Origin of the sequence: Ruegeria arenilitoris, assembly GCF_013030985.1 — a bacterium.
GTDB classification, from domain to species: domain Bacteria; phylum Pseudomonadota; class Alphaproteobacteria; order Rhodobacterales; family Rhodobacteraceae; genus Ruegeria; species Ruegeria arenilitoris_B.
Genome location: NZ_WPYP01000008.1, coordinates 55848 through 113518, shown reverse-complemented (window position 1 = coordinate 113518; position 57671 = coordinate 55848). Strand labels below are relative to the sequence as shown.

53 protein-coding genes, 1 tRNA gene, 2 pseudogenes and 1 riboswitch (3 of these 57 running past the window's edge) are annotated in these 57671 nt (G+C 60.3%); of the genes and pseudogenes, 20 read left to right on the top strand and 36 right to left on the bottom strand.

Annotated features, from left to right (window positions below; all coding sequences use genetic code 11):
- Positions 1-3, bottom strand: the start of a protein-coding gene (locus GOX88_RS16300) for a GNAT family N-acetyltransferase (protein ID WP_170404044.1). 453 nt of this gene lie to the left of the window's left edge; 3 of the gene's 456 nt are visible here — the first part of the coding sequence; it begins with the start codon at positions 1-3; its stop codon lies off the left edge, out of view.
- Positions 1-1412: the 5' portion of a YcjX family protein gene (locus GOX88_RS16295; protein ID WP_170404041.1), read on the bottom strand. The gene continues 1 nt to the left of window position 1, outside the view; 1412 of the gene's 1413 nt are visible here — the first part of the coding sequence; the start codon lies at positions 1410-1412; the stop codon is cut by the window's left edge — 2 of its three bases fall inside, at positions 1-2. The genes GOX88_RS16300 and GOX88_RS16295 overlap by 4 nt, the downstream gene beginning before the upstream one ends.
- A gap of 107 nt (positions 1413-1519) precedes the next feature.
- Between GOX88_RS16295 and truA the strand changes: the two genes are divergently transcribed.
- Complete coding sequence (gene truA, locus GOX88_RS16290) at positions 1520-2287, top strand: tRNA pseudouridine(38-40) synthase TruA (RefSeq protein ID WP_170404038.1); 768 nt, start codon at positions 1520-1522, stop codon at positions 2285-2287.
- Here truA and GOX88_RS16285 read toward each other — a convergent pair.
- The 3 genes from GOX88_RS16285 to GOX88_RS16275 are packed head-to-tail and all read right to left on the bottom strand — an operon-like array spanning position 2284 to position 4731.
- Complete coding sequence (locus GOX88_RS16285; protein ID WP_170404035.1) at positions 2284-3219, bottom strand: nickel/cobalt transporter; 936 nt, start codon at positions 3217-3219, stop codon at positions 2284-2286. The genes truA and GOX88_RS16285 overlap by 4 nt on opposite strands.
- On the bottom strand, positions 3204-3896 hold the full coding sequence (locus tag GOX88_RS16280) for a DUF1007 family protein (RefSeq protein ID WP_367648083.1): 693 nt from the start codon (positions 3894-3896) through the stop codon (positions 3204-3206). The genes GOX88_RS16285 and GOX88_RS16280 overlap by 16 nt, the downstream gene beginning before the upstream one ends.
- Before the next feature lie 28 nt (positions 3897-3924).
- On the bottom strand, positions 3925-4731 hold the full coding sequence (locus GOX88_RS16275; protein WP_170404032.1) for a thioesterase family protein: 807 nt from the start codon (positions 4729-4731) through the stop codon (positions 3925-3927).
- A 137-nt stretch (positions 4732-4868) separates the two neighbouring features.
- Here GOX88_RS16275 and GOX88_RS16270 point away from each other — a divergent pair, with 137 nt between their 5' ends.
- A complete protein-coding gene (locus GOX88_RS16270; protein WP_170404029.1) occupies positions 4869-5804 on the top strand; it encodes a 2-hydroxyacid dehydrogenase in 936 nt (311 codons plus the stop codon).
- A gap of 7 nt (positions 5805-5811) precedes the next feature.
- Here the strand turns inward: GOX88_RS16270 and GOX88_RS16265 are convergent, their stop codons facing one another.
- Positions 5812-6168, bottom strand: coding sequence for a hypothetical protein (locus tag GOX88_RS16265; RefSeq protein ID WP_170404027.1), 357 nt, complete (start codon positions 6166-6168; stop codon positions 5812-5814).
- A 175-nt stretch (positions 6169-6343) separates the two neighbouring features.
- On the opposite strand from GOX88_RS16265, the gene GOX88_RS16260 reads away from it, so the two are divergent.
- From GOX88_RS16260 to GOX88_RS16250, 3 genes are all read left to right on the top strand, one after another.
- The gene (locus GOX88_RS16260) at positions 6344-7177 is read left to right on the top strand and encodes a bifunctional allantoicase/(S)-ureidoglycine aminohydrolase (protein WP_170404024.1); all 834 of its coding nucleotides are present in this window, start codon (positions 6344-6346) and stop codon (positions 7175-7177) included.
- A gap of 89 nt (positions 7178-7266) precedes the next feature.
- Complete coding sequence (locus GOX88_RS16255; protein WP_170404021.1) at positions 7267-7590, top strand: hypothetical protein; 324 nt, start codon at positions 7267-7269, stop codon at positions 7588-7590.
- A gap of 54 nt (positions 7591-7644) precedes the next feature.
- Complete coding sequence (locus GOX88_RS16250) at positions 7645-8631, top strand: type I glyceraldehyde-3-phosphate dehydrogenase (protein ID WP_170404018.1); 987 nt, start codon at positions 7645-7647, stop codon at positions 8629-8631.
- Between the two features lie 100 nt (positions 8632-8731).
- On the opposite strand, the gene GOX88_RS16245 is transcribed toward GOX88_RS16250, so the two are convergent.
- Together GOX88_RS16245 and puuE are read right to left on the bottom strand one after the other, a co-directional pair.
- Positions 8732-9220: an ureidoglycolate lyase gene (locus GOX88_RS16245; RefSeq protein ID WP_170404016.1), complete on the bottom strand. Its 489-nt coding sequence runs from the start codon at positions 9218-9220 to the stop codon at positions 8732-8734.
- The gene (gene puuE, locus GOX88_RS16240) at positions 9217-10635 is read right to left on the bottom strand and encodes an allantoinase PuuE (protein ID WP_170404013.1); all 1419 of its coding nucleotides are present in this window, start codon (positions 10633-10635) and stop codon (positions 9217-9219) included. Before puuE ends, GOX88_RS16245 begins: the two co-directional genes overlap by 4 nt.
- 161 nt (positions 10636-10796) lie before the next feature.
- On the opposite strand from puuE, the gene uraH reads away from it, so the two are divergent.
- Complete coding sequence (gene uraH / locus GOX88_RS16235) at positions 10797-11153, top strand: hydroxyisourate hydrolase (RefSeq protein ID WP_170404010.1); 357 nt, start codon at positions 10797-10799, stop codon at positions 11151-11153.
- A gap of 222 nt (positions 11154-11375) precedes the next feature.
- Here uraH and GOX88_RS16230 read toward each other — a convergent pair.
- Positions 11376-11979, bottom strand: a pseudogene (locus GOX88_RS16230) (LysR family transcriptional regulator); the annotation flags it as partial.
- 95 nt (positions 11980-12074) lie between these two features.
- On the opposite strand from GOX88_RS16230, the pseudogene GOX88_RS16225 reads away from it, so the two are divergent.
- The 3 genes and pseudogenes from GOX88_RS16225 (at position 12075) to GOX88_RS16215 (ending at position 19318) form a co-directional block, all read left to right on the top strand.
- A pseudogene (locus GOX88_RS16225) lies at positions 12075-13288 on the top strand (urate hydroxylase PuuD).
- A 145-nt stretch (positions 13289-13433) separates the two neighbouring features.
- Positions 13434-15239 carry an autotransporter assembly complex protein TamA gene (locus tag GOX88_RS16220; protein WP_170404007.1) on the top strand — a complete coding sequence of 602 codons (1806 nt, stop codon included), beginning with the start codon at positions 13434-13436 and terminating at the stop codon, positions 15237-15239.
- 41 nt (positions 15240-15280) lie between these two features.
- The gene (locus GOX88_RS16215) at positions 15281-19318 is read left to right on the top strand and encodes a translocation/assembly module TamB domain-containing protein (protein WP_367648082.1); all 4038 of its coding nucleotides are present in this window, start codon (positions 15281-15283) and stop codon (positions 19316-19318) included.
- Between the two features lie 5 nt (positions 19319-19323).
- Here GOX88_RS16215 and GOX88_RS16210 read toward each other — a convergent pair whose 3' ends face one another.
- The 5 genes from GOX88_RS16210 to GOX88_RS16190 form a co-directional block, all read right to left on the bottom strand.
- Positions 19324-19836: a thioesterase family protein gene (locus GOX88_RS16210; protein WP_254436200.1), complete on the bottom strand. Its 513-nt coding sequence runs from the start codon at positions 19834-19836 to the stop codon at positions 19324-19326.
- Complete coding sequence (locus GOX88_RS16205; RefSeq protein WP_170404001.1) at positions 19829-20617, bottom strand: cyclase family protein; 789 nt, start codon at positions 20615-20617, stop codon at positions 19829-19831. Before GOX88_RS16205 ends, GOX88_RS16210 begins: the two co-directional genes overlap by 8 nt.
- A 112-nt stretch (positions 20618-20729) precedes the next feature.
- Positions 20730-23513 (bottom strand): formate dehydrogenase subunit alpha, encoded by a 2784-nt coding sequence (fdhF, locus tag GOX88_RS16200; RefSeq protein WP_170403998.1) that lies wholly within the window; start codon positions 23511-23513, stop codon positions 20730-20732.
- Positions 23514-23526: 13 nt separating this feature from the next.
- On the bottom strand, positions 23527-25230 hold the full coding sequence (locus GOX88_RS16195; protein ID WP_170403995.1) for an NAD(P)H-dependent oxidoreductase subunit E: 1704 nt from the start codon (positions 25228-25230) through the stop codon (positions 23527-23529).
- Between the two features lie 85 nt (positions 25231-25315).
- Positions 25316-26197: a LysR family transcriptional regulator gene (locus GOX88_RS16190; protein ID WP_170403993.1), complete on the bottom strand. Its 882-nt coding sequence runs from the start codon at positions 26195-26197 to the stop codon at positions 25316-25318.
- 237 nt (positions 26198-26434) lie between these two features.
- Here GOX88_RS16190 and GOX88_RS16185 point away from each other — a divergent pair, with 237 nt between their 5' ends.
- Entirely contained in the window at positions 26435-26866 is a 432-nt protein-coding gene (locus GOX88_RS16185) for an ester cyclase (RefSeq protein ID WP_170403990.1), read from the top strand.
- Positions 26867-26920: 54 nt separating this feature from the next.
- Here GOX88_RS16185 and ychF read toward each other — a convergent pair whose 3' ends face one another.
- A complete protein-coding gene (gene ychF, locus GOX88_RS16180) occupies positions 26921-28018 on the bottom strand; it encodes a redox-regulated ATPase YchF (protein ID WP_170403987.1) in 1098 nt (365 codons plus the stop codon).
- 199 nt (positions 28019-28217) lie between these two features.
- On the opposite strand from ychF, the gene GOX88_RS16175 reads away from it, so the two are divergent.
- From GOX88_RS16175 to GOX88_RS16145, 7 genes are all read left to right on the top strand, one after another.
- Entirely contained in the window at positions 28218-28703 is a 486-nt protein-coding gene (locus tag GOX88_RS16175; protein WP_170403984.1) for an acyloxyacyl hydrolase, read from the top strand.
- A gap of 78 nt (positions 28704-28781) precedes the next feature.
- Positions 28782-29573, top strand: coding sequence for a tryptophan synthase subunit alpha (trpA, locus tag GOX88_RS16170; protein ID WP_170403981.1), 792 nt, complete (start codon positions 28782-28784; stop codon positions 29571-29573).
- Between the two features lie 135 nt (positions 29574-29708).
- Positions 29709-30875, top strand: coding sequence for an alpha-hydroxy acid oxidase (locus GOX88_RS16165; RefSeq protein WP_170403978.1), 1167 nt, complete (start codon positions 29709-29711; stop codon positions 30873-30875).
- A gap of 251 nt (positions 30876-31126) precedes the next feature.
- A complete protein-coding gene (locus GOX88_RS16160) occupies positions 31127-31780 on the top strand; it encodes a 50S ribosomal protein L25/general stress protein Ctc (protein WP_170403975.1) in 654 nt (217 codons plus the stop codon).
- Between the two features lie 127 nt (positions 31781-31907).
- The gene (pth, locus tag GOX88_RS16155) at positions 31908-32588 is read left to right on the top strand and encodes an aminoacyl-tRNA hydrolase (RefSeq protein ID WP_170403972.1); all 681 of its coding nucleotides are present in this window, start codon (positions 31908-31910) and stop codon (positions 32586-32588) included.
- 82 nt (positions 32589-32670) lie between these two features.
- Positions 32671-33834, top strand: a complete 1164-nt coding sequence (locus tag GOX88_RS16150; RefSeq protein WP_170403969.1) for a serine hydrolase domain-containing protein — start codon at positions 32671-32673, stop codon at positions 33832-33834.
- Positions 33835-33843: 9 nt separating this feature from the next.
- Positions 33844-34218: a DUF2237 family protein gene (locus GOX88_RS16145; RefSeq protein WP_170403966.1), complete on the top strand. Its 375-nt coding sequence runs from the start codon at positions 33844-33846 to the stop codon at positions 34216-34218.
- Positions 34219-34260: 42 nt separating this feature from the next.
- Here GOX88_RS16145 and GOX88_RS16140 read toward each other — a convergent pair whose 3' ends face one another.
- The 10 genes from GOX88_RS16140 to GOX88_RS16095 all read right to left on the bottom strand — a co-directional run bounded on the left by GOX88_RS16140 (position 34261) and on the right by GOX88_RS16095 (position 43955).
- Entirely contained in the window at positions 34261-35406 is a 1146-nt protein-coding gene (locus tag GOX88_RS16140; RefSeq protein WP_170403963.1) for a slipin family protein, read from the bottom strand.
- Between the two features lie 399 nt (positions 35407-35805).
- Positions 35806-35880: transfer RNA gene (locus tag GOX88_RS16135), tRNA-Cys, on the bottom strand.
- A 364-nt stretch (positions 35881-36244) separates the two neighbouring features.
- Entirely contained in the window at positions 36245-37492 is a 1248-nt protein-coding gene (gene trpB, locus GOX88_RS16130) for a tryptophan synthase subunit beta (protein ID WP_170403960.1), read from the bottom strand.
- Between the two features lie 67 nt (positions 37493-37559).
- Entirely contained in the window at positions 37560-37895 is a 336-nt protein-coding gene (locus tag GOX88_RS16125; RefSeq protein ID WP_170403957.1) for a hypothetical protein, read from the bottom strand.
- A gap of 47 nt (positions 37896-37942) precedes the next feature.
- A complete protein-coding gene (locus tag GOX88_RS16120; protein WP_170403954.1) occupies positions 37943-38587 on the bottom strand; it encodes a phosphoribosylanthranilate isomerase in 645 nt (214 codons plus the stop codon).
- Positions 38588-38596: 9 nt separating this feature from the next.
- Positions 38597-38947, bottom strand: coding sequence for a lipopolysaccharide assembly protein LapA domain-containing protein (locus GOX88_RS16115; protein ID WP_170404496.1), 351 nt, complete (start codon positions 38945-38947; stop codon positions 38597-38599).
- 6 nt (positions 38948-38953) lie between these two features.
- Positions 38954-39238: an integration host factor subunit beta gene (ihfB, locus tag GOX88_RS16110; RefSeq protein ID WP_037310872.1), complete on the bottom strand. Its 285-nt coding sequence runs from the start codon at positions 39236-39238 to the stop codon at positions 38954-38956.
- A 271-nt stretch (positions 39239-39509) separates the two neighbouring features.
- Complete coding sequence (gene rpsA / locus GOX88_RS16105) at positions 39510-41186, bottom strand: 30S ribosomal protein S1 (protein ID WP_170403952.1); 1677 nt, start codon at positions 41184-41186, stop codon at positions 39510-39512.
- A 320-nt stretch (positions 41187-41506) separates the two neighbouring features.
- The gene (locus tag GOX88_RS16100; RefSeq protein WP_170403949.1) at positions 41507-43192 is read right to left on the bottom strand and encodes a tryptophan halogenase family protein; all 1686 of its coding nucleotides are present in this window, start codon (positions 43190-43192) and stop codon (positions 41507-41509) included.
- Positions 43193-43439: 247 nt separating this feature from the next.
- On the bottom strand, positions 43440-43955 hold the full coding sequence (locus GOX88_RS16095; RefSeq protein ID WP_170403946.1) for a hypothetical protein: 516 nt from the start codon (positions 43953-43955) through the stop codon (positions 43440-43442).
- A 218-nt stretch (positions 43956-44173) separates the two neighbouring features.
- On the opposite strand from GOX88_RS16095, the gene GOX88_RS16090 reads away from it, so the two are divergent.
- On the top strand, positions 44174-44653 hold the full coding sequence (locus GOX88_RS16090) for a YHS domain-containing (seleno)protein (protein ID WP_170403943.1): 480 nt from the start codon (positions 44174-44176) through the stop codon (positions 44651-44653).
- 18 nt (positions 44654-44671) lie between these two features.
- Here the strand turns inward: GOX88_RS16090 and GOX88_RS16085 are convergent, their stop codons facing one another.
- Together GOX88_RS16085 and aroA are read right to left on the bottom strand one after the other, a co-directional pair.
- Complete coding sequence (locus tag GOX88_RS16085) at positions 44672-45289, bottom strand: (d)CMP kinase (protein ID WP_170403940.1); 618 nt, start codon at positions 45287-45289, stop codon at positions 44672-44674.
- On the bottom strand, positions 45286-46632 hold the full coding sequence (aroA, locus tag GOX88_RS16080) for a 3-phosphoshikimate 1-carboxyvinyltransferase (RefSeq protein WP_170403936.1): 1347 nt from the start codon (positions 46630-46632) through the stop codon (positions 45286-45288). Before aroA ends, GOX88_RS16085 begins: the two co-directional genes overlap by 4 nt.
- Positions 46633-46814: 182 nt before the next feature.
- On the opposite strand from aroA, the gene GOX88_RS16075 reads away from it, so the two are divergent.
- The gene (locus GOX88_RS16075) at positions 46815-47624 is read left to right on the top strand and encodes a hypothetical protein (RefSeq protein ID WP_170403934.1); all 810 of its coding nucleotides are present in this window, start codon (positions 46815-46817) and stop codon (positions 47622-47624) included.
- Positions 47625-47627: 3 nt separating this feature from the next.
- Here the strand turns inward: GOX88_RS16075 and trmB are convergent, their stop codons facing one another.
- The 8 genes from trmB to miaB form a co-directional block, all read right to left on the bottom strand.
- Complete coding sequence (gene trmB, locus GOX88_RS16070; protein ID WP_170403931.1) at positions 47628-48335, bottom strand: tRNA (guanine(46)-N(7))-methyltransferase TrmB; 708 nt, start codon at positions 48333-48335, stop codon at positions 47628-47630.
- Positions 48336-48427: 92 nt separating this feature from the next.
- Positions 48428-49609, bottom strand: coding sequence for a methionine adenosyltransferase (metK, locus tag GOX88_RS16065; protein ID WP_170403929.1), 1182 nt, complete (start codon positions 49607-49609; stop codon positions 48428-48430).
- Positions 49610-49614: 5 nt separating this feature from the next.
- Positions 49615-49663, bottom strand: a riboswitch (SAM-SAH riboswitch).
- 42 nt (positions 49664-49705) lie between these two features.
- Entirely contained in the window at positions 49706-51202 is a 1497-nt protein-coding gene (gene lnt / locus GOX88_RS16060; RefSeq protein WP_170403926.1) for an apolipoprotein N-acyltransferase, read from the bottom strand.
- Positions 51199-52086, bottom strand: a complete 888-nt coding sequence (locus GOX88_RS16055; RefSeq protein WP_170403923.1) for a hemolysin family protein — start codon at positions 52084-52086, stop codon at positions 51199-51201. Before GOX88_RS16055 ends, lnt begins: the two co-directional genes overlap by 4 nt.
- Before the next feature lie 35 nt (positions 52087-52121).
- Positions 52122-52616 carry an rRNA maturation RNase YbeY gene (ybeY, locus tag GOX88_RS16050; protein WP_170403920.1) on the bottom strand — a complete coding sequence of 165 codons (495 nt, stop codon included), beginning with the start codon at positions 52614-52616 and terminating at the stop codon, positions 52122-52124.
- 33 nt (positions 52617-52649) lie between these two features.
- Positions 52650-53672, bottom strand: coding sequence for a PhoH family protein (locus GOX88_RS16045; RefSeq protein ID WP_170404493.1), 1023 nt, complete (start codon positions 53670-53672; stop codon positions 52650-52652).
- Positions 53673-53815: 143 nt separating this feature from the next.
- Positions 53816-54520 carry an outer membrane protein gene (locus tag GOX88_RS16040; protein WP_367647778.1) on the bottom strand — a complete coding sequence of 235 codons (705 nt, stop codon included), beginning with the start codon at positions 54518-54520 and terminating at the stop codon, positions 53816-53818.
- A gap of 243 nt (positions 54521-54763) precedes the next feature.
- Positions 54764-56083: a tRNA (N6-isopentenyl adenosine(37)-C2)-methylthiotransferase MiaB gene (gene miaB / locus GOX88_RS16035; RefSeq protein ID WP_170403917.1), complete on the bottom strand. Its 1320-nt coding sequence runs from the start codon at positions 56081-56083 to the stop codon at positions 54764-54766.
- Between the two features lie 120 nt (positions 56084-56203).
- Here miaB and GOX88_RS16030 point away from each other — a divergent pair, with 120 nt between their 5' ends.
- Positions 56204-57067: a hypothetical protein gene (locus GOX88_RS16030; protein WP_170403914.1), complete on the top strand. Its 864-nt coding sequence runs from the start codon at positions 56204-56206 to the stop codon at positions 57065-57067.
- Between the two features lie 2 nt (positions 57068-57069).
- On the opposite strand, the gene GOX88_RS16025 is transcribed toward GOX88_RS16030, so the two are convergent.
- Positions 57070-57671: the 3' portion of a phytanoyl-CoA dioxygenase family protein gene (locus GOX88_RS16025; RefSeq protein WP_170403911.1), read on the bottom strand. It continues 196 nt past the right edge of the window; only the last 602 of its 798 coding nucleotides appear in the window; its start codon lies beyond the right edge, outside the window; its stop codon occupies positions 57070-57072.

Below are 57671 nucleotides of genomic sequence, written 5' to 3'. Positions count from 1 at the left end.
CACAGGCGGTCTCCGATCAGGAACTGCGCGGCGCGGTCCAGCCGGATATGCGGCGGGCCATCGCCGGGGCGCAGAGTCAGATGCGCGGGTGCGAAGGCCATGAAGCCATATTCTTCACCCAGCCAGCTTTCTGCCCCGTTGCGGGCCGGTCCCAGCAGGTGCGCCGGGTCGTCAGGTAGTTCGCCGGGGTAAAATGCCGCCTGCTTGCCGTCCAGTAAGGTGCCGCGCACGCAGGGCAAGTCAGTCCCGTTATGAGTGCGAATTTCCTCGGTCGTCGCCCGCAACGCCGCCAGCGACAACGCCGCCGTTTCCGCCCCGGCAAAGCTGGCGCGGTCGCGGGCGTCGCGGGTCAGAGCCTCCATGATGTGTGTGAGGCGAGGATGTTGCGTGTGGTGCAGGTGATCGGCCTTGGTAGCCGCGAACAGGATACGCTCGACCCGTTTGCCCAACAGCAACTGAGTAAGCCACGCGTTGCGCCCCGGACGGAAGGCCGCAAGGATGTCGGCCATCGCCCGGCGCATATCCTCGACCGCCTGAGGGCCTTTGTGGATCGCGCCCAGCGCATCGACCAGAACCACTTGTCGGTCGATGCGGGAGAAGTGATCGCGAAAGAACGGTTTCACCACCTGCGCCTTGTACGCCTCGTACCGACGCGCCATTTCCCGGTGCAGGCTGCGCCGCGGCGCATGACCGTCCACCGGCAGAGGCGCAAATGTAAGCACGGGTGATCCTGCCAGATCACCCGGCAGCAGAAACCGCCCCGGCGTGCAGTCATAGAACCCGGCCCCCCGTGCGGCGCTCAGATAGGCTGCGAAGGTTTTCGCCAGGGCCTGCGCCGTGGGTTCATCATGTTTTTCCGCAGGTTCAGCTGCCTTGGCCTGCGCGAGATACGGCGCGGCCTCGGCCCGGCCAGCGATGCGTTCCAGCGTCTCCGCCGACCAGACCTCATAGGATTTGTCCAATAGCGCCAGATCCAGCAGCCATTCGCCGGGATAGTCGACGATATCCAGATGGATGGTCCGCGGCCCCTGCAGGCCGGAAAGCAGACCCGAAGGGCGGGCCTTGAACGACAGGCGCAGTTCCGACACGGCGCGGGTACTGTCGGGCCAGTGCGGTTGCGGGCCGGTCAGCGCGGCCAGATGGTTTTCATAGTCGAACCGGGGCACGGTATCGTCAGGCTGCGGTTGCAGATAGGCGGTGTTGATCCGCCCCTCCTGCTGCGCAACCAGCCCGGGCATCCGCCCCCGGTCCAGCAGGTTCGCGACCAGAGAGGTGATGAACACCGTCTTGCCCGACCGCGCCAGACCGGTGACGCCCAGACGTATGACCGGCTCGAACAATGTCTCGGACACGCGATCACCCACGCTTTCGACGCCGCGCACAAGACTGTCTGCCAAGGATGAGATGACCAAACTGTCGCCCCGCTTTTATCGTTTCGCTCAAGATAGGTAGAGGTCTCGGCACTTGCCAGAGCTTTCCCGCCCTTGCCCCTTTTTGCGCAGCACGTTACCAGCGGCCCATGCCCAGATACGCGCTGAAAGTCGAATACCAAGGGGAACCGTTTGCCGGATGGCAGCGGCAAAAAGAATTGCCATCGGTTCAGGGGGCGATCGAACAGGCGCTGTCGCGCATTCAGCCCGGCGATCACACCATCGCAGCCGCCGGTCGCACCGACGCAGGCGTTCATGCGCTGGGTCAGGTCGCCCATTGCGATCTGGTCAAGGAGTGGGACCCGTTCCGCCTGTCTGAGGCGTTGAACTATCACCTCAAACCGCAACCGGTGGCCATCGTGAAGGCCGCGCGCGTGGATGACGACTGGCACGCCCGGTTTTCAGCGCTGGAGCGGCAATACCTGTTCCGCATTCTGATGCGCCGCGCCCCTGCGACCCATGACGCCGGGCAGGTCTGGCGGATCAACCACCGGCTGGACGTCGATGCGATGCAGGCCGGGGCGGATATGCTGATCGGACGCCATGATTTCACCACCTTCCGGTCCTCGATATGTCAGGCCGCCAGCCCGGTCAAAACGCTGGACGAGCTGCGGGTGGAGCAGGTTGAAGGCTTTTCCGGCCCCGAGGTGCATTTCCACGTTCGGGCGCGGTCGTTCCTGCACAATCAGGTGCGCAGTTTCGTGGGAACGCTAGAGCGTGTCGGCGCCGGCGCATGGACGCCCGAGGATGTGCGGGATGCGTTGGAAGCTGTGGATCGGGCCGCCTGCGGGCCTGTATGCCCACCGCAAGGCCTGTATCTGGCGCGGGTTGGGTATCCGGAACCGGTGTTCGACTAGATCGCGCGCATCAACAACCCGCTGGCGATCACGACGATGATGAGCCCCGCCACCAGTTCGATGGTCGGCGCCAGCACCGAGGCAAATCGCGTGGCCGAAGCAGACGCCAACAACCCTCCGCGCAGACCAAACGAGGTCCAGCCAACCAGAGTCGTTACCGTCGCCGTGCCCAAAGCCATCGCAAAGGCGCCCGCGATGCCGACCATTGCAATGCCCATCTGCCATGTCAGGATCAGCACGAACAGAGCTCCGGTACAGGGCCGCGCGGCAATGCCCGCGATCAGCAGCATGGCCTCGCGCAGGCTGCCGACCTGAGCCACTTCCTCGGCTGTTGGGCCGTGGCGATGGCCGCAATCGGAACAAACACCATCATCGTGATCATGATGATGGTGGTCGTGGTCATGATGGTCATGGTGGCGATGCGCGGTTTTGGTCCGATGCCGCCGTGCAAAGCTGCGAACAGACCGGATCACCAGCCAAAGGCCAATCGCAGCAATGGCAGCATAGCTGATCGGCGCCATGACCTGCTCAGTCGTGCCCACAAGGCTTTCGCGCGACATCTGAAAGATCAGGACCCCGGCGTAAACCAGCACAACGGCCGTCACCGCCTGCCCCAGACTGGACAGCACGCTGATTGCGGACAGGCGCCAGAAGGCGACGCGGCGACCCAGCCCGTAGCCTCCGATCAGCACCTTGCCGTGGCCCGGGCCAATCGCATGGAAGAAGCCATAGGCGAAACAGACCGTCAGCAGGGTTGCAACCGCCTCGGGCTGTTCGGCGCGGGCGGCACGCAGGGCGCGGGCGATCTGGTTCTGAAACTCGCGCTGCTCACCTGCGGCCCAGGCGGCAAGACTGTCAAAGCCGCCGCTGCCCCAGAACCACAGCAGCAGCGCAATGGCGATGGCAACCGGAACAATCAGGTATTTGGACATGAAACGAAAATCTCGGTAGCAAAGCTTTCCCCGACCAGCGGGATATCGTTTTCCTCAAGATCGTAATCGGCATCCAGCGTCAACAGAAAGGCCTGCATCTGGGCCAGTTGGCCGTCGATGTCGGGGTCAACCCGGCTGATCTGGCAAGACGCCGGGCCGGTCACTGTCACCGGGCGGGTAACCTCGTAGGCGGTGTAGTAGGTTTCGTCATACGCTTTCACCGTGAGCGCGGCGGCGGGCACCGCACCGCCTTCGACGGCGCGCAGATGGGACGAAACAATGCGCCCGTCCTCGGTGGTGGCCTGCGGCTCCAGCGGGCCGGACAAGGTGACCTGAGAACCGTCCGCCAACACGACCAGATCACCGTTGTACCCTTCCACCCATTGCGCATCGAAACCGGCCAGAAAACCCTGTTCGCTGTCCGTCAGAGCACCGTCCGCATCCTGATCCAGCTTCATGTCTTCAAGGACCAGCAACGAATAGAACTCATCATAGACCCAGGTCACGCGCACATGCGTCAGCTGGCCAGAGTCGTCCACGATGAACTCCAACCCGGTGTCGATGAAGACATGCGGGTGCGCCATCGCCGGGATCGGCAGGCAGCAGGTCAAAAGGGGGACGATCCAACGCATGGGCGAAAGATAGGGGTTCGGCCCCTGCCCGGCAATGCGTTTCACAGGTGGCGTGCAGAAACCGGCCAACAAATCAGGCGGGTGGGAACAGAATAATTGTCTGCAGGGCCGTGCCCACCGGGCCCTCGGTGTCATACAGTACCGATTGCGACATCCCGATCCCCGAGGACTGCCAATGGCTGACCGACTCTGAGGCCAGCCAGTCCGAAACCGGCTCCCGATGGATCTGGACGGTCAGGTCGGTGTTCATGAACCCCATCTCGCGCGTCGGTGCGTTCCACGAGATGCCGTTGCCACAATCGGCCAGCGGGCACAGCGCCTGGATCGGCGACGGCTCCTCACCCTCGAGCAACGCAGGAACGCGCATCCACACCGTCTTGGGGCCCGCCCCTTGGTTGCCGCCTTTCGGATACAACACGTCAGAGTGATTGGCGAAGCCGGGCAGATCATGGCGCACCTCGCCGATCGGGAACGGGCCAATCACCGCGTCTTCCAACCGGGGCGGAGCCACCGCCACATTCGGAACCGGCCCCAGATCGCGCCGCGCCAGATGCATCGTCGTAGCCGTGGCGCAGAGCCTGTCGTCCAGATCGTGCACCGTGACCCGCGTGGTCGCCAACGTCTTGGTGTGGCGCGTGGTTTCCGCGGCCACCCGCAGCCCCGCCAACGGCTGCGGCCGCAGCAGGTCGACCGTCAGGCGGGTCAACATCTTCTCGGGGCCGACCTCGGTTTCCGCCGCGCGCACGATCAGGCCGCTGACCGGCCCCGCGTGGCAGTGATCGGCAGACCACGGGCCGCGCGCCGGATCATTGCCGACAAAGGCGCCGTCGTCGCGCAATTGGAAATAAGCCTGCCGGCTTTGTTCTGATGTCCCGCTCATGGACTGCCTCAAACAATTTCTACTGACCCGATCCCAAAACCGGGCTTTACCTTCGGCCCGAGAATGACTTAGCTGCGGGGAAAATGTCCAGTTCGGTAACGGGGCATAGCGCAATATGAAGCAGTGGGAGGTGCGACATGGCGTTGTTGATCGAAACCGGGTTGTCTGACTGGATCAGCGACAGCGATATTGCCCGCGATATCTTGCGGCATTACCCCAACACGGATGTGCGGACGCCGGACAGCCTTGGTGATCCTGCCGACATCACCATGGTTGCCGTGGTCGGGTTGAAAAACGACCACCACAAACGCCTGCCCAACCTGCAGCTGGTGCAAAAGCTGGGCGCCGGGGTCGAAACCATCGTCAGCAACCCCAACCTGCCTGAACATGTACGCGTGGCGCGGCTGAAACCCGATGCGCCCGCACAGGAAATCGCCGAATGGTTCGTTGCCTATGTCCTGCGCCATCAGCGCCACATGGGTTTTCACGAGGCTGCGCAGCGCCGCGCGGAATGGCTGCCCAAGGCACCCCTTTATGCCCCCGAAACCGTGGTTGGAGTTCTCGGCCTGGGCCATATCGGCGCACGCAGTGCCAAAATGCTGCGGGCAATCGGGTTTCAGGTGATGGGCTGGAGCAGGTCGCCCAAGCAGATCGACGGCGTGACCTGCCTGCACGGAGAAGCCGCCCTGCCCGAATTGCTGGGCCAGTGCGACCACGTTTGCGCGATCCTGCCCTCGACCCCTCAGACCGTCAGTCTGTTCGATGCCGGGATGCTGGCCGCGATGAAGCCCGGCAGCCAATTGTTGAATGCCGGTCGGGGTGATCTGATTGACGAAACCGCACTGATCGCCGCGCTGGACAACGGTACACCCGGCCATGCGGTGCTGGACGTGACTTCGACAGAGCCGCTGCCGTCCGAAAACCCGCTCTGGGCGCATCCCGGCGTCACCATCACGCCGCATGTCTCTGGCTGGCACCTGGGCGACGCATTGTCGGATGTCGGAGAGAACTTTCAGCGACTGAGCGCTGGCGACCCCCTGCTGCACGAAGTCGACAGAGGCCGCGGCTACTGACCCCGGATCAGGGTGTCAGGATCCAATTGCCGCCCGCATCGCGGCAGCGACGGGTCCTGACCTCTCGGGTCTGGTCAGACCCTTCGGGTTGAATAAAGTGCTGCAGGTGAACACAATTGTCCCGCACATCACGCACGCGGATCGTGCCTTTCGATCCGGTGGCGTCATTCACCCAAGTGCTTTCTTCGCCTACCCGAGGTGTTCCTCCTGCAAGCATTGCGTTCGCAGTTACGTTCACAACTTCAAAATCCGCTGGCGTCAGTCCCATTTCTGCGATGATTCGGGAAATCGGTTTGGCTTGAACAACCGTCGCAGCTCCAAGAATAACAACCGCTGTCAGAGTAGAAGAAATCCAGGCTTTCATGATCGCCTCGCCTTGCTGAAAAAGATTTACATTCAAGAATATACCGGCAGCGAACCGGGGCCAAGCCCTGTTGCGCGACCTTCAAATCATCCCGAACAAACCTATCGCAACTCTGCCGCTTGGACCGGTAAGGTAATCTTCGCATAGCGCCCCAATCCCCAAGCAGAGGCACCCGATGGCACAACCCACCTACTACGCGCCCACAGGCGGCCACCCCGGTCAGGATCAGCTTTTGACCGACCGCGCCATGTTCACCGAGGCCTATGCGGTGATCCCCAAAGGCACGATGCGCGACATCGTCACCAGTGCGCTGCCGTTCTGGGAAAAAACCCGGCTCTGGGTGCTGTCCCGCCCGCTCAGCGGATTTGCCGAGACTTTTTCGCAATATATCATGGAGGTGCAGCCCGGCGGCGGCAGCGACCACCCCGAAACCGACCCGCAGGCGCAGGGCGTGCTGTTCGTGGTCGAAGCAGGGGTGACGCTGACATTGGGCGGTGAGGTTTACCAATTGGACACAGGCGGATACGCGTATATTCCAGCGGGTTCCGAATGGACCCTGCACAACGACACCGAAGAAACCGCCCGTTTCCACTGGGTCCGCAAGGCCTATGAGGCCGTCCCCGGCCTGCCCGCCCCAGATCCGATCATAACCAATGAACGCGACGTGACGCCTGTGGAAATGCCCGGGACTCAGGGCCGCTGGTCCACCACCCGCTTCGCCGACCCGCAGGACCTTCGGCACGACATGCACGTAAATATCGTCAATTTCGAACCCGGCGGTGTGATCCCCTTTGCTGAAACCCACGTGATGGAGCATGGCCTCTATGTGCTTGAAGGCAAGGCGGTCTACCGGCTCAATCAGGATTGGGTTGAGGTCGAGGCCGGCGATTACATGTGGCTGCGCGCTTTCTGCCCACAGGCCTGTTACGCGGGCGGTCCGGGGCGATTCCGCTATCTGCTTTACAAGGATGTGAACCGACACATGCCGCTGTCCTTGCACAAACGCTGACGCCAAATCGGCTTTTTCCGGCGCGGGGGTTCACAGAAGCGCTTTAATCTGGTGAAATAACACCGGTTTTTAGCACTGGAGATTGTTCAATGGTACTGCGCGGATCGATGCTGGCACTGGCAGCTGTAGTTGGCCTGACGGCCTTGGAGGCAACCCCCGTTGCCGCCAAAGAGGAAACCAAATCGGTATTCGTCATGAGCCGCACCTGGGCTGTTACACAAGTCTCGGATGCTCCGGTCGTGTATCGCGCAACCCGGGACAACAACAACCTGAACCCGTTTGGCCCGCCGCCGCGCCTGCGCACCATTCAGGCCATGGCAGCCATCCAGGCGGCGACCGGATGCAAGCCACTCCGGGCCAGCATGTATCAGAACATCTCTGGCCAGTTCTTCTCGCAAGTCAGCTGCAACTGACCTGAGATCGAAACGGGCATTGAGGTCGGCGCAACCCACTGCCATAGCTTGCGCATGAAACTTGCAATCAACGGATTCGGCCGCATCGGTCGCACGATCCTGCGGCAGCTGCTGGCTTTGCCGCAGGACAGTGATGTTGAACTGGTGCTGATCAACGACATCGCGCCGCTGGAAACCTGTGCCTATCTGTTCAAATACGACAGTACCTTCGGCCCCTACCCCGGTGCTGTCAAGGCCGGTGACGAGGCTCTGGTGGTCGACGGCCACACCATCCCGGTCACCCACAGCCCGGACCTGTCCCGCGTCGATCTGACCGGAGTCGATGTCCTGATGGACTGCACCGGCGTTGCGCGCACCTCGGACGTGGCCGGACAGGGGCTGACCGCCGGGGCAGGCAAAGTGCTGATCTCAGGCCCCTCGCCCGCCACCGAGGTGACCATCGTCCTGGGTGCGAATGAGGATCAGTTGGGCAACGCGCGGATCGTGTCGAACGCCTCCTGCACAACCAACGGGCTGGCCCCGCTGGTGAAGGTGTTGGACGGGATCGCAGGCATCGCCTCGGCTCACATGACAACGATCCATTGCTATACCAACAGTCAGCCCATGGTGGACGCACCACGCGGCGATCTGGCCCGGTCCCGCGCAGGGGCTTTGTCCATGGTCCCCACGACGACCAGTGCGACGCATCTGATCGACGAAGTCATGCCACACCTTGCAGGCCGCATTTCAGGCGCAGCGGTACGCGTTCCAACCGCCAGTGTGTCAGCCGTCGATCTGGTTGCGACGCTTGAACGCGGCATGTCCGCGTCTGCTTTTGAGGCGAAGCTGCGCAAAGCCGTCGCCCACTCCCCCGTACTCGGCTGGACCGATCACCCGCTGGTGTCTTCGGACCTGCGAACACGACCGGAATCACTGGTCATCGCGGGCCTCGAAACGCGCATGGTCAGGGAAAACCAAGTCCGTATATTCGGCTGGTATGACAACGAATGGGGCTTTTCGGCGCGAATGCTCGACGTCGCCCGACTTATGGCACAACCCTGACACGGGCGATACCGCAGCGGGCGGGCTTACCCGCGCGCTGCCCGGCCCAACGGGCCCCAAGCATCTTTGATGCGCCAGGGGCCGGGCGGGAGAGACGGCTTTAACCTGCCACCACCTCATAAGGTTCTTCGAACCACACCTTTTCCAGATTAGCCCCCTCTCCGATCCGGTCAACAACGGCAAACAGGCCCGGAGCGTGCAGCGGGGTCAGAACGCCATGCCACGTCCCCCGATGGTAATTCACTGCCTGACCGGCCGCGGTAACAAAGGCCAAAGGCTTACCCGGCCGCGCGTCCACATCCGGAGCGACGATGACCAGAAACGAATGCTGCGTCATTGGGATGAAGGCCTGACTGCCATCGGGGTGGCGTTCGACCATATCCAACCGATAGGGCAAGCTTCGCGGGTTGGCATTGAACAGGCTGATCCCTGCGCGCCCGTCGGAAAAATCCAAACCCGCGCGATCGTGATACCGACCGCACTGCCCCTGATTGATGATCCTGTCTGCTTTCCCCGCAACTTCCAACACATCGCCAAAGGGCGCAAAGGCATCTGCGGTCAGCGGCGCGGCAACGATCCGATGATTCATGAGGGCAACACGTCCCGCAAACGGAACTCCGCGATACGCTCGACCTGACGGCAGGCCTCGGCAAATTCCGTATCGCGGTCCTGTTCGATCCGCCGCTGAAACGCCTGCAGGATTGACGCCTTGTCGTGGTCACGCACGGCAATGATGAACGGGAACCCGAACGTATCAGTATAGCGCTGGTTCAGTTCGGTGAACGCGGCACGCTCCTCATCGGTCAATGCATCCAGCCCGGCCGAGGCCTGCTCGGACGTGCTTTCCTGCGTCAATCGCTTGGCCTGTGCCAGCTTGCCCGCCAGATCAGGGTGCGCGGTCAACACGCCCAGGCGTTCCTGCTCCGAAGCCGAGCGGAACATCCGTGCCAACGCGTTATGCAAGCCGCCCGCCGTGTCATGGGCCGGTCCAAGTTCCAGATCAAAGGCCCGCTCCGCAATCCATGCGGAATGCTCGAAAATGCCTCCATAAGCCGCGACAAACTCATCCCGTTGCATGTGCGACGGTTTCGGGTGCTGACCGGCGGGGTGCTGCGCCGCCCAATGTTCCGCAATCTGCAACCGCGTTGCGAACCAGACATCCGAGAACCCGCGCGCATAGTCCAGAAACCGCTTCAACGCCACTACCCGCCCGGGCCGCCCGATCAGGCGGCAATGCAACCCGATCGACAGCATTTTCGGCGCGCCGGCCTCACCCTCGGCATAGAGCGCATCGAAACTGTCCTTGAGGTAGGTGTAGAACTGATCACCCGAGTTGAACCCCTGCGGCGTGGCAAAGCGCATATCGTTGCAATCCAGCGTATAGGGGACGATCAACTGATCCCGCCCGCCGGTCTGCGTCCAAAAGGGCAGATCGTCGGCATAGGTATCGGCGACATAGGCAAAACCGCCCTCTTCGGCCACTAGCCGGACGGTGTTTTCGGAACAGCGCCCGGTATACCAACCGCGCGGGCGTTCTCCCACGACCTCGGTATGCAGGCGGATGGCCTCGACGATCTGCGCGCGCTCTTCATCCTCGGGCATGTCCTTGTGCTCGATCCATTTCAGGCCGTGGCTGGCAATCTCCCAGCCTGCCGATTTCATTGCCGCAACCTGATCCGGCGACCGGGCCAAGGCTGTCGCCACGCCATAAACCGTGATCGGCAGGTCCTGCATCAACCGATGTAGACGCCAGAATCCTGCGCGCGACCCGTATTCGTATATCGATTCCATATTCCAGTGGCGCTGCCCGGGCCATGCCGCAACACCCACGATCTCGGACAGGAACGCCTCGGACGCGGGATCGCCGTGCAGGATGTTGTTCTCGCCGCCCTCTTCGTAGTTCAGCACGATCTGCACAGCCAGCTTGGCACCGCCGGGCCATTTGGCGTCGGGCGGGTTGGCTCCGTATCCGATCATGTCACGAGGGTATCGAGGCGGCTGCATGGCGTCTTCCGTACTTGTGCGTTTCGTCAGCCTTAGCCCAGAAACACGCGATTGATTATCAAACTAATCCGAACGCTGTTTCCGGTTCTTTCGCCATTTCCACTGTTTCGAACTTTGCGCCAGACTGCGACAAAGCTTAAGACAAATCAAAGGAGGCCCTCGTGGCAGGTTATCTGACAACCCACGTTCTGGACACGGCACGCGGTTGCCCGGCCCAAGGGCTGCGGATGGCCCTGCACGAAATCACCGGGGACACCCGCCGCAAACTGGCCGAAACCGAGACGAATGCGGACGGCCGCACCAACAGCCCGATCCTACCGCAGGAGGAATTCAGAACGGGCAGCTACGAGTTGGTGTTCTATGCCGGAGACTACCTGCGTGCCACAGGTCAGGCGGCCGAGGACCCACTGTTTCTGGATCTGGTGCCGATCCGTTTCGGCATGTCCGATCCGAACGCGCATTACCACGTACCCTTGTTACTGTCACCTTACGGCTACTCGACCTATCGGGGCAGTTGAACGCGACCTGCAAGGCTCCCGCCCGTCGGCCGCCCCTGACGGGGCACCTCCCGTTGGGCCGGGCGCCACGCCTTTCAGGCGTGTCGCGGTCCCGTGCTCATTCCCCCGACCGTACAATTTGGCGCGACCGCGCCGCGGCTCTGCTGCGGCGCTTGGCCCAACGCTGTGTGGCGTCCGCAGGACGCAAACAGGGGCAGGGGCATTTACTTGTCCGAAGCCTCAGAATTCCGTTGCTCCGGGAAAGCGCAGGTTCAGGCATTCGTGCTTGCCCGAGATCAGGTCTGCACCTGTCTGCGTCATCCCCTTGCGCTGCACATAGTCTGGAGCGGCGCAAAGCACCCTTTGGCAATCGGCGATCTTGCGGATGCGCAAGGTGCTGTCTTCGGGCTGACCAAAAAAAAACGCCAGATCTAGCCCTTCAGTTGTCAGGTCCACAAACCGGTCCGTCAGGCGGAGACGGACATCGATCTCGGGGTATTCCTCCAGAAAAACAGGCACATGTGGTGCAAGCAGCCTGTGCCCTACCCCCAGTGGCGCTGCGACGAACAACGATCCGCGGTGCTTCGGTCAGGTTCACCACCTGCGCCTTGGCGTCGTCCACCGCATCCAACACCGCGACCGCACCGGGATAAAACGCCCGCCCCTGCTCGGTCGGGCTGAGGTTGCGCGTGGGGCGCTGGAACAGGCGCACGCCCAGGTGATCCTCAAACTGAGAAATCCGCGCCGAGGACACGGCCGGCGAAATCCGCAAATCGCGGCCAGCAGCGGACATGCTGCCCGGATCATAGACACGAACAATCGTGCGGATATTGTCGAGATAGGACATCTTATCGTTTTTTTTGATACAATTTGACAATATACGGGAATACCGGAGAAAAGCCCGTTGGCCTGTGTGACGGTAACTTACCTGAGAAACCTCTCATGTTCGAATTCGCCGTGTTCTGGGATTGGATGGGTTTTGCCGTGCGCTGGCTGCACGTCATCACCGCGATTGCCTGGATCGGATGGTCCTTCTACTTCATCACGCTGGACCTTGGCCTTAACCGAAACATCCCCGGCCCGGCGGATGGCGAGGAATGGCAGGTGCATGGCGGCGGCTTTTATCACCTCCAGAAATACCTGGTCGCGCCCGGGCGGATGCCGGACCACCTGACCTGATTCAAATGGGAAAGCTACGCAACCTGGCTCAGCGGTGCAGCGCTGTTGATGCTCGTCTATTGGGTCGGCAGTGAGTTGTATCTGATCGACGCCGAAATGGCCGATTTGGCACTGTGGCTGGGGATCCTTATCTCTGCGGCCTCGTTGACCGTGGGCTGGCTGATCTATGATTTCCTGTGCAAATCCGGGCTGGGGGAACGTCCCACCCTGCTGCTGTTCGTTCTGCTGGTGGCGGTGGGCTGGGGGTATAACCAGATCTTCACCGGCCGGGCAATGATGCTGCATCTGGGGGCTTTTATCGCCACGATCATGACTGCAAACGTGTTCTTCATCATCATGCCAAACCAGCGGTTCGTGGTGGATGATCTGAAGAATGGTCGCACGCCGGACCCGAAATACGGCAAGATCGACAAGCTGCGCTCCACCCACAACAACTACCTGACGCTGCCGGTCGTGTTCCTGATGCTGTCCAACCACTACCCGCTGGCCTTTGCGACCGAATACAACTGGATCATCGCCGCACTGGTGTTCTTGATGGGTGTCACCATCCGGCACTATTTCAACACCCGCCACGCCCGCTCCGGGAACCCGACCTGGACCTGGGCGGTTGCCGCGATGAGGTTCATTGCCATCATGTGGCTGTCCACCGCGCCCATGTACAAACCGCTGGAAGAGGCCGAGATGCAGCCGCTGACGCCCTTTGAACAGAAATTCGCCGCCGCAGACGGCTTTGAAGATGCTAAAGACGTTGTATTGGCCGTTGTTCCATGTGCCATGCCCGCGAACCGGTGTGGGAGGGTATTCAGTGGGCCCCAAAAGGCGTGCCGCTGGAAACCGAAGGCGATATCGCCCGCAATGCCAGACAAATCTATCTGCAGACGGGCGTCAGTCACGCCATGCCGCCAGCCAACGTGACCTACATGGAGCCCGAAGACCGCGCCGCGATCGTCCGCTGGTTCAGAAATGCCGGGTCCTGATCACAACAGGGCCCATTAATTCGGCATTGTTTTCGATAACCTCTTTCCCTGCGCAGAAACTGATGCTCTAACATGAATGAAACCAGCCGTCGCTTTGCATAAGACGGCGAAATTGATTTCGACTTGGGGCAGTTGGAGCCATTCGATGCCGGGACGCAGGCCGCGGGCCTTTGTGAAAAATTGCCTTCTTGGCATGGCCGCCGCCGCTCTACCTTCATCACTGGCTGCGCTTGAAACGACGCTCTCGGCACCGGGTGCTCCGAAGGCGCTGATCGAACGCATCGAAGAGACATCCTCGGTCGCGACCGCCGAAAACAGGGGACTGGATACGCCGCTGGAAATCCTGTCCGCGGCGTTGTCGGATTACCGCACCATCGTTCAGATTCTGTATGACGAGGGCTATTTCAGCCCGGTCGTCAGCATCAAGCTGGACGGGCAGGAAGCTGCGGACATGAGCTCGCTCACCGTGCCCAACGCGATCAACCGCGCCGTCATCACGGTGAATACCGGCCCCACCTTCACGTTCGGCACCGCCGTCGTTGAACCGGTTGCGCCGGGCACGGTCCTGCCCGAAGAGTTTGCCCCCGGCAAGCTGGCCACGACCGGCGCCATCCAACAGGCGGCGTCAGCTGGGGTTCAAGGCTGGCGCGAGACCGGCCACGCAAAGGCGGCAGTCGAAGGTCAAAAGGTCATCGCCCGTCACGCGCAAGATCGGCTGGACGCCGAGATCGACCTTGCACCGGGTCCGCAGCTGACCTTTGGCAAGATGATCATCAAGGGCGACACGGATGTCCGCTACCGGTCGATTGAAAAGATCGCCGGTTTCCCCTCGGGCGAGGTGTATTCACCAGAGAAAATCCAGAAGGTAGGCACGCGGTTGCGCCGCACCGGCACGTTCAGCGTCGTGTCGATCAAGGAACATGAAACTCCCAACCCCGACGGCACACTGGATTTCGACGCCACGTTCGAAGACATGCCCAAACGCCGCCTGACCTTCGGGGTCGAGCTTGCCTCGAACGCAGGGTTGGATGTGACCGCAACCTGGACCCACCGAAACGTGTTCCGCCGCGCGGAACGGTTGCGGTTCGAAGCAGCGCTGCGCAACATCGGCGGGTCCGAGGACCTGGATGGCCGTATCGGCCTGCGTCTGGATCAGCCCGACCGGCTGGGCCCGGATGACAACACCTTCTGGAGCGCGCTGCTGGAGCGGCGCAATACCGAGAACTACAACGTATCGGTCGCGTCGCTGGCCTATGGTGCGCGGCGCACCTTCTCTGACCGGCTCTATGCCGAAGCCTCGGCCGGTTTCCAATGGTCGGATGCAGATGATGCCTATGGCAGTGGCCGCAAGTTTCGATATTTCATCATCCCGCTCCGGTCGGAATGGGATGAACGTGACAGCAAGGTCAGCGCCACACGCGGGTTCTATCTGGACTCGCAAGCGATGCCTTTCGTCGGCCTGTCCGGCACTCACAACGGCATTCGGCTGTTCTTTGACGGGCGCGGTTACACCAGCCTCAACACCGGAGGACGGCTGGTACTGGCGGGCCGTGTTCAGCTGGGATCGGTGATTGGCCCCTCTCCCAGCGGTGTGACGCCGGATTTCCTGTTCTTCTCGGGCGGTGCGGGAACCGTGCGCGGGCAACCCTTTGAAAGCCTCGGCATTCCGGTCAACGGTGGCGTAGCTGGGGGCAAGTCCTTCCTTGGGCTGTCCGGCGAGGTTCGCGGAAAGATCACAGACACAATATCCCTTGTCGGATTTTACGATTTCGGTACCGTGGACACGTCGTCCTTTATCGGCAGCGATGCTGAATACCACTCGGGCGCCGGCCTTGGGGTGCGGTATGATCTGGGCGGGTTCGGCCCGCTGCGTCTGGACCTGGCCTTGCCCGTGCAGGGCGAGACCGGCAGCGGGCTGCAGTTCTATATCGGGATCGGACAGGCATTTTGATACGGCGTTATTCATATCCCGTTCTGACCACGATACTGATCGTGACCGCCCCTCCCGTGATCGCGCAGGAGGATGATGGCGGCGGAAGTATGTTGGAGCGTTTCCTGCAGGACACGCTGTCGGGCGATGATCAGAACGTCACCGTCAAAGGCCTGCAAGGCGCGTTGAGCGCGCGCGCCACGATCCAGGAGATCACCGTCTCGGACGATGAAGGTGTCTGGCTGACCATCAAGGATGCCGAGCTGGATTGGAACCGACTGGCCCTGATCCGGGGGCGGTTTTCCGTCAATGCCCTGACGGCGCAAGAGATCGACATCGCCCGCACCCCCGGCACAACCACCAAAGAGGCCCCGCCGCCTTCGGTCGAAACACAGCCTTTTCAACTGCCCGAACTGCCTGTTTCTATTGAGATTGGCGAGATCCGGGTGGATGAGCTGTTGCTGGGTGAGCCTCTGATCGGGGTCTCTGCGGCTTTGTCTGTGACCGGCAACCTGTCGCTGGCCGATGGCACGTTGGACACCAACCTGGATATTACCCGACTGGACCGCGCCGGTGACAGGATCAAGCTGACCGCCGGGTTCCAGAACGCGTCGCGCGAAATCAATCTGGATCTGGACGTGAACGAGGCCGAGGGCGGCCTGATTTCAACCGCACTGAAGATCCCAGACAGTCCTCCGATCGGCTTTACCGCCAAAGGCGCAGGCCCCCTGACCGATTTCACTGCCGATATCGCGCTGAGCAGTGACAAACAGCCTCGGGTGACAGGACAGGTTGAGCTGCGAGCAGCAGAAACCGGAGCGGCGGACGGGATCGCCTTTACCGCCGATCTGGGGGGTGACCTGACCCCCTTCATGGCCGAGGATTTGGACCCGTTCTTTGGCACCAAGACACGGCTTTTCGTGGACGGTCAAACCAAACCGCAAGGAGCTTTGGACATCCCCGATCTGGAACTGACCACGCAGGCTTTGGACCTGAAAGGTGAGTTACAGCTGGCCGAAGGCGGCACCCTGAAACTTGCGGCTTTACAGGGCCGGATCACTCCGCCGGACGGGAATACCGTAGTGCTGCCGGTTGCGGGCGGCGATACCTCGATCGAGGCGGCGCAGATTTCCGCCCTGTTCGATCAGAAAAACGGAAACCTGTGGGATCTGAGCCTGACCGCAGACGCGTTTCAGTCGCCGCAGGCAAAACTCGACAATGCCCGGATCACTGCGCAGGGCACCTTGGAACAAGGCGAGGCGTTCACCGTTACAGGTGATCTGCAGGCCATCGTTGACGGGATCGACCTGAACGATCAGGCGCTGAACACCGCTTTGGGCCAACGCATCACGCTGGACGGTCAGTTCGACTATGGCAGCGATCAGTCCCTGAACCTGTCCGGGTTCGAGCTGGTGGGAACTGATTACACGCTGGCGCTGGATGCACTGATCGACGGGCTGACCAGCGGGTTGACGGTTGATGGTTCGGCCAAGCTTGATGCGTCCGACCTGGCGCGCTTTTCGGACCTGGCGCAGATGGACTTGGGCGGTGAGGCTTCTGTCCGGGTCGAGGGGAAAGGCTCTCCGCTGGAACGCAGCTTTGACGGCAAAGTGGTGGTCGAGGGCCGCGATCTGGTCACAGGCCGCGACGATATCGACCCGGTCATCAAGGGCGAGACCACGATCACGCTGGACGCCAGCCGTGGCAGCGACGGCATCACCATCCGCGAATTCGACCTGAACAGCGAGGCCGCGCAGGCGCAGGCCAGCGGCGAGGTCACGACACCCGACGGCAACCTGACCATCGACGGGCAGGCCAGGGTGAATGCGCCTGACCTGTCGGTCTTCTCCGGGCTGGCCAAACGCGAACTGGACGGCAGCCTGAAGGCGGAACTGGATGGCAAAGGTACGGTGCAAACGCTGGAATTCGACGGCACAGCCAGCGTAACCGGGCAGGACATCAAGACAGGCATGACCGACCTTGATCCTTTGCTGACCGGCAAAACCGTGATCACCTGGGACGGTGCGCGCGCAACCGACAAGATCGACATTCGAAAGGCGACGATCAACGGCAAAGCCCTGACCGCACAGGTCGCCGCAACGGTCGACGACCCCACCGGCGACCTGGCTGTGGATGGAAGCGCCAAGGTGAATGCTCCCGATCTGTCGCTGTTCTCAGGGCTCGCCAAACGCGATCTGGCCGGGTCGATCGCAGCCAACCTTCAAGGCAGCGCAGCCCTTGCCAGCAAGGCTTTCGACATTCAGGGCAGCGTGAATGCGGACGACATTCAAACCGGCATCGAGTTGGTCGATAAGCTGATCCAGGGCCGCACAACCCTGAATGTCGATGCCGAGAAAAATCAGGAAGGTGTCGATATCCGCACCTTCCGGCTTCAGGGCACCGCCCTGTCTGCCTCTGCATCGGGCAAGTTGGACCGTGACGCCGGCGGGCTGAATTTCACGGCAAAGCTTGACGATGTGTCCCGCGTCCTGACCACGATGTCCGGGCCGTTGACACTGGAGGGCAACGTCGCCCCAACCGGATCGGGGCTTGAGGGCACCATGCGACTGAACGGGCCGGACAGCTCTTATGCAGCGCTGACAGGAACCGTGGACACAGATGGCACCGCCGATTTGGATTTTGACGCCAAGCTGAACAAGATCGAGCGTTTCGCACCCGAATTCCCCGGCACCATCGCAGCAACAGGAAACGCCAAACGTAAAAGCGGCGTATGGACCATCGATGGTTCGGCCAATGGCCCCGCCGAAATCAGCAGCACGGTCGCGGGCACCTTCGACGAAAACAGCGGCGAGGCCGATCTGCGGGCCCAGGGCGGTGTCAACCTCGGGGTCGCCAACCTGTTTATCTCGCCCAACAAAATCGACGGAACGGCCCGGCATAATCTGCGGCTAAAGGGCAAACCTGCGCTCGAATCTCTCAGTGGTTCCATCACGACCTCGGGGACATCGCTGGCAATCCCCGAAGCAGGGCAAACGATCACAGGCATCAGCGGCTCGGTAGAACTGGCGCAAAGCCGGGCCACGATCTCGTTGAATGGCGGGATGCGCGCGGGCGGCAACTTTACCGTTTCGGGCCCGCTGGACCTGACGCCGCCGCTCAATGCAAACATCGTCACACGCCTCAACCAGCTCGTGGTTACCGACAAGCTGCTCTATGAAACCACACTGAACGGCGAAATCGCCCTGACCGGAGCCTTGGCCGGCAACAGCGCCCTTTCCGGCCAGATCACGTTTGAAGAAACCAACATCAACCTCGCCGCCGCAGCCGGGGCCGTTGGGGCCGCTCCGATCCCCGAAATCGAGCATATCAATGAAAGCCGGGCCAGCTACATCACCCGTGAACGGGCACGGCTGATTGCCGAGGAAGGGGCCTCCAAAAGCGATTCCCGTATGGCGCTGGATATCAGCCTGCTGGCCCCCAAAGCCGTTTTCGTGCGCGGCCGTGGCGTGAATGCTGAACTGGGCGGAAACCTGTTTATCGGGGGCACAACTGCAGCGGTCATACCCTCGGGCCAGATCGAACTGATCCGGGGTAATTTTGACATTCTGGGCCGCAGGCTGGCGCTGACCAAGGGGATTGTCACCCTGCAGGGGGACCTGACGCCGTATATCGAGTTCGCGTCGTCTACCAGCACATCCGAAGGCACCGCCACGATTGAAATCTCTGGTCCGCTGGATGCGCCCGAGGTTGATGTCTATTCCGACCCCGAGCGCCCGGCAGAAGAGGCCCTGGCCATGCTGTTGTTCGGCAACAGCTTCTCGGAATTGTCACCCTTTGTCATTGCCCAGATGGCTGCATCCCTGGCGCAGCTCAGCGGCGCGGGGGGCGACGCGACCAAGGGATTGCGCGATTCGACTGGCGTTGACACGGTGGACATCGGCGCCACTGCGGGCGGCGCTGGCCGCCTGGGGGCCGGAGCCTATCTGAGCGACAACCTCTATACCGATTTCACAGTCAACACCGAGGGCGACACCGAGGTGAACCTGAACCTGGACGTCACCGACAGTTTCACGGTGCGCGGAACGGTAGACGGTCGGGGCGAAACCGGTCTGGGCCTGTTTTTCGAACGGGATTACTGAGGGCGTTATTTCCGCCGGATGCCAATCGCCTGCCCGACCTGCATCGCGGCGTCCAGCCCGGCGTGATCGTGGACCATGCGGCCCAGCCTGGCGTCTGCCCAATCGGGGTAGGGCTCGGACCGTCCGGTGGTATGGCTGACATTCATGAACAGCGCTTCCTGCGTGGCGCAGACCGCATCGTCCTTTTCTGAAAGCATCTGGGCGAAGTAGTGCCCGCGCTTCTGATCTGAATCCAACATCCGAAAGCGGAAATAGAACGGCTCGTCCGGCTGGACCTCGCGCAGAAAATTCATGTGGGATTGCAGGACATACGGCCCCTGCCCCAGCGCCTTGACCTGCACCTCACCCAGCCCGAGGTGATCAACCATCAGCTTTTCCAGCGCCATATCGAAGGCCACACCGTAATAGCCCACGTTCATGTGACCGTTGTAATCGATCCATTCTGGCAGAACCGTGAACCCGCGGATTTCCACTGGCGCATCATACGGGCCATCATGTCCGCTGAGTGGTTTATTCATCATCGTCCTCCTCAAAGATCGCAACAGCCCGCACAAAGCCCGCAGACGCCCCTTTGATCTTGAACGGAAAACACGAGATTTCGAACCCGGTGGGTGGCAGGTCTTCGAGGTTGGTCAGCTTTTCGATATGGCAATAGCCGATCTCCATCGAGGCGCGATGCCCCTCCCAGATGATCGAGGCGTCCTTGGTTTCGGCATATTCCTGTGCGGTCAGGGGAAAAGGCGCATCCCAGCTCCAGGCATCGGTGCCGGTTACGCGCACACCGCGTTCGGTCAGGTACAAGGTCGCCTCGCGTCCCATACCGCAGCCTTTCATCAGATAGTCCGGCTGGCCGTACTGCGTGCCCGCCGAAGTATTGACGATCACGATATCCAGCGGCTGCAGGTCATGGCCGATCCGTTTCAACTCGGCTTCGACATCGGCCGCAGTCGCGACATAGCCATCGTCGAAATGCCGGAAATCCAGTTTCACGCCGGGATTCATGCACCATTCCAGCGGCACCTCATCGATGGTGATCGCCCGCTCGCCGTTATTCATGGTCGAGTGATGGTGATAGGGCGCATCCAGATGGGTGCCGTTATGGGTGGCGATCTGCAGCCGTTCGATGGCCCAGCCCTCGCCGCCCGGAAGGTCGTCTTTCTGAAGGCCGGGAAAGAACGCCATCACCTGTTCAGCGGTTTGGTCATGCGTCAGATACTCGATCTCGGGCAGCATGATCGGCGGGTCGGATACGATCCCGGTTTCCAGCGGAACCGACAGATCGACAAAACGGCGGGCCATATGCTCCTCCATTACCAAGGTGATGACAGGTTTGGCCGCAAGCAACACTCTGTCAAGGAAAGAAAAAAGGCGACCCTTGGGGCCGCCTTTCCTGGAATTGTAAGTGTCGGTCTTATTCCGCCGCGACGGCGTCTTCGATCTTATCGACCCGGATCGCCGAGAACTTGAACTCGGGGATCTTGCCATAGGGATCGACGGCCGAGTTGGTCAGGACGTTCGCCGCCGCCTCGACATAGGCAAACGGGATGAACACCATGTCCTCGGCAATCGCCCGGTCGGCCCGCGCCATGATCTCGATCGAGCCGCGACGGGTGGTCAGACGGATCATCTCACCCGGTTCGATCCCCATCAGCTTGAGCGTACGCGGGTTCAGCGAACAGTTCGCCTCGGGCTCCACCGCGTCCAGAACATTGGATCGGCGGGTCATCGAACCGGTGTGCCAATGTTCCAGCTGACGGCCGGTGGTGGCGATCATCGGGTATTCGTCATCCGGGGCCTCATCCGGCGGGATCACACTGGCCGGCGTGAACCGCGCCCGGCCTTCCGCGCGCGGGAAACCGTCACCGAACACGATCGCCTGCCCCGGGTCTGTCTCGGACAGCGACGGGTAGGTGATGGTTTCGGTCTCCAGTCGCTCCCACGTGATGTTGTTGAGCGAGTTCATCGTCAACTTCATCTCGGCAAAGACCTGAGACACGTCGGTGTAATCCCAATTCAGACCGATCCGCTGCGCCAATTCGACAGTGATCTTCCAATCCTCGCGCGCCTCACCCGGAGGGGCCACGGCCGGACGCACACGCTGTACCTGACGGTTGGTGTTCGACACGGTGCCGTTCTTTTCATACAGCGCCGAGGCCGGCAGGATGATATCGGCATAGTTCGCCGTCTCGGTCAGGAAGATGTCCTGCACGATCATCAGGTCCAGCTTGGCCAGCGCTTCTCGGGCGTGGTTCACATCGGGGTCGGACATGGCCGGGTTTTCACCCATGATGTACATGCCCTTGATGTTGCCCGCATAGGCCTGGTCGATGATCTCGGTGACGGTCAGACCTTTCTCGTTCGAGAAGTCGTCCGAATTCCAGACCTCGTTGAACTTGGCGCGGATGCCGTCATCCGTCACAGTCTGGTAGTCCGGCAGGAACATCGGGATCAGGCCCGCGTCGGATGCACCCTGCACGTTGTTCTGACCGCGCAGCGGGTGCAGACCCGCGCCGGGCTTGCCAACGTTACCGGTCATCAGGGCCAGCGAGATCAGGCAGCGCGAGTTGTCGGTGCCGTGGATGTGCTGGCTGACGCCCATACCCCAGAAGATCAGACCGGCCTTGGCCTGCGCAAAGGTGCGCGCGACACGGCGCAGCTGATCCGGTTCGATGCCACAGATTGGCGACATCGCCTCGGGCGTGAACTGGCGCAGATGCTCCTTCTCGGCCTCCCAGTTCTCGGTCCAGCGGTGGATGTACTGGCTGTCATACAGCTCTTCCTCGACGATCACGTTCATGATCGCGTTCAGCATCGAGACGTCAGCACCCGGACGGAACTGCAGCATTTCGTCGGCAAACTTGCGCATTCCAACGCCGCGCGGGTCCATCACGATCAGCTTGCCACCGCGCTTGGTGAACTGCTTGAAGTAGGTCGCCGCGACGGGGTGGTTCTCGATCGGGTTCGACCCGATGATGATCGCCACATCCGCGTTTTCGATCTCGTTGAAGGTCGCGGTTACCGCGCCGGAACCGACGTTCTCGATCAGAGCCGCAACGGACGACGCGTGGCACAGACGGGTGCAGTGGTCGACGTTGTTGTGCTTGAAGCCCTGACGGATGAACTTCTGGAACAGATACGCCTCTTCGTTGGTGCACTTGGCCGAGCCAAAGCCCGCAACGCTGCGCGGGTCTTCTTCGCGCAGGGTCTTCAGCTTGGTGGCGGCCAGTTCCATCGCCTCTTCCCAGGTCGCTTCGCGGAAATGGGTCGACAGGTTACCCGGATCGACGTTCAGACCTTTGGCCGGTGCGTCCTCACGACGGATCAGCGGCTTGGTCAGACGATGCGGGTGGTGGATGTAGTCAAAGCCAAAGCGGCCTTTGACACACAGACGGCCTTCGTTTGCGGGGCCGTTGATGCCCTCGACATACTTGACCTTGCCGTCCTTGACCTTCAGCGAGACCTTACAACCCACGCCACAGAACGGGCAGACGCTTTCAGTCTCGGAATCGTAGTCCTTGCTGTCACCCTTTTGCTGGTCATCCAGCACGGTCGCAGGCATCAGCGCGCCGGTCGGACAGGCCTGAACGCATTCACCACAGGCAACGCAGGTTGAATCACCCATCGGGTCGTTCTGGTCGAACACCACCTGCGCCGTATGGCCACGACCGGCCATGCCGATCACGTCGTTCACCTGCACTTCACGGCAGGCCCGGACGCAAAGGTTGCAGTTGATGCAAGCGTCCAGATTGACGCGCATCGCAACGTGGCTGTCATCCAGCAGAGGGATTTTCTCAGCCTCTTTTGCCGGGAAACGGCTGTCGCTGACATCGTTCAGCTTGGCCATGTCCCAGAAATGGCTGGAGGTATCGTGCGCCTCTTCGGGCTGGTCGGCGACCAGCAGCTCCATGACCATGGCGCGCGACTTCTCAGCACGGTCGCTGTCGGTCTTGACGACCATACCGTCCGCTGCGGGGCGGATGCACGAAGCGACCAGAGTGCGCTCACCTTCCACCTCGACCATACAGGCGCGGCAGTTGCCATCCGGGCGATAACCCGGCTGCGGCTTGTGGCACAGGTGCGGAATGGTGAACCCCTGCCCCTTGGCGGCTTCCCAGATAGTCCAGCCCTCGGGCACGGTGACGTCTTCGCCGTTCAGGTTGAAGGTGACGGTCTTGTTTGGGCTTGCATCAAGCATGGCTCTGTCTCCCTCAGATTTCGTCAGCGAAATGTTTCATGACAAGGCGGATCGGGTTCGGAGCAGCCTGCCCCAGACCACAGATCGAGGCATCGCCCATGACCTGGCACAGATCTTCCAGCAGATCAGTATCCCATTTGTCGGCCTGCATCAGCTTTACCGCCTTTTCGCAGCCCGCCCGGCAGGGCGTGCATTGGCCACAGCTTTCGTCTTCGAAGAACCGCAACATGTTCAGCGCGGCATCGCGGGCAGTATCCTGATCGGACAGAACCACCACCGCAGCGGAGCCGATGAAAGTGCCATGCGGTTGCAGCGTGTCGAAATCCAGAGGGATATCGTCCATTGACGCGGGCAGCAGACCCGAGGATGGGCCACCCGGCTGATACGCCTTGAAGGTCTGGCCTTCGGCCATTCCGCCGGCGGCCTCAATCACATCCAGAATGGTCGAGCCCGCGGGCAGCAGGTAAACGCCTGGCTTCGCCACACGGCCCGAGACCGAATAGCTACGCAGCCCCTTTCGGCCATTCTTTTCGGTGCTGTTGAGGCACTCGGGCCCCTCGCGGCAGACTTTGGTGACCCAATACAGCGTCTCGACATTGTGCACGAGCGTCGGGCGGTTGAAGACCCCAACCTGCGCCACGAACGGAGGACGATGACGCGGAAGGCCTTTCTTGCCCTCGATGGATTCGATCATCGCGGATTCTTCGCCGCAGATGTAGGCACCGGCACCCCTGCGCAGGTCGATGTAACCCGGCTCAACAATCCCGGCGTCTTCCAGTGCAGCGATCTCGCGCCGCAGAATTTCCAGAACCGCCGGATATTCGTCGCGCATATAGATAAAGCAGGTCTCGGCCTCGACGGCCCAGGCTGCGATCAGCATCCCTTCGAGGAAGACATGCGGTGTGCGCTCCAGGTAATAGCGGTCCTTGAACGTGCCCGGTTCGCCTTCGTCCCCGTTCACAGCCAAATAGCGCGGGCCTTCGTTCATGCGAACAAAGCCCCATTTCTTGCCGGACGGGAAACCAGCCCCGCCCAGACCACGCAGGCCCGAGGACAGGACGTCTTCCTGCACGTTCTCCCAATCGCCGCCGTCGCGCAGCTCTTTCAGCTTGGCGTAACCTCCATTGGCCTCATAAGCGGCAAAGGCTTCGTAATCGGGCAGATGAGCATGGGTGTCATCGGCAGCAATCGCGGCCTGAACCTTTTCGGGGGTCGCATGGTCGATATGGTTGTGACCGATCTCAAGCACCGGGGCGGTGTCGCAACGGCCCATGCAGGGCGCGCGGACAACACGAACCTCAGCCGGGTCCAGACCATCTTCCAGCGCCTTCTGCAATTGCTCGGCACCGGCCATTTCACAGGACAGGGAATCACAAACCCGGATGGTCAACGCCGGAGGAGGCGTCTCGCCTTCTTTCACCACATCGAAATGGGCGTAGAAGGTCGCGGTTTCATAAATCTCGGCCTGTCCGATCCGCATCTCGACCGCAAGCGCGGCGATGTGGTCGGCGCTGATATGGCCGTGTTCGTCCTGAATCAAATGCAGGAATTCGATCAGCAGGTCGCGGCGGCGCGGGCGGTCGCCCAGCAGGCGATGAATCTCAGCCTGCGCCTCATCCGTGAACTGACGGCCTTTGGGCGTATGCCGCCCCTTGCCTTTACCTGACTTCCAGACGCCCTTGGGTGCGCCTGATGGCTTGGTGTCTAATGGTGCCATGATGCCCTCCGATTGAGGCTCCGTGTCTCATCAGAATAACATATCGTCAAATCGCTTATCGCAATCGCACGATAACGACACCTTATCACCGCAAAGACGTCACCACAGCCCGCAACGCCTCGACCGTGGGCAGCTCAGGATCACGGGACAGGGTCGCCAGACAAATCGGTTTGCTGACAATGGGATCGACCAGAGGCAGCACTTTCGTACCCTTCAGATCACCCAGCGCGCGGATCAACACGCGCGGTACCACGGTGGCTGCCAACCCCTCGCGCGCCATGACCATCGAGGCGGTGAATCCGCTGGTTTCCGCGACAACCTGCGGGTGCAGCCCCTGTTCGGCAAATATCCGTTCCAAAATGCGCCGGTTCTGCATCTGCGGCTCCAAAAGGCTGAGCGGGAACTCGGCCACCCGCGCCCAGGGGATCGGGCCGGACTCGCCGGTCATGTGCGATGGGACCAGCAGCACATAGGTCTCTTCATATAATGGCTGCACCTGCCGCAGATCGGTGCCGATACTGTCACCATAGGTGATGCCCGCGTCCAGACTGCCCTCATCCAAGCGATGCTGAATCGCGGTGGCCGACATGGTTTCGATCCGGGTGATGATGCGGGGGTGCGCTTGTCGCAGGCGTTTGGTCAGACGGCCAGTGAAGGCAATTGCTGTCGGGATCACGCCCAGAATCAGCGTGCCGGTGATCTCGCCCTTGGCGGCCAGAACCTGCTGCTCCAGAGCTTTAGTGTCGTCGAGGATACGCCGCGCCCGCTGGACGATCATCTCGCCCTCTTCGGTCAAGCCTTGAAACCGGTTGGCACGTCGGACGATCGAGACACCCAGCCGGTCCTCAAGATTGCGAATGCGCATCGAAAACGCAGGCTGCGAAATCCCACATTCCTCAGCCGCCTTGGCAAAATGCTGATGCCGCGCCAAAGCGCTGAGCAATTGCAGGTCGCGGATTTCGATCATGCCATTGTTTCTTCTTGAAGTAAGAAGCGCAGAGTAGCGCGTTTACAGCCCGGTGAAAGCACTTGTTGCGACCCGGCGCGCTCCAAATTGCAATTTCCCCAATCGAAACGAGCACGTTATCGTGTCCGAAGTCGTCATAATGGACGGAAGAGGTCAATGGTTAGAAAGTACATCAGCTTGGTCACGTGCAGTTGGGCACTGGCGATTTTCCTGGCCTTTGCCACAGGAGGAGGTGTGATGGCACAACAAACTGACAATTCCGCAGCAAAAGACCTGTCCCGGCAGGCCGTTGAAATGTGGGCAGCAGAGTCCACGATTGACGAGTCGATATTCGCCGAAGGGTATCAAAACCATCAGGCACCTTTGGCCACCGGCGGCACCGGTAGCGTCGATTTAGCCACCTGGGCCAGTATTGTTGCGGACAACCACAAGGCCTTTCCCGATCTGAAAGTCGAGATATTTAGTCAAATCGCCGAAGGTGATCGCGTGTCCACCCATTGGCGGTTCTATGGAACTCAGAAGGGTTCATACCTTGGTGTTCCCGCCTCTGACCGTCCGGTAAACTGGACCGGTGTTCAGATCGACCGGATCGCCGATGGAAAGATTGCAGAAAGCTGGGTCGTCTGGGATTTCTTCACACAACGGCAGGAACTTGAACTCGGAAACTAGTCTCAATGGCTTAAGAGCACCCAGCGCCTGACGGACCGGGTGCTCAGATACAGCTCAGGTGTTAAACAGGAAGTGCATTACATCGCCATCCTTGACGATGTAACCTTTACCCTCGGCCCGCATCTTGCCGGCCTCTTTCGCGCCCTGCTCACCATTGGCGGAAACATAGTCGTCATAGGCGATGGTTTCGGCGCGGATGAACCCTTTTTCGAAATCACCGTGGATCACACCAGCGGCCTGCGGCGCGGCCGTGCCGGTACGGATGGTCCAGGCGCGGGCCTCTTTCGGGCCGACGGTGAAGTAGGTTTCCAGCTTCAGCAGGTCGTAACCGGCGCGGATCAGGCGATCCAGTCCGGGCTCTTCCAGACCCATCTCTTCCAGGAACATCTGCGCTTCTTCGTCTTCCAGCAGGCTGATCTCTTCCTCGATCTTGGCACTGATGATGACATGCGCGTTGCCTTGTGCCGCGGCCATCTCGGCAACCTTGGCAGAGTATTCGTTGCCCTCGGCGGCCTCTTCCTCGGAGACGTTGCAGACATAAAGCACCGGCTTGGTGGTTAGCAGTTGCAGCATCTTCCACGCTTTGACGTCCTCGCCCGACACCTCAACCAGACGGGCGGGTTTGCCGTTTTCCAGCATCGCTTGCGCTTCGGCCAGCAGGCGATCCTGCTGTTGGGCCTCTTTGTCGTTGCCCTTGAGCTTGCGCACCAGATTGGCGCGGCGCTTTTCAATGCTTTCCAGATCGGCCAGCATCAGCTCGGTCTCGATGGTGTCGGCATCGGCCACGGGGTCAACGCGACCATCAACGTGAGTCACGTCGCCGTCTTCGAAACAGCGCAGCACATGGGCAATGGCGTCGGTCTCACGAATGTTGGCCAGAAACTGGTTGCCCAGCCCCTCACCCTTCGAGGCCCCCTTCACCAGACCGGCAATATCCACAAATGTCATCCGCGTCGGGATGATCTGTTTCGAGCTGGCAATCGCCGCCAGTTTGTCCAGACGGTCATCAGGCACGGCAACATCGCCCACGTTGGGTTCGATCGTGCAGAACGGGAAATTCGCCGCCTGCGCGGCTGCGGTCTTGGTCAGCGCATTGAAGAGGGTCGACTTGCCCACATTCGGCAAACCCACGATTCCCATTTTAAAGCCCATGACGGTCTCCTGATGCCATTCGAGGGGTGCTTCTATGCAGGTCCGGGTCGATGCGCAAGCCAGACTGCGCGCAGCCCGGCCAAGTCCATTCTGCAACATCACGAAAATGTTCACCGCTTAGCGGCTTGCCCGGATTTGAAACCGCACTCTAAGATCGACAGATAGAACGTTGCGAACAAACAAATAGTGAATGGTAAGTATGAAAAAAATTGTCGTAACCCTTGCGCTGCTGCTGGCCGCCCAGACAGCGCAGGCTCAATCCCTTGTCTTTGGCGCCGGGTACTCGGATTTTTCCGACAGTGACGCAGATGACGAAGCCGTATTCACGGTTGAGTATCATCACCGCCCCTTTCACGAGGCCAGCCGTTTTTCCGCCACCTGGGGCGGTGCGCTGACCGTTGATACCGCCAGCAATGTCCATATCGGCATCGGGCTGATCGGCTTTTACACCTTTGCCGATCGCTGGTTCGTCGAAGGAAGTGTCATGCCTGGGTATTTTTCCAAGAGTGACGAACTCAGCGATCTTGGCGGGGAATTCCAGATTCGCAGCCTTCTGGGTCTTGGATACACATTGGACAGCGGCAACAGGATTTCCTTTGCCATCACCCACAAATCCAACGCCAGCACGAATAACGAAAACCCCGGTGTCAACTCGGCCCTGCTGCGATACCACTACCAGTTCTGAAGCAATCTGACCCGGCGGGATTGATTTCCGGGCAAAGTTTCTGCACATCAGGTTCAAACCTGAATGCAAGGACTGCAGATGACCCGTATCGATGCCAAGTTCGCCGCCCTGAAGGCCGAAGGGAAAAAGGCCTTTGTCGCATATATCATGGCAGGCGACCCCGACTTCGACACCTCGCTTGAAATTGTGAAAGGCCTGCCCGGTGCCGGTGTGGATGTGATCGAGCTGGGCCTGCCCTTTACCGATCCGATGGCGGATGGCCCGACCATTCAGGCCGCCGGTCAACGGGCGCTGGATGGCGGCATGACCTTGCAGCGCACTTTGGATCTGGCGCGCGCGTTTCGCGAAACCGACGACACGACCCCGATCGTTCTTATGGGTTACTACAACCCGATTTACAGCCGTGGCGTGGACACCTTTCTGGCGGATGCCCAGGCCGCAGGTATCGACGGCCTGATCGTGGTGGACCTGCCGCCGGAAGAAGACGAAGAGCTCTGCCTGCCTGCTCAGGCAGCTGGGCTGAACTTCATCCGTCTGGCGACCCCGACCACCGACGACAAGCGCCTGCCCCGCGTGCTGCAAAACACCTCGGGCTTTGTGTATTACGTCTCGATTACCGGCATCACCGGCGCGGCCGAGGCGCAGGCAACAAATGTCGGCCCCGAAGTCGCCCGGATCAAATCCGCGACCTACCTGCCCGTGATCGTGGGCTTTGGCATCAACACGCCCGAGAAGTCCAAGGCCATCGCCAGCGTCGCCGATGGTGCCGTGGTCGGTTCGGCCATTGTCAGCCAAATCGCGGCAGGCAAACCCGTAGCCGAGGTTCTGGACTTTGTAAAATCACTGGCCGACGGCGCGCATTCCGCCTGATCGTTCCGCACGAACCCATTCGAAAAACCGCAGCAAGCGACTGGCCTGCTGCGGTTTTTTCTTGCCTGCAGCCGATTGCGCCCTGTCGGATGCCCCAGTAGAAATGTTTGATCACTCAAACAAAGGCGCGGCCCCATGCCCGTAATCACCACTATCGAAGACCTGCGGCGCATCTATGAACGTCGCGTCCCGCGGATGTTCTACGACTATGCCGAAAGCGGCAGCTGGACCGAGCAGACCTTCCGCGACAACAGCTCGGATTTCTCGGATATCCGCCTGCGGCAACGGGTGGCGGTGGACATGGCCGGACGCTCGACCGCGTCGCAGATGATCGGAGAGGATGTCGCGATGCCTGTCGCGCTGGCCCCGGTCGGGCTGACGGGAATGCAGCACGCGGATGGCGAGATGAAGGCCGCCAAAGCCGCCGAAGAGTTTGGCGTGCCCTTTACCCTGTCCACCATGTCGATCAACTCGATCGAGGATGTGGCTGAGCACACGACGAAACCATTTTGGTTTCAGCTCTATACGATGAAGGATCAGGACTATGTCAGCCGCCTGATCCAACGCGCCAAGGATGCGAAATGTTCGGCTTTGGTGATCACGCTGGACCTGCAAATCCTGGGCCAGCGCCACAAGGACCTCAAGAATGGGCTTTCCGCACCGCCAAAACTGACTGCGAAAACCATAGCGAACCTTGCGACCAAGTGGTCGTGGGGTATCGAGATGCTGGGGGCAAAACGGCGCGAGTTCGGCAATATCGTCGGTCACGTCGAGGGCATCTCAGATGCCTCCTCCCTCGGCGCATGGACGGCCGAGCAATTCGACCCCAGCCTTGATTGGAGCAAGGTCGAAAAGTTGATGGAGCAATGGGGCGGCAAGGTAATCCTCAAGGGCATTCTGGATGTAGACGACGCCAAGATGGCCGCCAAGCTGGGTGCCGATGCCATCGTCGTGTCGAACCACGGCGGGCGGCAGTTGGACGGCGCGCTCAGTTCCATCCGTATGCTGCCGAAGATCATGGACGCGGTCGGCGATGATATCGAGGTGCATCTGGACAGCGGTATCCGATCTGGTCAGGACGTTCTCAAGGCCGTCGCACTGGGTGCCAAGGGCACCTATATCGGCCGCGCTTTTGTCTATGGACTGGGCGCGATGGGGCAGAAAGGCGTGACAACGGCACTGGACGTCATCCACAAGGAACTGGACACCACGATGGCCCTGTGCGGTGAGCGCAATGTGGGCAATCTGGGGCGGCACAACCTGCTGATCCCCGAAGATTTCGGCGGTCGCTGGCAAGGCTGACCAAGCGTGAATAAGGGGGCTCTGCCCCCGTCGCCCGTACCGGGCGCCTCCCCCGGGATATTTTTGGCCAGATGAAGCATGGGATCCTTCATTCATCTGGTGCAAAATATCCCGGAGCGCGAGGCGGAGCCTCGCAAAAGATCATAGCGGTCAAAAACCCCTTTCCAAACTCAATGAATCAAGCTAAGGACGCGGCTTCACGCGGGCATACAGCCTTGGAGGATGCCCGCCCTAACATTTGGAGATTTATCATGGCTGGTGAGATTCCTGATCTCGTAGCTCTGGAACGGACGGGGACAGGCAAGGGCGCCGCTCGTCAAGCACGCCGCGACGGCATGGTTCCGGGCATTGTTTTTGGTGGTGACAAAGAGCCGCTGCCGATCCAGATCCCGTTCAACGTCCTGTTCAAGCGCCTGAAAGCAGGCCGGTTCAAGTCGACCCTGTGGAACCTGAAGGTTGAAGGTCACGAAGACGTTCGCGTCATCTGCCGTGACGTTCAGCGTGACGTTGTCAAAGACCTGCCGACCCACCTGGACCTGATGCGCCTGCGTCGGACCACCAAGATCGCGTTGTTCATCCCTGTTGAGTTCGTCAACGAGGAAGAAGCACCCGGCATCAAGAAGGGCGGCGTTCTGACCGTTGTCCGTCCGGAAGTCGAACTGATGTGCACTGCTGGTGACATTCCCGAGAAGATTACTGTTGATCTGACCGGCATGGAAATCAACGACGTCGTAACCATCTCGTCGGTTGAGCTGCCCGCAGGTACCAAGCCGACCATCGACCGTGATTTCGTGATCGCAAACGTCTCGGCACCGACCGGCCTGTCGACCAGCGACGATGAGGAAGGTGAAGAAGTGGCTGCAGACGAAGTTGAAGTCGTCGGTCAGGAAGAAGCAGAAGAATAAATCCGAATTTTCTTTTCGGAATTGAGAACGGGGCTCGGGTTCGGGCCCCGTTTTCTTTTGCCGCGTGGACTGGAAAAGCGGTGGCATTCCGTGTCATCAACCCCATGCATCGCACAAGGACGAGACTATGAAACTATTTGTCGGATTGGGGAACCCGGGGTCGAAATACGCCCGCAACCGGCACAATATCGGATTTATGGCCGTGGACCGGATTGCCGAGGATCATGGCTTTGGCCCGTGGAAATCCAAGTTTCAGGCCGAGATCGCCGAGGGGCGTCTGGGCGGCGAAAAAGTGTTGTTGATCAAGCCGCAGACTTTCATGAACCGCTCCGGCCAGTCGGTGGGGGAAGCGATGCGCTTCTACAAGCTGGATTCGACCGATGTGACCGTCATTCACGACGAATTGGACCTTGCCCCCGGCAAAGTGCGCGTCAAGGCGGGCGGCGGACATGCCGGGCATAACGGGCTGCGTTCGATCCACGAACATATCAGCCCCGCTTATGACCGGGTGCGTCTGGGGATCGGGCATCCGGGGCGGAAAGAGTTGGTCTCGCCCTATGTCCTGAGCGATTTCGCCAAGGCTGATGCCGATTGGCTGGACGATGTGCTGCGTGGAGTGTCTGACGGCGCTGGACATCTGGCTGATGAGGAAAGCGGCAAGTTCATGAACGCGGTTGCCCTGCGCACCGCGCCGCCGCGGTCTTCGAAATCTCCGGCCAAATCACCAAAACCGGACGCCACCCCCGCGCCGGAACCCGAGGTCGACGAACGCTCGGCCATGCAAAAGCTGCTGGACAAGTTCAAATAGGGTTTCTGACCTTGCCGCAACGTCCCAATTGCGGAACCACAGCAGGCGGGTTCCAATGTGGCAGGGATATGGGAGGCGATAGATGAAAGCTCTGTTCAAGTGGGTGCTGCGCATCCTGCTGATGTTGGTGCTGGCCGCAGTTGTTGTCGGAGTCTGGAAACGCGAAGAGCTTCAGCGGTTGATGGCTGTGAACTCTTTGTTTTCAGAAGAAAAGATCGTCCACAATTTCTCTCATATGGATGAAGCTTTCCTGACGGTCGATCTGCCGCGCGGTGACGGCCCGACACGGGAGCTGCCTTACGGCCCCGGCTTTGACCTGCCCGACGGCACTGACCAATGGATCGAGGATCGCGCTGTAACCTCTCTGCTGGTGATGCAGGACGGGAAAATCCGGTTCGAAGAGTACTATCTGGGCACGTCTCCCGAGGATCGGCGAATTTCATGGTCGGTTGCCAAAAGCTACCTTTCGGCTCTGTTCGGCGTCCTGCTGGCCGAAGGGGCTATCGAGTCGCTGGACGATCCGGTGGTGAAATACGCGCCGGAACTGGCGGGCACGGCCTATGATGGCGCGACGATCCGGAATGTGCTGAACATGGCCAGCGGTGTCACCTTCAACGAGGACTATTTCGACCCCAACTCTGATATCAACCGGATGGGTCGCGTCGTGGCCTTGGGCGGCGCGTTGGACGACTTCGCGGCCTCGCTGCAGGACACTTTCGTCGACCCGGGCGAGACATGGCAATACGTATCCATCGACACCCACGTCATCGGCATGGTGATCCGTGGTGCGACCGGGCACAGTGTCACCGACTTGCTGACGGAAAAGATCATTCAGCCACTGGGGCTGGAATACGATGGGTATTATGTGACCGATGGTGCCGGGGTAGCCTTTGTTCTGGGCGGCCTGAATTTCACCACCCGCGATTTCGCCCGCTTTGGCCAGATGATCCTGCAGAACGGAGAGCTTGATGGCCAGCAATTGGTACCCGCAGACTGGATTGCCGAATCCGTCCTGCCCAGCGCACCGACCGAGGCGGGCGAGATCGGGTACGGCTATCAGTGGTGGGTTCCTGTCGGCGCGCACGAGGGTGAGTTCCTCGCGCGGGGCGTATATGGCCAATACATCTATTTCGACCAGCCACGCGGGGTGCTGATCGTGACAACCGGGGCCGATCGCAAATTCCGCGACGATGGCGTGAACGAAGCAAACATAGAAAAATTCCGCAAAATCGCGCAAAGCCTGTAAAGTAGGGATATGGAAAAACAGGACAGCATCAATGTGTTGGGCGGTGTACTCGCCCCATGCTCCCGCGATCCGCTGACCGGGTTCTTTCGCGATGGGGCCTGCAACACCTGCCCCGAGGATCAGGGCAGCCATACGGTTTGCGCTGTGATGACAGCCGAGTTTCTGGCCTTTTCCAAATATGTCGGAAACGATCTGAGCACCCCACGCCCCGAGTTCAACTTTGCCGGCCTGAAACCTGGTGACAGCTGGTGTCTGTGCGCCGGGCGCTTTCTGCAGGCCCATGACGAAGGCTGCGCGCCAAAGGTGCATCTTGAGGCCACCCATCAGCGCGCGCTGGACGTGGTGCCGCTGCGCCTGCTGACCGAACACGCGGTTGTGGAATAGACAGACCGGCCCGGGATAGCCCGGACCGGCCCTTATTCGGGATCACTCCCGCAGTTTGACAAGGTCGGACATCAGACCTTCGGTCCCGTTGTGGACCGTCAGCCGTTCGACCTTTCCGGCGATGGTTTCAAGCGCTTCCAGTTCTTTCAGCCGCAGCATCACCGGGTTTTCCGCCATCACCTTCGCGGTGTTCAGCAGGGACCGCGTGGCGTTGGTTTCTTCCCGCCGCCGGATGACGTTGGCCTCGGCCTGTTTCTCGGCGGCGACCACGGCGGTCAGGATCTCCCGCATCTCACCGGGCAGGATGACGTCTTTCAACGCGATCTCACCCACTTCGATACCGATCCCGGCCATCTGTGTCCGCACCCGATCCGCGGCCTCGGTGTCGACGGTCACCTTCTCGGCCAGCAGCCGGTCCAGTGTCATCGCCCCCAAGGTCTTCCGGAACGCCAGTTGCAGCGCCCGGTGCAGGGCCTGATCGAAATCCTTGACCGTCCCCACCGCCTTGACCGGCTCAACGACCCGGTAGTCGGCGCTGAGGTTGACCCGAATGGTCACCCGGTCCTTGGTCAGGATCTCCTGCCCTGTCACCTCATGGGTGCGTTGCCGGAGGTCGATCTGCTTGACCTCGACGTTCCGCCCGACTTTCCAGAAGGCGTGCGCACCGGGGGTCAGCTGATCCACCAGCACCCCGTCAACCGTCAGCAGCCCGGTATGCCCTTCGGCAATCTCGACCTGCGTCAGGTTCAGCCGCAGCCCGGCCCGAACCAGCCGCTGCGCCGTCGCTTTGGGCACAACCATGGTGTCGGTCAACGCGTGATGCTCGACCTTCCACGGCCCTGCAGCCTTCCAGACAAGCACCCGCGCTTCAGGGTTCAGCACCCGAACAGGCACCCCGTCCCGCAGCAGAACCAGAACTTCGTCAGGTTCGGCCCGGAACTCGGTCAGATGCCTGGCGGCCAGCTCGGGCCGGTTCTGCATCAGCGCCCTCTCATAGGGCGACACGAAAAAGAGTTTCTCCAGATCGTGCAGCTCGGTCAGTACATCCTTGCGCGGCAGCCGGTGTTTCCCGGGGCCGAGGATTGCATCGAACACCCCATTGCGCAGGACCAGCATCCGCTGGGTCTCGGTCAGGGTCAGCCGGTGATGACCGGTCAGCCGGTCGATCAGATCTTGGAACAGTGTCATATCATTTCTCCTTTTCGTCTCGCTCTATCGTCGTCGCAAATGCGAACTCCTCTTCATGTTTTCAGTGGGTTGCACCCCGAACGGGTGACAGGTGTGAAGCCTTCGGACGAAGGCAGGAAAGATCCGGGCATCCCCCGCGCCATGCCCCTGCGCGGGAAGGTCAGAGAGAGGGGCGCGGAACCGATGCGCCACCTTGCCCAAGGGGCTAAGCGGGGCACCAATCCGGCGGCACCATCATCTGCCCTCCGGCACAAAGCCAGAGCAGCGAAGACCCCTGCCCCGCCCGGCCAAAGCCTGACGTTGCGCGGTGCCACCCCTGCTGGGGAGCACCCGGACCCTTATGATTTTGGACCGTTTTCACGGGCCGGCGTGGAAGGCCGGTGCTGACTTAACAGCTTTGTCAAATGACGGGATTCGAACCCGTTACACATCGATTTGCGGTCGATTGCTCTCACCAGAATGAGCTACATTTGGAGCTTTGGAAGGAATTGAACCTTCGCCTACAGATGGGAAACCTGCCGCTCTATCCAATTGAGCTACAAAGCATACCAATCCCCGGTTCGGCCCTGGCATACGGGATCGGCAACGCCGTCCGCACCGAGAGAGTGATCACCTCTGCCCGCTAGGGTCCGGCCCGTTGTGACCGGTAACGGCGGGTTTAGGCGAAGGGTCTGGATTCGTTCAATAATTATTTGAGGGTCAAAATCACACCTGTGGCGGGCGCGCAACAAAATTACCCATCTGCGCAATATTCGAAAAGGCAGCGCGAGAAAAACAAAGCGGCGCACCCGTCAAAGGTGCGCCGCTCTTGTCACAAATTTCAAATTTTACCGCCTGGTCAATCGGCGCTGCGGCCTTCGGTATCCGACATGTCGAAGTTCAGATACTTGGCCACGGTCTGCACGTCCTTGTCGCCACGACCGCACATGTTCATGCAGATCAGGTGATCCTTGGGCAGTTCGGGGGCGATTTTCATTACATGGGCCAGCGCGTGGGACGGTTCCAGAGCCGGGATGATGCCTTCGGTCGCGCAGCACAGCTGGAACGCTTCAAGCGCCTCCTTATCTGTGATCGAGACATAATTGGCCCGGCCAATTTCGTGTAGCCAGGAATGCTCGGGACCGATGCCCGGGTAGTCCAGACCAGCCGAGATCGAATACCCTTCCAAAATCTGACCGTCATCATCCTGCAGAAGATAGGTGCGGTTGCCATGGAGCACACCCGGACGACCACCGGTCAGCGAGGCGCAATGCTCCATCTTTTCGTTCACGCCCTTACCGCCAGCCTCAACACCGATGATGTTGACGTCCTTGTCGTCGAGGAACGGGTAAAACAGGCCCATCGCGTTCGAGCCACCGCCGATGGCGGCGATTATGGTGTCGGGCAGACGGCCCTCGGCCTTCATCATCTGTTCCTTGGCTTCCTTGCCGATGATGGACTGGAAGTCACGCACCATTGCCGGATACGGATGTGGCCCAGCCACGGTACCGATGCAGTAGAAGGTGTCACGCACATTGGTCACCCAATCCCGCAGCGCGTCGTTCATCGCATCCTTCAGCGTGCCACGACCCGAGGTCACCGGGATCACCTCGGCCCCCAGCAGGCGCATACGGAACACGTTTGGGGCCTGACGCTGCACGTCATGCGCGCCCATATAGACCACGCATTTCAGACCGAACTTGGCGCAGACGGTGGCGGTGGCCACGCCGTGCTGACCAGCTCCGGTTTCAGCGATAATCCGGGTCTTGCCCATACGCCGCGCCAGAATGATCTGGCCCAGCACGTTGTTGATCTTGTGCGCGCCGGTGTGGTTCAGCTCGTCGCGCTTCAGGTAAATCTTGGCGCCGCCCAGATGCTGTGTCAGGCGCTCCGCGTAATACAGCGGCGAGGGGCGGCCCACGTAGTTCGCCCACAGATCGTCCATCTCGGCCCAGAAGGTGGGATCGTCCTTGGCCTTTTCATATTCCTCTTCCAGCGACAGGATCAGGGGCATCAGCGTTTCGCTGACGAACCGCCCGCCGAAGATGCCAAAGCGGCCCTGTTCGTCGGGGCCGGACATGAAGGAATTGAAAAGATCGTTGGCCATGGGTGTCTCCATCGTCGTACGCGACTGTCATAGGAGGTAGCGGCGGGATTTGCCATGGCAAAACGTATCATTCCGCCGCCTGAACGCGCTGTGCCCATACCTGCAAAGCCTGATCCCTGCTGGGCACGGCAATGCAGGGGAAGTGGTGAAACTCATTCATTTCGGCCAGACGCGCCGCCGCCTGCACCACGCGGCGGTGGGGACCGGAATGGGCGAACGTCAGCATCGCCTCGGCGTCGTGCCAGACACTCAGCGAAAAATAGAGCCCTTGATGCGGAAACACATCCACCTTCAGACACAACGGATCACCCCGTGCCTGTAGCATCGCCTGACGGGCGCGCCAGAAAAACTCTGGCCCGTAATACCACCGTTTCAATGAAACTCCGCCGATCGCTGCCAGCATTGCCGCGCCCTCCTCTAACGGAGATACGCAGGCACCCGGCGATCAGATCACCGGGTCGCGTTGATAAAGGCGCGGATCAGGGCTGCATCCTTCACGCCGGGCGCGCTTTCCACGCCCGAAGAAACATCGACCTGTCGCGCACCGGTCATACGCATGGCCTCGGCGACGTTATCAGGCGTCAGCCCCCCGGCCAGCATCCACGGACGCCGCCAGTATTTGCGCCCCGCCAACAAACGCCAGTCGAAAGCCAGTCCATTGCCGCCCGGCAGCTCTGCATTTCGCGGCGGCTTGGCATCGATCAGCAATTGGTCTGCGACCTCAGAGTACAAGTCGATTGCCGCAAGGTCCTCGGCTTCTGCCACACCGATGGCTTTCATCACGGGCAGGCCAAACCGCTCACGAACCTCGGCCACACGATCCGGGCTTTCCCTGCCGTGCAGTTGCAACATGTCCAGCGGTACGCTGGCCACGATCTGGTCCAGGTCCTCATCCGATGCGTTCACCGTCAGCGCGACTTTGGCAATCCCAGCGGGCACCAGATGCGCCAGTTCGGTGGCGGCCTCAATGTCCAGATGCCGCGGCGATTTGGGGAAGAACACAAACCCGACATAACGCGCGCCAGCCTCAGCGGCCGCGCGCACGTGGTCAGGGGCGGTCAAACCGCAGATTTTGACACTTGCATCTTGGGGCATTGACTTGCCTCAGCTGGCCTCGTCCAGCAGCGCCAGAACTTCGTCCTGACCTTCGTTCTGCTTTTTCTTGAGCTTTTTGACTTCACGCTCAAGCTTGCGCACTTCGTTTTTCTTCACGGACGCATCCCTGCGGTGCTTGTGCTCGCGCAGCCATTCCCAGAGGAAACCGATGATCAGGCCCGCAACCACACCGCCCAGCACCACAACGAACAGCGGTAGCGACGTGATGAAGTTAAAACCCACAAGCTCGGCAAAGGGTTCCGGCATCAGTGACAGTTGAACCGATTCCCGATTGGCCAGCGAAACGGAAATAAGCACGATCCCGAGGATCGCCAGAAAAGCATATCGAAGGTAACGCATCATGCCTTAGGCTTTACCGTTCAATCGGTCCCTAAGCAACTTGCCAGTTTTGAAAAACGGCACACATTTTTCTTCGACCTGAACGGTTTCACCAGTACGGGGATTGCGGCCAACACGCGCGTCGCGCTGTTTGACCGAAAATGCGCCGAAGCCGCGCAGTTCCACACGGTCACCGCGCGCCATGGCATCCGTCACCTCTTCGAACACGGTATTCACGATCCGCTCGACGTCGCGTTGATACAGATGCGGGTTCTCGTCGGCTATTTTCTGAATCAGTTCTGAACGGATCATGAGCGCTACCCTCCCAGGCGACCGGTTAACCATCTCTATTGTTCTGAACAGTATAGGAAAAAAGTCGGATAGGGGGAACGTAAACTCTGTATGCAAAGCCTTCATTTTGCTGCTAAACCGCGCGATTTTTCGCTTGTTCACGCGAATTCAGTGCCTAAAGCGCGGACGACACCCGAAATAAGCCCGGAAATCGGAACATATTGATTCGCAACAAAAACGGCCCCGCGCGGATACGCGGGGCCGTAAATTCGGCTAAGGCTGATGCCCGGGCTTAGTCGCCCGACTTCAGCGCTGCACCCAGGATGTCGCCCAGCGACGCGCCCGAGTCGGAAGAACCGTACTGTTCCACGGCCTCTTTCTCTTCGGCGATCTCGCGTGCCTTGATCGACAGGCCCAGACGGCGAGTCTTGCTGTCGACATTGGTGACGCGGACGTCGACCTTGTCACCGACCGAGAAACGCTCGGGGCGCTGTTCGGCACGGTCACGCGACAGGTCGGAGCGGCGGATGAAGGACTTCATGCCTTCGTATTCCACTTCGATGCCACCATCTTCGATCGCGGTCACTTCGACGGTGATGACCGAGCCACGCTTCACGCCGCCCACGGCTTCGGCGAACTTGTCACCGCCCAGGGCTTTGATCGACAGCGAGATACGCTCTTTTTCCACGTCAACTTCCGAAACGACGGCCGAAACCATGTCGCCTTTGCGGTAGTTCTGGATCGCATCCTCGCCACGCTCGTCCCACGACAGGTCCGACAGGTGAACCATGCCGTCGATATCGCCGTCGAGACCGATGAACAGACCGAATTCGGTGATGTTCTTGACTTCGCCTTCGACCTGCGTGCCCTCGGGGTGGGTTTCTGCAAACACTTCCCACGGGTTGCGCTGAGTCTGCTTCAGGCCCAGAGACACGCGACGCTTGGCGCCGTCGATTTCCAGAACCATGACGTCGACTTCCTGGCTGGTCGAAACGATCTTGCCGGGGTGGACGTTTTTCTTGGTCCAGGACATCTCGGACACGTGCACCAGACCTTCGACACCGGCTTCCAGCTCGACGAACGCGCCGTAGTCGGTGATGTTGGTGACGCGACCCTGATGGACCGAGCCCAGCGGGTACTTGGCAGCAACCAGATCCCACGGATCTTCCTGCAGCTGCTTCATGCCCAGGCTGATGCGGTGGGTCTCTTTGTTGATCTTGATGACCTGAACCTTGATGGTTTCGCCGATCGTCAGGATCTCGGACGGGTGGTTCACACGGCGCCATGCCATGTCGGTGACGTGCAGCAGGCCGTCAACGCCGCCCAGGTCAACGAATGCACCGTATTCGGTGATGTTCTTGACAACACCCTCGACGGTCTGACCTTCGGACAGGTTGCCGATAACCTCGGCACGCTGTTCGGCACGCGATTCTTCCAGGATTGCGCGGCGCGACACAACGATGTTGCCACGGCGGCGGTCCATTTTCAGAATCTGGAACGGCTGCTTCAGACCCATCAGCGGGCCAGCGTCGCGCACGGGGCGAACGTCAACCTGCGAGCCGGGCAGGAACGCAACTGCGCCACCCAGATCGACGGTGAAGCCACCTTTGACGCGACCGAAGATTGCACCTTCGACACGCTGGTCGTCGGCATATGCTTTTTCCAGACGGTCCCATGCCTCTTCACGGCGGGCCATCTCGCGCGAGATGACAGCTTCGCCACGGGCGTTTTCTGCGGCGCGCAGGTAGACTTCGACCTCGTCACCAACAGTGATTTCAGGGGCTTCGCCGGGATTTGCGAATTCTTTCAGATCAACGCGGCCTTCCATTTTGTAGCCTACGTCGATGATGGCTTGGCCGGCTTCGATCGCCAGAACCTTGCCTTTGACAACAGAACCCTCTTCGGGTGTGTCCATTTCGAAGCTTTCGTTCAGGAGGGCTTCGAATTCCTCCATGGATGCGTTAGCCATGTGGCGTTGTTTTCCTTTACATACGTTTTTTCTGGCCGAGCGGTTGTCTCCGCCGGTCTTAATGGATTGGTCAGACGATCTGACATATGCCACAAAACAAAGAGGGCCGGTTGGTTCCGACCCTGCTCGTCTCATTGTTTTATGGCTCAAATCGCCTTGTCGACGGGCGCTCTATAGCGGGTTCGCCAAGTGGCTGCAAGTTATTAGGGTCTGTGCGCGAAATAACTTGCCAGCCTTGACTGCGAACGGCCTGCGACCCGCGCTCGCAAAGCCGGGGGAAAATCGTGGCGAAATCCCCCCGCCTGCGTGGAGCGCCCACCTTAGAAGAGCTGCAAATCCTTCGCGCCGCTTTGGATTTCAGCAAAATTTGGCATGTTCTGGACCGCCACGGGTGCCGGTTTTGTACCCGGCATCGCCACAGTCGGCTGCATCGCCGCAGCCATGCCGAAGGCTGGTTGCTTCAGCTCTCCGCGAATATCGCGCAGCAGCGTCTTGTGGTCCGGCATTGTCTTGACGATCTGAGCAAGGTCCATTTTGGCGCGCTTCATACCCTGGAACCAGATCGGTTTCTTTAACGGGCGCAGACGATCGCGGATGCCCGGACCATAACCGGTATCATAGACCTGCTTGCCCAACAGAACCGTCTGGTAAACACGATGATCAAACAGCGTGGCAAACTCGACATCGTGGTCTATCGGCAGGCGGTGTTGCCACAACTCCAGATTCTCAGCCAGCCGGTCGGGCACCTTCATCTGAGTCCGCGCGTCGATCCAATACTGGTCATCCGTGCGGTTGCCCAACCGATAATGCAGACAGATGAACTCAAGTACCTCGTTGTACATTTTGTCCATCTGGCGGTTGTATCTTGCCCGCAGTGACGGCTCGACGTCTTTTGTTGGCAAGTGTTCGGCGAACCAGCGCACCGCGTGATCGATCATATGGATCGCGGTGCTTTCCAACGGCTCGATGAACCCACCGGACAGGCCAATCGCCACACAGTTCTTGACCCAGGCATTGCGCACGCGACCAACACGCATCGGGATCACCCGCGGTGTCAGCCCCTTGCCGCTGTCGCCCAGCCATTCAAGGTACTCATCGGCGGCCTGATCATCAGTTCGGTGCGCCGAGGAGAACACATAACCCGTGCCAACCCGGTTATACAGCGGCACCCGCCATGTCCAACCGGCCCCAAGAGCGGTCGACCGCGTTAGGCTTTCGATCTTTTCCGGATCGGGATGTTCGACCTGCAACGCCATGGCACGGTCGTTGGGCAGGTAATCCGAGTAATCCATAAACGGTTCACCCAGCGCCTGATTGATGATCAGGCCACGGAACCCGGTGCAATCGACAACCATTTCGACGTCATGACGACCCTTGCGCTCTAGCATCAGGTGGCTGACATTGCCCTGCTCGTCCAGCTCGACCGATTGCACCTCATCCTGAATATGCTCGACGCCGCGGTTTGTGCAAACCCCGGTCAGCATGCCGGCAAATTTCACGGCGTCCAGGTGATAGGCATAGCCAAATCGTTGCTCGAACTCGGGCTGCCCCAACTGCCGTGCGCCCTTGCACAAGCGGCCTAGATGGTCATGCGGCGAGATCGACTGAGTGAAGTCCCGATCCCCGTTGCCAAAGCGCAGGAAATACTCGGCGGTATCCAACCCCTCCAACATCTGGCCATGGGCGAAAGGGTTCACATAGTCGATCCGGTTCCCCTTGGGGTCCTTGTTCCAGTTGCAGAATTTCACGCCCAACTTGAATGACGCGTTGGTCTCGCGGAAAAAATCCCGTTCGGCGATGCCGGCCTGGCGGAGAGTGACCGGCATGCGCGGCACCGTGGCCTCGCCCACGCCAACGGTCGAGATATTGGGGCTTTCGATCAGGCAGATGCGCGGTCGGTCCTTTGGCGCTGAAGTGCGAGAAAACACCATATCCAAGATCAGCGCGGTCATCCAACCCGCCGTACCTCCGCCCACGATAGTGATCTTGCCCAAACGATTGTTCATATTATTGGTCCCTGTTGGCTTGTGGGAATTTGTGACTGCCTCCCCCTTTTTTTGCGGGTTGTAGAGCAGCCTTCCCTTTTTGGCTTTCGGAGAACCATAACAGCTTTCCTGCGTTCAGCTAGAGTCTTGATGCCGTGGCCTACGAGTGCGCACGCGCCCGCTGTCGAACTTAGGCGCTGCACGTTCCAGAAAGACCCTGAGGCGTATCCTCTACACCTTTGAGACAAGAGCATAATCCCGGCGAAGGCTAGATTTCGTCGCCCTTTTTCAGAAGTTCTTCGATCAGGTCACGCTGCAGATCCTGACTGTCGCCACCTCCGAACTCCGCGGCGCCACCGGTATAGAGGGTGCCGTAGGTCTTTGCGATATTCACTGTCTGGGCCAACCCCGAGATCAGCTGGTCTTTCTTCAGCGGAGACAACGGGTGAATAAACGCAGCCCACAAGGTGCCGTTGGCAATTGCATATCGTGCGTCCAGCGTGCTGTCGAAATTCGCCTGCATCATGCGGTGCAGGTCCTCGGGTGACAAATCTGCGGCGCTGCCAATTGGCACCATGGCGCGCATTCGGTCCGCATTGGTGTCGGTGACAACCAGCACCGTCACATCAGCAACCGTCAGCTCGAACCCCGGCCCAAAGGGCTGTGCCTCGGGATCGAGCGCAAAGATGATCTTGCCCAGACGTTCATAGTCCATCGGTGGTTCAGCTTCCTGAGCGGCCAGGCCTCCGGCCAGAAAAATCAGCGTTAGGGCTAGTCTGATCATCACATCTCTCCTGCAGGCTATGCCCCAACCATAGGGGCCGGCTGACAGGCTGACCAAACAAAGCTTGGTGATGAAGATTCCCCACCTCACCGCAGGTTTGAACGATCTGCAAAGTTTGACGTGCTTTCTGCGATAGCCCGTTCAAAACCGCCCCTCTACCTATGTTTCAGCGATTGGCCGCCCGGCTGATCCAAAGCTGAACAGGAAAGGAAATTCCAATGAAGTCTCTGGTTCTGACCACCCTCATCGCCGCCCTGCCCCTGGTCGCGGCTCCGGCCTTTGCCGCGGATGAGATCAACGTCTCGAATGGTATCTCGGCAGCCGGTGCGCCACTGGCCGCGCATGGCGTCGATCTGGTCGCGCTGGTGAATGACGGCAACCCGGTCGAGGGCTTTGCCACCCATTCCGCCACCTACGACGGGGCGTCCTACTATTTTACCAGCGCCGCAAACCGCGAAGCGTTCGAGGCCAACCCCGCCGCCTATCTGCCGCAGCATGGCGGGTTCTGTTCGTTCGGCGTGTCGGTGGGCAAGAAGTTCGACGGCGACCCGGATCAGTACCTGGTCGCAGATGGCAAGCTGTACCTTTTCCTGAATGCCGAAACCCGCGCGGCCTTCCTCAAGGACGTGACAGCCACGGCAAAAACCGCTGACGATCAGTGGGCGAATATCAAAAGCGTCGCCGTCGGCGAGTTGTAATCCTGAAAGCCCGCAGCGCTATGGCGTCGCGGGCTTTTTCTTTTTGATGAAAGCCACGGCCTGAGCCAGCGCAGCCTCGATACTCAGATCGGACGTGTCCAGCAAAATGGCATCGTCGGCAGGTTTCATCGGGGCAGTGCTGCGTTCGGCATCCCGTGCATCGCGTTCGCGCACATCGGCCAGCACCAGTTCGCGGGTGACTTCCGAACCTTTGGCGCTCAGTTCCAGAAAGCGCCGCTCGGACCGAACCTCGGCGCTGGCAGTGACGAACAGCTTCACCTCGGCCTCGGGGCAGATCACCGTTCCGATATCGCGCCCGTCCAGAACCGCGCCCCCGGCACGACGGGCAAAGGCGCGTTGGAAGTCGACCAACGCCGCGCGAACCTCGGGGATCACTGCCACTTTCGACGCCGCCTGCGCAATCTCGGCGGTGCGCAGATCACCCTGTTCCAGTTCCTCAGCCGTCAGCGCCTGCGCGGCCTCAACAGGATCAGTGCCGTCCAGAGTGCGACGCCCAACCGCACGGTAAAGCAACCCCGTATCCAGATGCGCGAACCCGAAATGTGCGGCAACCCCTTTCGAGATCGTGCCCTTCCCCGCCGCCGCGGGGCCGTCAATGGCGACCGTAAAACTCACGTGCGTTCGACCTTGGCACCCAATGACGCCATCAGCGGCTCGAATATCGGGAATGAGGTCGCGATCGGGCCGCCGTCATCGACCGAAACCGGGGTCTTCGCTCCCATCCCCATCACCATGAACGACATGGCGATGCGGTGGTCCAGAAAGCTTTCGCAGGTACCGCCGCCGGGGACATTGCCGATGCCCAGCCCGTCGACCGACCACCATTCCTCACCCTCTTCCACGGTCACCCCATTGGCGCGCAGACCCCTGGCCATAGCGTCGATCCGGTCGCTTTCCTTGACGCGCAGCTCTTTCACGCCGCCCATCATCGTGGTGCCCGTGGCATTGGCCGCGACCACGGACAGAACCGGGTATTCGTCGATCATCGAGGCCGCGCGTTCCGGCGGCACGTTGATGCCCTTCATGTTGGGCGAATACTTGGCGCGCAGATCGGCGACAGGCTCGCCACCCTCTTCGCGTTCGTTTTCATAGGTCAGATCGGCGCCCATCTCGCGCAGCGTGGTGAACAGGCCCGCGCGGGTCGGGTTCAGGCCGATGCCCGGCACCAGAACGTCCGAGCCGGGCGTAATCAGCGCCGCACAAACCGGGAAGGCCGCGCTGGACGGATCGCGCGGTACGGCGATGACCTGCGGTTTCAGCTCGGGGCGGCCGGTCAGGGTAATCACCCGGCCCTCATCAGTATCCTCAACGGTGATTTCAGCACCGAAACCGGCCAGCATCCGTTCAGAATGGTCACGGGTGGCCTCTTTCTCGATCACCACGGTTTTGCCGGGCGCATTCAGCCCGGCCAGCAGCACCGCGGATTTCACCTGCGCCGATGGCACCGGCACTTCGTAGCGGACCGGAACGGGTTCTGCGGCGCCCACGATGGTCATCGGCAACCGTCCACCGGCACGGCCAACCGATTGCGTGCCGAACAGCGCCAGCGGATCGGTCACCCGCGCCATCGGGCGTTTGTTCAGGCTCGCATCGCCGGTAAATGTCGCGGTGACCGGAGAGGTCGCCATCGCCCCCATGATCAGCCGCACACCCGTGCCCGAGTTACCGCAGTCGATCACCTGATCGGGCTCGGCAAAGCCACCGACGCCGACACCGTGCACGGTCCACTCACCGCCGCCATGATCGGTAACTTCAGCGCCAAAGGCACGCATCGCCTTGGCGGTGTCCAGGACATCCTCGCCTTCCAAAAGGCCGGAAATCTTCGTCTCACCCACCGCCATCGCGCCAAGGATCAGCGACCGGTGCGAGATTGACTTGTCGCCGGGCACCTTTGCCGTGCCGGTCAGCGGGCCGCAGGGATGCGAGGTCATCGGGATGGGCGTGCCGTGTCCGGACATGGGGGCTCCTGTTTTCGCTATCAGTGCTCAAGCCGCTTAGCGAATTGGGGCGGCTTGGTCCAGCCGCAATACGACCACCGCAGCAAGCCGGATTTGGGTGATCAGGGATTTACGGGCTACAATGGGCGAATTCAGAGCGAGTTCATTTGTTTTCCGCAATTCACTGTCCGAGGTCATTTCTCATGTCGCAACTTCAATCCATGCTTTCCAGCGGAACAGAAAAGTACTTTCAACCCAAAGACCCGTTAAAGACTGACAGCGTTCTGCAGATGCGCCTGGCCTTTCTGGTCGGCCTCGTTGCCTTTGGCTTGCCGATCTTTCTGGCCGGAGGTGCGGTATTTGGTGGAAGCTGTTTTCGCGACAGCATCAGCCACTTTTATTACGCCCAGTTTCTGGGGGCCATTTTCGTCGGGTGCTTAATTTTTATCGGTGGCTTTCTGATTGCCTATACCGGAGATCATCCGCTTGAGGATCTCGGGTCCTTGATCGCTGGCATTGGCGCGTGTTTTGTCGCCGTTTTCCCCACAAGCGGATCTGGCTGCGAAGAGCCCGTCAGTTTCAAGTCACGGATCTTTGCCGACGTGAACCAAACGCCTCCGCCTGATCTATCAGCCCCTGATCCAGACGCGTTTTTTACTCTGTTTTCCAGCGCCCCGCATCTGCACGCCTGGGCTGCCGGCATCCTGTTTATCTATCTGGGCCTTTATTGCCTGTTCGTCTTGCGCCGCGTGGTACCGGAGCGTCACATAAAAGACGGGCACATGATCCAGTCAAAGAAGCAGCGTAACACCTTGTATTCGCTGTGTGGCGTCACGATCCTGTTGTGTGTTCTGGTGCTGGGTATCGTCGCCTTTTCCGGCGAAGGCGCTCAGGCGGGGTGGAAATCCCACAATCTGACCTTTTTTGTTGAGACCATCGCACTTTGGGCATTCGGGCTGGCTTGGTTTGCGAAAGGGCGCGCCTTCCCCAGCCTGCGTGATCCCAAGCCGTAAGGGTCAGGTTTTGCGAAACGTCAGGTAATGCGGTGTTCGGCCTTCACGCAGGGCCTTCTGCTCATAACGGGTAGAAATCCAGTCATCCCAAGGCTCACGCCAGTCCGAGGGGCGCTCGGCCAGCCACTCGAACCCTGCGCGTGGAACTTCCTCAAGCGTCTGACGGACATAGTCGGGAATGTCCGTAGCCACGCGGAAGATTGACCCCGGTTTCAACACGTGCGCTAGCGGCTCCAGATGTTCGGGTGTCACGAAACGACGGCGATGGTGCCGCGTCTTGGGCCATGGGTCGGGATATAGCAGAAAGGCGCGCGAGATGCTGGCCTCGGGCAGAACGTCGAACAGATCGCGTGCATCACCGGGGTGTACAGCAAGGTTTTCGACCCCGGCCTGACGAATTTTGCCCAACAGCATGGCAACGCCATTGATATAGGGCTCGGCCCCGATGATGCCGATATCAGGGTTGCTGGCAGCCTGATGCACCAGATGCTCACCACCGCCAAAACCGACCTCAAGCCAGACATCCTTGCCACCGAACAGCGCCTGAAGGTCCAGCGGATCGCGGTTGGGGTTGCTCTCCCAATCGACCGCGCCTGGCGAAAGGGCGTCGAGGTCTTCGTTCAGATACGTCTTTTGGCTGGGCTTCAGGGTCTTGCCCTTGAAGCGGCCATAGAAGTTTCTGCGGGGGCGTTGTGGTGTCTGGGTGCTCATGGCGGTGCCCTTACTGCGCAGACCGCACCGTTGCAACCCCGGTGCCGAATCGAAAAGCGCGCCGGGATCGGCGCGCTTTGTTTGGTTTCGGATCAGACTGCCGCTTTGAGCGCGTCGACCAGATCGGTGCGTTCCCAGCTGAAACCGCCATCCGCGTCGGGCTCGCGCCCGAAGTGGCCATAAGCAGCCGTACGCTGATAGATGGGCTTGTTCATCTGCAGGTGCTCCCGAATGCCGCGCGGGGTCAGGTCCATCACCTGACCGACGGCGGTTTCGATCAGAGCGTCGGCAATCTGGCCGGTGCCGTGCGTGTCGGCATAGATCGACAGAGGCTTGGACACACCAATCGCATAGCTGAGCTGGATGGTGCAACGTTCCGCCATACCAGCAGCAACGACGTTCTTGGCCAGATAGCGCGCGGCATAAGCAGCCGAGCGGTCCACCTTGGTCGGGTCTTTACCCGAGAACGCACCGCCACCATGCGGCGCGGCACCGCCATAGGTGTCCACGATGATCTTGCGCCCGGTCAGACCAGCGTCCCCATCCGGGCCGCCGATTACGAACTTGCCGGTCGGGTTCACGTGCCACTCGGTTTCGGCGGTCAACCAGCCTTCGGGCAGGCTCTCGGTGATATAGGGCTCGACGATGGCACGGATGTCACCCGAGCTCAGCGTTTCATCCAGGTGCTGGGTCGACAGCACGATCGAGCTGACGCCGACCGGCTTGCCGTCGCGGTAAACCACCGACAGCTGCGATTTCGCGTCCGGGCCCAGCGCGGGCTCGGTGCCGTTCTTACGAACTTCGGCCAGACGACGCAGAATCGCGTGCGAATACTGGATCGGTGCCGGCATCAGCGCAGGGGTCTCTGTTGTGGCGTAGCCGAACATGATGCCCTGGTCGCCGGCGCCCTCGTCCTTGTCGTCCGAGGCGTCCACGCCCTGCGCGATATGGGCGGATTGTTCGTGCAGCAGGTTCGTCACCTCGACGGTTTCGTGGTGGAACTTATCCTGCTCGTAGCCGATATCCTTAATACAGGCGCGCGCGATCTCATCGATGCGGCCCATATAGTCGTGCAGCTTTTCCTGATCAGACAGACCTACTTCGCCACCAATTACCACACGGTCGGTCGTGGCAAAGGTTTCGCACGCTACGCGTGCTTCGGGTTCTTCGTTCAGAAATGCGTCAAGGACGGCATCGGAAATCCGGTCGCAAACCTTATCCGGGTGCCCTTCGGATACGGACTCCGAAGTAAAAGTGTAGTTCTGTCGGGACATGAAAGTGCTCCATTAAGATTGTCCCATCACGCCAGGAAGCCGTTGTGACGGGCAAGCGAGGGCATACGCCCACAACTTCACAGGGTCAATCGCTATTTATGCGTGTTCCCGCCGGACGTTGCGCCAAAGCAGCGCAAACACAACCGCCAGCAGGGCAAAGATCGGAATATCGCCGATCCAGGCATATACGGTCTGGGTCAGCGGCGCTGGTAATTTTGCATCCACAAAACCCGCCTGCCCCAGGGCCAACGAGTCCACAATGCGCCCCAGCGGATCAATCATCGCCGACACCCCTGTATTGGCCGAACGCATCATCGGCAGGCCCTGCTCGATCGCGCGCATCTGGGCCTGTGCCAGATGCTGATAAGGCCCGGACCGTGTGCCGAACCAGGCATCATTGGTGATCTGCAGCAGAAAATCGGCCCGACCCGGCGCGGACAGGACATCCTGCGTGAACACGGCCTCGTAACAGATCAGCGGCAGCGCCTTGCCCAGCTTTCCCGCGTCCATCAAGGCAGCCCCCGGACCCGAGCTAAAGCCATGACCGGCGGTTGTTGCCATCCCGTGAATCCCGAACCTCGCCATCAGGTTTCCAAACGGAACGTATTCTCCGAACGGCGCAAGGTGGTGCTTGTCATACAAGCCCTGCTGCTGGCCCTGCTCGTCCAGATAGATCATCGAGTTGTAGATTTGCGGCCCGTCACCCCGTTGAATGCCCAGAAACACCGGCACGCCCTGTGCTGCATCGGCAACCGCGTACAGATAGGGCTGTGCACTGCCCAGCCATGCGGGTATCGAGGTTTCCGGCCAGACGATCATGTCCGGTCGGGGTTGCGCGGCCGTGAACTCGATCTGGCGCGCAAAGAACAAGGGTGCGTAGTCCGGGTCCCATTTCTGATGCTGGGGGGCGTTGGGCTGGATCAGGCGTACGGTGTGATCGGTCTCGGTGACAGTCGGACGGGTGGCCGCATAACCCAACACCAGACAGGCTGTGCCAATCGTCAGGCCCAGCGGCAGCGCAAACCCCCTGCGTTGCGCCAGCGCCGCGCCCAAGGGTAGCGTTGCCAGCAAGGTCAAAGCTCCCAAACCATAGGGTCCGAACAGGGACAGTAGCTGCGCCACCGGGGTATCGACCCAAATCTGCGCCAAACCCGCCCAGGGGAAGCCCGTCAATACATAACCCCGGGCGAATTCCGCCAGAGACACGGCCACGGCAAGGAAAACCGCCTGCTTGACGGCGCCTTCACCCGGTTGCCTCGCAACCCAAAAAGCAAGCGCCCAGAACAGGGCTAACCCGCCTGCCATGAAGATCAGGGCAAAGGGCGCCATCCAGGCGTGGCGCTCGGCGTCAACGAAAAACGGCTCAATTATCCAACTGAGACCGTGGGCGAAGTATCCGGTGGCAAAGGCCCAGCCCAACCACGCGGCCCGACCCCGCGTTTCCGTCGACAGATACAGAGGGGCAAGCAGCAGCAGCCCAACCAGAGTCGCCGCCCAAATGCCAACCGGCGCGAGGCCAAAGGCCGCCAGCGCGCCCAGCAGGGCCGACAGCACGAACCTCAACCAAAACGGCCAACCCCGCGATGGGTTCATGCAGCAAGATCCGGCAACATGACACGCAGCCGCTTGATCCGGCGCGGGTCGGCGTCGATCACCTCGAATTCCGGGCCTTCAGGGTGCAGAACAACCTCACCCCGTGCGGGCACGCGGCCCGACAGCATGAAGACCAATCCGCCCAGAGTGTCGATCTCTTCCTCGTCCACATCCTCGTGACTGGTCAGCGAGCGCCCGATCTCGGCCTCGAACTCCTCAAGCGGCACACGGGCCTGAACGATATAGCAGCCGGGTTTTTCCTGCACCCAAAGCTGATCTTCGTCGGCATCGTGTTCGTCGGCAATCTCACCAACCACCTGTTCGATCAGGTCTTCGATGGTCAGCAACCCGTCAACACCGCCGTATTCGTCGATCACCAGCGCCATGTGACGGCGTTCCGTCTGCATCTTGGTCAACAGCACGCCAATCGGCATCGACGGCGGTACGAACAGCAAGGTCCGCAGCATCGAGACCAGATCGAACTCGGTGCCCCTACCATTGAACCCGTGGGTCAGCGCGAAATCCTTGAGGTGGACGAATCCCAGTGGCGTATCCAGCGTGCCCTCATAGACCGGTATCCGCGACAACCCGCTGTCACGGAACACCTGCGCCAGTTCATCTTTGGTGATGGTGGACGGGACCGAGATGATCTCGGCCGTCGGGATGGCCACGTCCTCGACCCGCATCCGCCGCAGGTTGATCATCCCGCGCGGCTGCGCCTTGTCGGTCTCGTGCCCGTTGGCTACGTGGACCTCATCCTCGTCCTGAGGCGAAAACGCGTCCACTATTCGAGAAAAAAAACCGGCTTTCTCTCTGACATTGTCACCGCCGCTCTTCGGTTGCGCGCCCTGCGCCGCCATAGAACTGCCGTCTGTATCGCCCATGATCCTGTTCCAATTAATCGGCCCTGATGGCCCGTCTACGCATTATATGGGTCATCGAGACCCAGTTTGCCAAGTATATCGACCTCGACCGCTTCCATCAAATCGGCGTCTGCGTCGTGGATGTGATCGTATCCCAGCAAATGTAACGTTCCGTGAATGATCAGATGCGTGACGTGATCATCCATGGGTTTGCCAGCCTCGGCCGCCTCACGCGCGCAGGTGTCGTACGAGATCGCGATATCCCCCAGCGCGATTTCGCCGGTGAAGTCCGGCTCGGGCGGCAGCGGCGATTGGCCCGGTTGGTCGGGCGCCAACTCCTCGGCGGGCCAGCTGAGCACGTTGGTCGGGGTGGGTTTTTCCCGGAACTCCGCATTCAGCTCGGCGATCCGGGGGTCGTCACAGGCCAGTACGCTGATTTCGCACAGATCAGCGTCCAGATCGCAATGATCCAGAACTGCCTGTATGGCCCGCACGGCCAATGGCTCCAGCCCCTGCCAGCGCCCGTCTTCAATCGTCAGTTCCAGGTTCATGCTATCCTGTCCAAAGCCTGCGGCCCCGGACGATTACCCCGTCTCGCGGCCTGCGTCGGCCTCATACGCTTCGATAATGGCGGCGACAAGCGGGTGGCGCACCACATCTTTCGAGGTGAAGTAGTTGAAGCTGATATTCGGAATCGTCTTCAGCAGTCGCTCTGCATCCTTCAGCCCGGATTGAACACCGCGCGGTAGGTCCACCTGCGATCGGTCACCGGTGATGACCATGCGACTGCCTTCGCCAAGACGGGTCAGGAACATCTTCATCTGCATGGTCGTGGCGTTCTGCGCCTCATCCAGCACGACAAAGGCGTTGGCCAGCGTCCGCCCACGCATGAACGCCAGCGGAGCTATTTCGATTCGCTTTTCCTCGATCAGCTTGGCCAGTTGCTTGCCGGGCAGGAAATCGTTCAGCGCATCATAAAGCGGCTGCATGTAAGGATCGACCTTATCCTTCATGTCCCCCGGCAGATAGCCCAGCTTTTCACCAGCCTCGACGGCTGGACGGCTGAGGATGATCCGGTCCACATGCCCGCCGATGAACATCGATACGCCAACAGCCACCGCCAGATAGGTCTTACCGGTGCCCGCAGGCCCGATTCCAAAGGCCAGTTCGTTGTTGAACAGCGACTGGACGTACGCCTTTTGCGCATCCGTGCGTGGCTCGACCAGCTTTTTGCGGGTTTTGATCTCAACGGTGCCGCCTTTGAACATCTCAAGCTGGTCACCGTCGCGGCTGCCTGTTCCTGTCTCGGAACCGCCCATCCGAAGCTCGCGATCCACGTCGGCGGCCTCTACGTCACGACCGCCTTCAAGACGGGTGTAAAGCGCCTGCAGCACCTCAATGGCCTGTTTCTGCGAATCCTCGTCGCCCATGACAACCAACTGGTTGCCGCGCCGGACAATCTGGACGGACAGCTTTTGTTCGATTTCGGTCAGATTGCGGTCGTACTCACCGCACAAATCAATCAACAACCGATTGTCAGGGAATTCAACAAACGCCTCGCGCTGGGGCATGTCATCTTGCGGCGGGGTCAGGGCACCGATGGCCAATCCGTTCTCCTGTCTTGGCGTTTCACCCTGAGCGTAGACAACAAGTCTCGGTGGGCGCAAGCCACAGTTTCAAATTTTCCGAAACGGATGGCAAAACCGCCGAAGAGTGCCCCATGCGACGCCACCAACGATGGGATGGGAAGTCAAAATGTGTAGTTCAACCCAAACCGCAGACCGCGATAGCGCGGCGTGGACTTCGTTGAAAACCCATTGCTGAATTCGACCCGGCCCGAGTCGAATTGGACATATTCATACTCACCCGTGATTGACCAGTTCTCGCTCAGGCTGTGCTCGACACCGATGCTCGCCGAAAACCCGTCCCGATTTCCACTGTCTTCAAATAATTGCGTCGTGGTCCCGGAAGTCAGGCTGCTTGTGGTTTTGACGTCACCTTGCACGTATCCGACCGTCACAAAATACAAAACCGTACCGCTTTGGTTGGTCAGACCGTTGCGAAACCGAACCGACAGGATATCCGAGATCTCGGACGAACCGGTGATTGAGACACTGCCAATGTCGGTCATGACGTCGTCATCAAGCCCACTGAAATCATACCCTAGCTCGAACCCGTAGACATAGTCGCGTCCGCCCATGGCGGGAAGAACACCACGCCAGCCCCCGCGGACACCGCCATAGTTGCCGTTCAGGTCCAGCTCTCCGACCTCAAAGGTACCACCCGGGGTCGTCAGGCCGAATCGGTCGGTGCCGCTTGTTGCGTAACCACCACTCAGGCCCAGATAAAAGGCACTGACATCACTGCCGAAACGTTTCGGGCTGGCGACCGGAGGATCCGTTACGCCCTGTTCCAGATTGCCCGCAACAGTTGCGCTGGAAAAAAGGGAAAGCACCAGTGCCGACGAAAAAACACTCCGGCGGCTTGATCCTAAGAAACGTGTTCGAATTTCCACTCGTAACCTCCATCGTCCCAACCCGATAGCCGGACCGGCACAGAACTGGATTCTCAGGGGCGCAACGTGCTAGACCCTGAAAAAATCTGGCCTTTTTCGGAACATAGTTCTTGGCAGTGAATCAAGGGTTAAATTTTGAAACAAGTGCTGACTATGGTTTTCTGACAGCACTCGCCGATCAGGTCAGATCATTGCCCCCGCCAGTGAATTTGCGCCCGATCCGGTGATCTGAACATCTCTTAGCTCACCGACAGCAACATCGGTGTCGGATACGTGAACAGAGTGCAAATATTCTGATTTTCCAACCATTTGCCCCGGCAGGCGACCCGCTTTTTCGAACAGAACGCTGACTTTGTGGCCAACCATCGCGTCCTGAATTTCGCGCTGATGCTGTGTGATCAGAGCCTGCAGACGCTGCAAACGGTCATCTGCCGCCGTGGCGTCAACTTGCGGCCGCTCAGCTGCCGGCGTGCCCGGGCGCGTCGAGTATTTGAAGGAATAGGCATAGCCGTATTTGACTTCTTCCACCAAATCCAGCGTGGCCTGGAAGTCCTCTTCGGTTTCCTCGGGGAAGCCGACGATAAAGTCACCCGACATCATGATATCGGGCCGCGCGGCACGGATACGCTCGACCAGACGCAGATAGCTTTCCGCCGTGTGACTGCGGTTCATCCGCTTGAGGATTTTGTCCGATCCCGACTGCACCGGTAAGTGCAGATACGGCATCAGCTTTTCGCAGGTTCCATGCGCTTCGATCAGGTCATCGGCCATGTCATTGGGGTGCGAGGTGGTAAAGCGGATGCGTTCCAGTCCGTCGACCTTGTTCAGCTCCCAGATCAGACCGGCCAGCGTCATGTCGCCGTTCGGACCCGAGCCATGATAGGCGTTCACGTTCTGACCCAGCAGTGTGATCTCGCGCACGCCGCGTTCGACCAGATCATGGGCTTCGCGGATGATGCGATCCGCCGGACGGCTGACTTCAGCGCCACGGGTATAGGGCACCACGCAGAAGGCGCAGAACTTGTCGCAACCCTCCTGCACGGTCAGAAACGCCGTCGGGCCGCGCTTGGCTTTGGGGCGGTTCTTGAGCTTTTCGAACTTGTCTTCCTCGGGGAAATCCGTGTCCAGTGCCTTGGCCCCCTCGCGCGTCTTTGCCTCCATCTCGGGCAGACGGTGATAGCTTTGCGGCCCCACCACCAGATCGACCAGAGGCTGACGGCGCATGATCTCTTCACCTTCGGCCTGTGCCACACAACCCGCCACGCCAATCTTCAGATCGGGTTTTTCCGCTTTCAGACCCTTGAACCGACCAAGCTCGGAATAGACCTTTTCGGCGGCTTTTTCCCGGATATGACAGGTGTTCAGCAGAATCATATCCGCGTCATCTGGGCTTTGGGTTTCGACATAGCCCTGCCCGCCCAGCGTCTCGGACATGCGCTCGCTGTCATAGACGTTCATCTGGCAACCATAGGTTTTGATGTACAGCTTTTTGGGTTCTGACATGGATATGGCCTTTGCATTCGCGGGATCGGCGTCATCTATACCTTACGAACGCCGCTTGCAATGCCGGGGCGGATACCCGATTTTGGCCGAAGATTCCAGCAAAGTGGAACCGGACAGGCAATGCAATACGACTCACTCGACGTTTTCCTGAACGCAGGCAAATCGGCGCTGACCAAAGGCCCGGTCGCACTGATCTTTGCCGAGGACATGGTCGAGATCGACAGCACGATCCGGCATCATCTGCATCTGGGGTTCAAATCCGTGATCGCCTTCATGCCGCAGGATTTTGCGCTGGACCCCGAGTTGTCCGAACGCATCCACCGCGTCACCCTGACCTGCGTGCCCAGCGCAGTTGTCTTCGACACCATCAACAGAATCATACAGGCCGCGCCCGGCATCTGGATGTATTACTGCTATAACGCCGAATACCTGTTCTTTCCGTTTTGCGAGACGCGAACGGTGGGCGAATTGCTGGCCTTCCACGCCGAAGAACGCCGCGACGCCATGCTGAGCCATGTGGTCGACCTCTACGCCGATGATCTGAACGCCTTCCCGAACGGAGTCGCTCCGGACCGCGCGATGCTGGACAGCACCGGTTATTATGCACACACCCGCCACGACGCCGAAGGCCATCCGGTCGAGCGGCAGTTGGACATGTCGGGCGGCCTGCGCTGGCGGTTCGAGGATCACATTCCATACGAACGCCGCCGTATCGACCGTATCGCCCTGTTCAAATCCGGCAAGGGTCTGCAATTGCGCCCCGATCACACCTTCAACGAACCGGAGTACAACACCTATTCCTGCCCGTGGCATCACAATATGACGGCAGCCGTGTGCTCATTCCGCGCTGCCAAGGCGTTGAAAAGCAATGCCGGGTCCACCTTCGACATCCCGAGCTTTTGCTGGCGCAACTCGGTTCCATTCCAGTGGACCTCTGGTCAATTGCTCGATCTGGGGCTGATCGAATCGGGCCAGTGGTTCTGACCCTAGCGCCGTAGCAGCACCGGGAACCAATCTTCGCGTAAGCGCTGGCCGGGGGTCATGTCGTGGCCTGGAAACGGCGGTGAGGTCCGGCCCGGACGTTCCACATACCGTGCATCATCCCCTACCAGACGCAGCGAAAAGGCCCGGCGGCGGCTGTCGGAGTTGTTGCCGCGTGCACCGTGCAAAGTGCGATAGTTGAAGGCCACCGCGTCGCCCGGCTCCATCTCGAATTCCACGACCCTCATGCCCTCGGCATCCGGGTCCGGGACGGGAATGTACTGACCCTCGTCCGGGAAATACCCCTCTTCCGAAACCCAGCGGGTCGGCAGAACCTCTTTCTCCCACCGGTGCGAGCCGGCCACGCAGCGCAGCGTCGCCTGTTTCACCGGGTCCAGCGGCGACCAGAAACTGATGGTCTGCTGCCCTTCGACAAAATAATATGGGCCGTCCTGATGCCACGGGGTCGCCATTGAGGTGCCCGGCTCCTTGACCAGTACGTGGTCGTGGAACATTTGAACGGTCTGCGATTGCATCAGATCCGCCGCAACCTCGGCCGCCGGAGAGTTTTCGATCACCTCCCGGAACTGATCAATCCGCGACCAGT

Coding starts and splice junctions, on each gene's coding strand:
- GOX88_RS16210 (WP_254436200.1), bottom strand. CDS start 19,836: ATGAATAAACCACTCAGCGGACATGATGGCCCGTATGATGCGCCAGTG.
- ychF (WP_170403987.1), bottom strand. CDS start 28,018: ATGGGCTTTAAAATGGGAATCGTGGGTTTGCCGAATGTGGGCAAGTCG.
- GOX88_RS16250 (WP_170404018.1), top strand. CDS start 7,645: ATGAAACTTGCAATCAACGGATTCGGCCGCATCGGTCGCACGATCCTG.
- GOX88_RS16055 (WP_170403923.1), bottom strand. CDS start 52,086: ATGGGCGATACAGACGGCAGTTCTATGGCGGCGCAGGGCGCGCAACCG.
- GOX88_RS16075 (WP_170403934.1), top strand. CDS start 46,815: ATGTCGCAACTTCAATCCATGCTTTCCAGCGGAACAGAAAAGTACTTT.
- lnt (WP_170403926.1), bottom strand. CDS start 51,202: ATGAACCCATCGCGGGGTTGGCCGTTTTGGTTGAGGTTCGTGCTGTCG.
- GOX88_RS16265 (WP_170404027.1), bottom strand. CDS start 6,168: ATGAAAGCCTGGATTTCTTCTACTCTGACAGCGGTTGTTATTCTTGGA.
- puuE (WP_170404013.1), bottom strand. CDS start 10,635: ATGCAGCCGCCTCGATACCCTCGTGACATGATCGGATACGGAGCCAAC.
- GOX88_RS16125 (WP_170403957.1), bottom strand. CDS start 37,895: ATGCTGGCAGCGATCGGCGGAGTTTCATTGAAACGGTGGTATTACGGG.
- GOX88_RS16160 (WP_170403975.1), top strand. CDS start 31,127: ATGGCTGGTGAGATTCCTGATCTCGTAGCTCTGGAACGGACGGGGACA.
- GOX88_RS16150 (WP_170403969.1), top strand. CDS start 32,671: ATGAAAGCTCTGTTCAAGTGGGTGCTGCGCATCCTGCTGATGTTGGTG.
- GOX88_RS16095 (WP_170403946.1), bottom strand. CDS start 43,955: ATGATCAGACTAGCCCTAACGCTGATTTTTCTGGCCGGAGGCCTGGCC.
- trmB (WP_170403931.1), bottom strand. CDS start 48,335: ATGAGCACCCAGACACCACAACGCCCCCGCAGAAACTTCTATGGCCGC.
- GOX88_RS16205 (WP_170404001.1), bottom strand. CDS start 20,617: ATGGCCCGCCGTTTTGTCGATCTGTCGGTTCCGCTGGAAACCGGGATC.
- GOX88_RS16275 (WP_170404032.1), bottom strand. CDS start 4,731: ATGAGCGGGACATCAGAACAAAGCCGGCAGGCTTATTTCCAATTGCGC.
- GOX88_RS16100 (WP_170403949.1), bottom strand. CDS start 43,192: ATGAACAATCGTTTGGGCAAGATCACTATCGTGGGCGGAGGTACGGCG.
- trpA (WP_170403981.1), top strand. CDS start 28,782: ATGACCCGTATCGATGCCAAGTTCGCCGCCCTGAAGGCCGAAGGGAAA.
- fdhF (WP_170403998.1), bottom strand. CDS start 23,513: ATGCTTGATGCAAGCCCAAACAAGACCGTCACCTTCAACCTGAACGGC.
- trpB (WP_170403960.1), bottom strand. CDS start 37,492: ATGGCCAACGATCTTTTCAATTCCTTCATGTCCGGCCCCGACGAACAG.
- rpsA (WP_170403952.1), bottom strand. CDS start 41,186: ATGGCTAACGCATCCATGGAGGAATTCGAAGCCCTCCTGAACGAAAGC.
- GOX88_RS16090 (WP_170403943.1), top strand. CDS start 44,174: ATGAAGTCTCTGGTTCTGACCACCCTCATCGCCGCCCTGCCCCTGGTC.
- GOX88_RS16255 (WP_170404021.1), top strand. CDS start 7,267: ATGGTACTGCGCGGATCGATGCTGGCACTGGCAGCTGTAGTTGGCCTG.
- ybeY (WP_170403920.1), bottom strand. CDS start 52,616: ATGAACCTGGAACTGACGATTGAAGACGGGCGCTGGCAGGGGCTGGAG.
- GOX88_RS16195 (WP_170403995.1), bottom strand. CDS start 25,230: ATGGCACCATTAGACACCAAGCCATCAGGCGCACCCAAGGGCGTCTGG.
- GOX88_RS16120 (WP_170403954.1), bottom strand. CDS start 38,587: ATGCCCCAAGATGCAAGTGTCAAAATCTGCGGTTTGACCGCCCCTGAC.
- GOX88_RS16175 (WP_170403984.1), top strand. CDS start 28,218: ATGAAAAAAATTGTCGTAACCCTTGCGCTGCTGCTGGCCGCCCAGACA.
- aroA (WP_170403936.1), bottom strand. CDS start 46,632: ATGTCCGGACACGGCACGCCCATCCCGATGACCTCGCATCCCTGCGGC.
- GOX88_RS16270 (WP_170404029.1), top strand. CDS start 4,869: ATGGCGTTGTTGATCGAAACCGGGTTGTCTGACTGGATCAGCGACAGC.
- GOX88_RS16115 (WP_170404496.1), bottom strand. CDS start 38,947: ATGCGTTACCTTCGATATGCTTTTCTGGCGATCCTCGGGATCGTGCTT.
- metK (WP_170403929.1), bottom strand. CDS start 49,609: ATGTCCCGACAGAACTACACTTTTACTTCGGAGTCCGTATCCGAAGGG.
- GOX88_RS16145 (WP_170403966.1), top strand. CDS start 33,844: ATGGAAAAACAGGACAGCATCAATGTGTTGGGCGGTGTACTCGCCCCA.
- ihfB (WP_037310872.1), bottom strand. CDS start 39,238: ATGATCCGTTCAGAACTGATTCAGAAAATAGCCGACGAGAACCCGCAT.
- GOX88_RS16220 (WP_170404007.1), top strand. CDS start 13,434: ATGCCGGGACGCAGGCCGCGGGCCTTTGTGAAAAATTGCCTTCTTGGC.
- GOX88_RS16285 (WP_170404035.1), bottom strand. CDS start 3,219: ATGTCCAAATACCTGATTGTTCCGGTTGCCATCGCCATTGCGCTGCTG.
- GOX88_RS16140 (WP_170403963.1), bottom strand. CDS start 35,406: ATGACACTGTTCCAAGATCTGATCGACCGGCTGACCGGTCATCACCGG.
- GOX88_RS16030 (WP_170403914.1), top strand. CDS start 56,204: ATGCAATACGACTCACTCGACGTTTTCCTGAACGCAGGCAAATCGGCG.
- GOX88_RS16260 (WP_170404024.1), top strand. CDS start 6,344: ATGGCACAACCCACCTACTACGCGCCCACAGGCGGCCACCCCGGTCAG.
- GOX88_RS16190 (WP_170403993.1), bottom strand. CDS start 26,197: ATGATCGAAATCCGCGACCTGCAATTGCTCAGCGCTTTGGCGCGGCAT.
- GOX88_RS16165 (WP_170403978.1), top strand. CDS start 29,709: ATGCCCGTAATCACCACTATCGAAGACCTGCGGCGCATCTATGAACGT.
- pth (WP_170403972.1), top strand. CDS start 31,908: ATGAAACTATTTGTCGGATTGGGGAACCCGGGGTCGAAATACGCCCGC.
- GOX88_RS16245 (WP_170404016.1), bottom strand. CDS start 9,220: ATGAATCATCGGATCGTTGCCGCGCCGCTGACCGCAGATGCCTTTGCG.
- truA (WP_170404038.1), top strand. CDS start 1,520: ATGCCCAGATACGCGCTGAAAGTCGAATACCAAGGGGAACCGTTTGCC.
- GOX88_RS16185 (WP_170403990.1), top strand. CDS start 26,435: ATGGCACAACAAACTGACAATTCCGCAGCAAAAGACCTGTCCCGGCAG.
- miaB (WP_170403917.1), bottom strand. CDS start 56,083: ATGTCAGAACCCAAAAAGCTGTACATCAAAACCTATGGTTGCCAGATG.